At 47.5% G+C, this 54175-nt stretch carries 53 protein-coding genes and 1 riboswitch (1 of these 54 running past the window's edge); of the genes, 15 read left to right on the forward strand and 38 right to left on the reverse strand.

The window, feature by feature from the left end; genetic code table 11:
* From VJ374_RS15710 to ahpF, 4 genes are all read left to right on the forward strand, one after another.
* Positions 1-909, forward strand: the 3' portion of a protein-coding gene (locus VJ374_RS15710; protein ID WP_035411791.1) for a GntP family permease. 438 nt of this gene lie to the left of the window's left edge; 909 of the gene's 1347 nt are visible here — the last part of the coding sequence; its start codon lies off the left edge, out of view; the stop codon is at positions 907-909.
* 20 nt (positions 910-929) lie between these two features.
* The gene (gene gnd, locus VJ374_RS15715) at positions 930-2330 is read left to right on the forward strand and encodes a decarboxylating NADP(+)-dependent phosphogluconate dehydrogenase (RefSeq protein WP_290753718.1); all 1401 of its coding nucleotides are present in this window, start codon (positions 930-932) and stop codon (positions 2328-2330) included.
* A gap of 221 nt (positions 2331-2551) precedes the next feature.
* Positions 2552-3115, forward strand: a complete 564-nt coding sequence (gene ahpC / locus VJ374_RS15720; RefSeq protein WP_012371860.1) for an alkyl hydroperoxide reductase subunit C — start codon at positions 2552-2554, stop codon at positions 3113-3115.
* Positions 3116-3129: 14 nt separating this feature from the next.
* A complete protein-coding gene (gene ahpF, locus VJ374_RS15725; RefSeq protein ID WP_329469605.1) occupies positions 3130-4659 on the forward strand; it encodes an alkyl hydroperoxide reductase subunit F in 1530 nt (509 codons plus the stop codon).
* Between the two features lie 43 nt (positions 4660-4702).
* Here the strand turns inward: ahpF and VJ374_RS15730 are convergent, their stop codons facing one another.
* Positions 4703-5272 carry a hypothetical protein gene (locus tag VJ374_RS15730; protein WP_329469607.1) on the reverse strand — a complete coding sequence of 190 codons (570 nt, stop codon included), beginning with the start codon at positions 5270-5272 and terminating at the stop codon, positions 4703-4705.
* Between the two features lie 251 nt (positions 5273-5523).
* Between VJ374_RS15730 and VJ374_RS15735 the strand changes: the two genes are divergently transcribed.
* The gene (locus VJ374_RS15735) at positions 5524-6066 is read left to right on the forward strand and encodes an ECF transporter S component (protein ID WP_050678560.1); all 543 of its coding nucleotides are present in this window, start codon (positions 5524-5526) and stop codon (positions 6064-6066) included.
* Between the two features lie 44 nt (positions 6067-6110).
* Here VJ374_RS15735 and VJ374_RS15740 read toward each other — a convergent pair whose 3' ends face one another.
* The gene (locus VJ374_RS15740) at positions 6111-7604 is read right to left on the reverse strand and encodes a malate:quinone oxidoreductase (protein ID WP_329469611.1); all 1494 of its coding nucleotides are present in this window, start codon (positions 7602-7604) and stop codon (positions 6111-6113) included.
* 245 nt (positions 7605-7849) lie between these two features.
* Between VJ374_RS15740 and VJ374_RS15745 the strand changes: the two genes are divergently transcribed.
* Positions 7850-9379, forward strand: a complete 1530-nt coding sequence (locus VJ374_RS15745; protein WP_329469612.1) for a cryptochrome/photolyase family protein — start codon at positions 7850-7852, stop codon at positions 9377-9379.
* Positions 9380-9419: 40 nt separating this feature from the next.
* Here the strand turns inward: VJ374_RS15745 and VJ374_RS15750 are convergent, their stop codons facing one another.
* Positions 9420-10787, reverse strand: a complete 1368-nt coding sequence (locus tag VJ374_RS15750; RefSeq protein WP_329469614.1) for an amino acid permease — start codon at positions 10785-10787, stop codon at positions 9420-9422.
* Positions 10788-10947: 160 nt separating this feature from the next.
* Positions 10948-11025: riboswitch (glycine riboswitch) on the reverse strand.
* A 209-nt stretch (positions 11026-11234) separates the two neighbouring features.
* Here VJ374_RS15750 and VJ374_RS15755 point away from each other — a divergent pair.
* Positions 11235-11774 carry a histidine phosphatase family protein gene (locus VJ374_RS15755; RefSeq protein WP_035411770.1) on the forward strand — a complete coding sequence of 180 codons (540 nt, stop codon included), beginning with the start codon at positions 11235-11237 and terminating at the stop codon, positions 11772-11774.
* Positions 11775-11987: 213 nt separating this feature from the next.
* On the opposite strand, the gene VJ374_RS15760 is transcribed toward VJ374_RS15755, so the two are convergent.
* Together VJ374_RS15760 and VJ374_RS15765 are read right to left on the reverse strand one after the other, a co-directional pair.
* Positions 11988-12509, reverse strand: a complete 522-nt coding sequence (locus tag VJ374_RS15760; RefSeq protein ID WP_035411768.1) for an NUDIX hydrolase — start codon at positions 12507-12509, stop codon at positions 11988-11990.
* A gap of 18 nt (positions 12510-12527) precedes the next feature.
* Complete coding sequence (locus tag VJ374_RS15765; protein ID WP_329469618.1) at positions 12528-13022, reverse strand: LURP-one-related/scramblase family protein; 495 nt, start codon at positions 13020-13022, stop codon at positions 12528-12530.
* A gap of 152 nt (positions 13023-13174) precedes the next feature.
* Between VJ374_RS15765 and VJ374_RS15770 the strand changes: the two genes are divergently transcribed.
* Both VJ374_RS15770 and VJ374_RS15775 read left to right on the forward strand, forming a co-directional pair.
* Complete coding sequence (locus VJ374_RS15770; protein WP_329469621.1) at positions 13175-14782, forward strand: FMN-binding glutamate synthase family protein; 1608 nt, start codon at positions 13175-13177, stop codon at positions 14780-14782.
* Between the two features lie 107 nt (positions 14783-14889).
* On the forward strand, positions 14890-15885 hold the full coding sequence (locus VJ374_RS15775; RefSeq protein WP_329469622.1) for a tRNA dihydrouridine synthase: 996 nt from the start codon (positions 14890-14892) through the stop codon (positions 15883-15885).
* A gap of 46 nt (positions 15886-15931) precedes the next feature.
* Here VJ374_RS15775 and VJ374_RS15780 read toward each other — a convergent pair whose 3' ends face one another.
* From VJ374_RS15780 to VJ374_RS15800, 5 genes are all read right to left on the reverse strand, one after another.
* Positions 15932-16444, reverse strand: coding sequence for an SF0329 family protein (locus VJ374_RS15780; RefSeq protein ID WP_329469623.1), 513 nt, complete (start codon positions 16442-16444; stop codon positions 15932-15934).
* Positions 16445-16475: 31 nt separating this feature from the next.
* The gene (locus VJ374_RS15785) at positions 16476-19235 is read right to left on the reverse strand and encodes a glycoside hydrolase family 3 protein (RefSeq protein ID WP_329469624.1); all 2760 of its coding nucleotides are present in this window, start codon (positions 19233-19235) and stop codon (positions 16476-16478) included.
* Positions 19236-19251: 16 nt separating this feature from the next.
* Positions 19252-20316 carry an alpha/beta hydrolase gene (locus VJ374_RS15790; protein ID WP_308102328.1) on the reverse strand — a complete coding sequence of 355 codons (1065 nt, stop codon included), beginning with the start codon at positions 20314-20316 and terminating at the stop codon, positions 19252-19254.
* Between the two features lie 190 nt (positions 20317-20506).
* Positions 20507-21694 (reverse strand): DUF4317 domain-containing protein, encoded by a 1188-nt coding sequence (locus VJ374_RS15795; protein WP_329469626.1) that lies wholly within the window; start codon positions 21692-21694, stop codon positions 20507-20509.
* A gap of 82 nt (positions 21695-21776) precedes the next feature.
* Entirely contained in the window at positions 21777-21974 is a 198-nt protein-coding gene (locus VJ374_RS15800; RefSeq protein WP_023469832.1) for a hypothetical protein, read from the reverse strand.
* A 192-nt stretch (positions 21975-22166) separates the two neighbouring features.
* On the opposite strand from VJ374_RS15800, the gene VJ374_RS15805 reads away from it, so the two are divergent.
* The 5 genes from VJ374_RS15805 (at position 22167) to VJ374_RS15825 (ending at position 25193) form a co-directional block, all read left to right on the forward strand.
* Positions 22167-22787: an HNH endonuclease family protein gene (locus VJ374_RS15805; protein ID WP_369792036.1), complete on the forward strand. Its 621-nt coding sequence runs from the start codon at positions 22167-22169 to the stop codon at positions 22785-22787.
* A gap of 15 nt (positions 22788-22802) precedes the next feature.
* A complete protein-coding gene (locus tag VJ374_RS15810) occupies positions 22803-23042 on the forward strand; it encodes a hypothetical protein (protein ID WP_329469630.1) in 240 nt (79 codons plus the stop codon).
* A gap of 156 nt (positions 23043-23198) precedes the next feature.
* On the forward strand, positions 23199-23351 hold the full coding sequence (locus tag VJ374_RS15815; RefSeq protein ID WP_215148623.1) for a hypothetical protein: 153 nt from the start codon (positions 23199-23201) through the stop codon (positions 23349-23351).
* A gap of 27 nt (positions 23352-23378) precedes the next feature.
* Positions 23379-23741: a hypothetical protein gene (locus VJ374_RS15820; RefSeq protein WP_329469633.1), complete on the forward strand. Its 363-nt coding sequence runs from the start codon at positions 23379-23381 to the stop codon at positions 23739-23741.
* Positions 23742-24197: 456 nt separating this feature from the next.
* A complete protein-coding gene (locus VJ374_RS15825; protein WP_329469635.1) occupies positions 24198-25193 on the forward strand; it encodes a DUF4365 domain-containing protein in 996 nt (331 codons plus the stop codon).
* Between the two features lie 781 nt (positions 25194-25974).
* On the opposite strand, the gene VJ374_RS15830 is transcribed toward VJ374_RS15825, so the two are convergent.
* The 20 genes from VJ374_RS15830 to VJ374_RS15925 form a co-directional block, all read right to left on the reverse strand.
* A complete protein-coding gene (locus VJ374_RS15830; protein WP_329469636.1) occupies positions 25975-26460 on the reverse strand; it encodes a Panacea domain-containing protein in 486 nt (161 codons plus the stop codon).
* 3 nt (positions 26461-26463) lie between these two features.
* Positions 26464-27213, reverse strand: coding sequence for a hypothetical protein (locus VJ374_RS15835; protein ID WP_329469637.1), 750 nt, complete (start codon positions 27211-27213; stop codon positions 26464-26466).
* Between the two features lie 830 nt (positions 27214-28043).
* The gene (gene rlmH, locus VJ374_RS15840) at positions 28044-28523 is read right to left on the reverse strand and encodes a 23S rRNA (pseudouridine(1915)-N(3))-methyltransferase RlmH (protein WP_329469639.1); all 480 of its coding nucleotides are present in this window, start codon (positions 28521-28523) and stop codon (positions 28044-28046) included.
* 72 nt (positions 28524-28595) lie between these two features.
* Positions 28596-28757, reverse strand: a complete 162-nt coding sequence (locus VJ374_RS15845) for a CxxH/CxxC protein (protein WP_069201504.1) — start codon at positions 28755-28757, stop codon at positions 28596-28598.
* Between the two features lie 143 nt (positions 28758-28900).
* Complete coding sequence (locus VJ374_RS15850) at positions 28901-30190, reverse strand: S1C family serine protease (protein WP_023469839.1); 1290 nt, start codon at positions 30188-30190, stop codon at positions 28901-28903.
* Between the two features lie 106 nt (positions 30191-30296).
* Positions 30297-31088 (reverse strand): MBL fold metallo-hydrolase, encoded by a 792-nt coding sequence (locus tag VJ374_RS15855; RefSeq protein ID WP_290753792.1) that lies wholly within the window; start codon positions 31086-31088, stop codon positions 30297-30299.
* Positions 31089-31098: 10 nt separating this feature from the next.
* Entirely contained in the window at positions 31099-31935 is an 837-nt protein-coding gene (locus VJ374_RS15860; RefSeq protein ID WP_329469641.1) for a two-component system regulatory protein YycI, read from the reverse strand.
* 6 nt (positions 31936-31941) lie between these two features.
* Positions 31942-33258, reverse strand: a complete 1317-nt coding sequence (yycH, locus tag VJ374_RS15865) for a two-component system activity regulator YycH (RefSeq protein WP_329469642.1) — start codon at positions 33256-33258, stop codon at positions 31942-31944.
* Positions 33255-35105, reverse strand: coding sequence for a cell wall metabolism sensor histidine kinase WalK (gene walK, locus VJ374_RS15870; RefSeq protein WP_035411745.1), 1851 nt, complete (start codon positions 35103-35105; stop codon positions 33255-33257). Before walK ends, yycH begins: the two co-directional genes overlap by 4 nt.
* 2 nt (positions 35106-35107) lie before the next feature.
* The gene (gene yycF, locus VJ374_RS15875; protein ID WP_023469844.1) at positions 35108-35815 is read right to left on the reverse strand and encodes a response regulator YycF; all 708 of its coding nucleotides are present in this window, start codon (positions 35813-35815) and stop codon (positions 35108-35110) included.
* Positions 35816-36040: 225 nt separating this feature from the next.
* A complete protein-coding gene (locus tag VJ374_RS15880) occupies positions 36041-37333 on the reverse strand; it encodes an adenylosuccinate synthase (protein WP_056064628.1) in 1293 nt (430 codons plus the stop codon).
* Positions 37334-37544: 211 nt separating this feature from the next.
* The gene (gene dnaB, locus VJ374_RS15885; RefSeq protein WP_023469846.1) at positions 37545-38897 is read right to left on the reverse strand and encodes a replicative DNA helicase; all 1353 of its coding nucleotides are present in this window, start codon (positions 38895-38897) and stop codon (positions 37545-37547) included.
* Between the two features lie 19 nt (positions 38898-38916).
* Positions 38917-39360, reverse strand: a complete 444-nt coding sequence (gene rplI, locus VJ374_RS15890; RefSeq protein WP_023469847.1) for a 50S ribosomal protein L9 — start codon at positions 39358-39360, stop codon at positions 38917-38919.
* Positions 39357-41342, reverse strand: coding sequence for a DHH family phosphoesterase (locus VJ374_RS15895; RefSeq protein ID WP_035411741.1), 1986 nt, complete (start codon positions 41340-41342; stop codon positions 39357-39359). The genes rplI and VJ374_RS15895 overlap by 4 nt, the downstream gene beginning before the upstream one ends.
* A 134-nt stretch (positions 41343-41476) precedes the next feature.
* A complete protein-coding gene (gene rpsR, locus VJ374_RS15900) occupies positions 41477-41707 on the reverse strand; it encodes a 30S ribosomal protein S18 (RefSeq protein WP_023469849.1) in 231 nt (76 codons plus the stop codon).
* 44 nt (positions 41708-41751) lie between these two features.
* A complete protein-coding gene (gene ssb, locus VJ374_RS15905; protein ID WP_023469850.1) occupies positions 41752-42270 on the reverse strand; it encodes a single-stranded DNA-binding protein in 519 nt (172 codons plus the stop codon).
* Between the two features lie 23 nt (positions 42271-42293).
* Positions 42294-42581, reverse strand: coding sequence for a 30S ribosomal protein S6 (gene rpsF / locus VJ374_RS15910; RefSeq protein ID WP_035411738.1), 288 nt, complete (start codon positions 42579-42581; stop codon positions 42294-42296).
* A 120-nt stretch (positions 42582-42701) separates the two neighbouring features.
* A complete protein-coding gene (ychF, locus tag VJ374_RS15915; protein WP_035411737.1) occupies positions 42702-43802 on the reverse strand; it encodes a redox-regulated ATPase YchF in 1101 nt (366 codons plus the stop codon).
* 229 nt (positions 43803-44031) lie between these two features.
* Positions 44032-44220, reverse strand: a complete 189-nt coding sequence (locus VJ374_RS15920; RefSeq protein ID WP_023469853.1) for a DUF951 domain-containing protein — start codon at positions 44218-44220, stop codon at positions 44032-44034.
* Positions 44192-45121, reverse strand: a complete 930-nt coding sequence (locus VJ374_RS15925; RefSeq protein WP_056064622.1) for a mechanosensitive ion channel family protein — start codon at positions 45119-45121, stop codon at positions 44192-44194. The genes VJ374_RS15920 and VJ374_RS15925 overlap by 29 nt, the downstream gene beginning before the upstream one ends.
* A gap of 182 nt (positions 45122-45303) precedes the next feature.
* On the opposite strand from VJ374_RS15925, the gene yyaC reads away from it, so the two are divergent.
* Complete coding sequence (yyaC, locus tag VJ374_RS15930; protein WP_035412220.1) at positions 45304-45921, forward strand: spore protease YyaC; 618 nt, start codon at positions 45304-45306, stop codon at positions 45919-45921.
* A gap of 37 nt (positions 45922-45958) precedes the next feature.
* On the opposite strand, the gene VJ374_RS15935 is transcribed toward yyaC, so the two are convergent.
* From VJ374_RS15935 to rpmH, 8 genes are all read right to left on the reverse strand, one after another.
* Positions 45959-46723, reverse strand: a complete 765-nt coding sequence (locus VJ374_RS15935; protein WP_329469652.1) for a ParB/RepB/Spo0J family partition protein — start codon at positions 46721-46723, stop codon at positions 45959-45961.
* A gap of 38 nt (positions 46724-46761) precedes the next feature.
* Positions 46762-47595 carry a nucleoid occlusion protein gene (gene noc / locus VJ374_RS15940; protein ID WP_035411731.1) on the reverse strand — a complete coding sequence of 278 codons (834 nt, stop codon included), beginning with the start codon at positions 47593-47595 and terminating at the stop codon, positions 46762-46764.
* Between the two features lie 48 nt (positions 47596-47643).
* The gene (rsmG, locus tag VJ374_RS15945) at positions 47644-48360 is read right to left on the reverse strand and encodes a 16S rRNA (guanine(527)-N(7))-methyltransferase RsmG (RefSeq protein ID WP_308102335.1); all 717 of its coding nucleotides are present in this window, start codon (positions 48358-48360) and stop codon (positions 47644-47646) included.
* A 5-nt stretch (positions 48361-48365) separates the two neighbouring features.
* Positions 48366-50255: a tRNA uridine-5-carboxymethylaminomethyl(34) synthesis enzyme MnmG gene (gene mnmG, locus VJ374_RS15950; protein ID WP_035411727.1), complete on the reverse strand. Its 1890-nt coding sequence runs from the start codon at positions 50253-50255 to the stop codon at positions 48366-48368.
* Positions 50256-50298: 43 nt separating this feature from the next.
* A complete protein-coding gene (mnmE, locus tag VJ374_RS15955; protein WP_056064613.1) occupies positions 50299-51681 on the reverse strand; it encodes a tRNA uridine-5-carboxymethylaminomethyl(34) synthesis GTPase MnmE in 1383 nt (460 codons plus the stop codon).
* A gap of 147 nt (positions 51682-51828) precedes the next feature.
* Positions 51829-52683 carry a membrane protein insertase YidC gene (yidC, locus tag VJ374_RS15960; protein ID WP_329469655.1) on the reverse strand — a complete coding sequence of 285 codons (855 nt, stop codon included), beginning with the start codon at positions 52681-52683 and terminating at the stop codon, positions 51829-51831.
* Positions 52684-52787: 104 nt separating this feature from the next.
* Positions 52788-53138 (reverse strand): ribonuclease P protein component, encoded by a 351-nt coding sequence (gene rnpA / locus VJ374_RS15965; protein ID WP_023469862.1) that lies wholly within the window; start codon positions 53136-53138, stop codon positions 52788-52790.
* A 166-nt stretch (positions 53139-53304) separates the two neighbouring features.
* Positions 53305-53439, reverse strand: a complete 135-nt coding sequence (rpmH, locus tag VJ374_RS15970) for a 50S ribosomal protein L34 (protein WP_012371910.1) — start codon at positions 53437-53439, stop codon at positions 53305-53307.
* Positions 53440-54175: the final 736 nt, after the last annotated feature.

Genomic DNA, 54175 nt, shown 5'->3' on the forward strand with positions numbered 1-54175 from the left:
CTGTCTGTCACGCACGGCTTCTTACCACCTCACCCAGGTCCGACCGTCATCGCAGGGGAGTATAAAGCCAATATCGGGGAAGTCTTATTGTATGGTTTCATCGTTGCTGTTCCGACAGTCATCATTGCTGGTCCTGTTTTTACGAAGATCGCGAAACGACTCGTACCTGAATCGTTTACACGCACAGGAAACATCGCGTCACTCGGGGAACAAAAAGAATTTGATTTAGACGAGACGCCAGGTTTCGGTATTAGTGTCTTCACTGCGATGCTACCGGTCCTCTTGATGTCGGTCGCAACGATCTTCACGCTTTTACAAGAAACACTCGGCTTGGGTGAGAGTAGCGTCATCTCGGCGATCGAGTTCATCGGGAACGCCTCGACGGCGATGTTGATTTCGTTACTCGTCGCGGTCTATACGATGGGGATCGCCCGTAAGATTCCGATGCAAACGGTCATGGAATCTTGTACGACGGCCATCGCCCAAATCGGAATGATGCTATTGATCATCGGTGGTGGCGGTGCCTTCAAACAAGTCTTGATTGACGGCGGCGTCGGTACATTCGTCGCACAATTATTTGAAGGATCGGCGTTATCTCCGATTCTGCTCGCTTGGTTGATCGCTGCGATTCTGCGAATCTCACTTGGTTCTGCGACAGTCGCTGCCCTTTCGACAGCAGGTCTCGTCATTCCGTTACTGGAGCAATCTGACGTCAACTTAGCGCTCGTCGTCCTTGCGACTGGTGCGGGTAGTCTAATCGCTTCACACGTCAATGATGCGGGCTTCTGGATGTTTAAAGAATATTTCGGTTTATCATTAAAAGAAACGTTTGCGACATGGACTGTGCTTGAGACGATCATTTCCGTTTGTGGACTTGGGTTCGTTCTTCTCCTCAGCCTCGTCGTCTAAGAAAAGGAGTCGTTCTACTTATGCAACATTCTATCGGAGTCATCGGGCTTGGCGTCATGGGACGCAACTTAGCACTGAATATGGCGAGTCATCAAGAAGAAGTCGCCATCTATAACTACACACGTGATTTAACGGACGATCTCGTCGCACACGATGAGGGATTACCACTTCATCCGTACTACGATATCGAAGCATTCGTACAGTCACTCGCCCGTCCGCGTAAAATCTTCATGATGGTCACGGCCGGCAGCGCGATTGATTCAGTCATCGAATCGTTACTTCCACATCTCGAAACAGGCGACATCATCATGGATGGTGGAAATTCCCACTTCCTTGATACGGAACGTCGCTTCGACGAACTCCAACGACACGGCATCGAATACATCGGCGTCGGCGTATCGGGTGGTGAAGTCGGTGCACGGACCGGTCCTGCGATCATGCCGGGTGGATCGAAAGAAGCCTACGAACATGTCGCACCGATCTTGACGAAGATTGCCGCTCACGTTGAAGGCGATCCATGTTGTGTCTATATCGGTCCGAAGGGCGCTGGTCACTTCGTCAAGATGGTCCATAACGGGATCGAGTACGCTGACATGCAACTGATCGCTGAAGCTTACAGCTTCCTTCGTTTCCGCCTTGGACTCGACGTGACGGAAGTTGCAGACATCTTCGCCGAGTGGAACGCAGGCGAACTGAAAAGTTACCTGATTGAGATCACAGCGGACATTCTCCGGAAAACGGATGACGAGACAGGGCAACCGTTGATCGATGTCATTCTCGATCAAGCTGGTCAAAAAGGAACCGGAAAATGGACAAGCTTACAAGCAATTGATAATGGAATCGCCTCTTCGATCATCACGGAAGCCTTGTTCGCTCGTTACCTTTCAGCTGTTAAAGAAGAACGCGTCGCAGCGTCTGCTGTTCTGAAGGGACCAGAAGACTTGTCATCGCTTGAGCGGGACGCGTGGATCGAACGGATTCGTCAAGCGCTTTATATGGGGAAAGTCGCAGCTTACGCGCAAGGCTTTACCCAGTACCGGACATCGTCTGAACTATACGACTGGAACTTACGCCTTGAGGAGATCGCCTTGATTTTCCGTGGTGGATGTATCATCCGGGCAGACTTCTTGAATGTCATCAGTGAAGCGTTCAAAAACGACGCGAACCTCTCGAACTTAATGCTCGCCCCATTCTTCGCTGAGAAAGTACAGGCGTATCAAGAATCGTTACGCCACGTCGTTGCCGAGGGTGCGCTATCTGGTTTTGCGCTCCCATGTCTATCGACGTCGTTGACGTATTATGATAGCTACCGGACAGCAAACTCGAATGCCAACATGTTGCAAGCCCAACGCGATTATTTCGGTGCGCATACGTATGCTCGAACAGACCGCGAAGGGATCTTCCACACGGACTGGCAATAAAGAATACAGCTCCCGACTCCTGTTTCATTTAGGAGTCGGGATTTCTTTTTTTGTTCACACAATTTTTTCTGAAATAAGAAATTGCCGATTATACCTTGACAAAAGTGTTGGTCTATATGAAATTAGTATTAGATTAGAATTATTCTAGTGTGATAAATACAGATTATCTGTATGCACTAGAACAGATTCTAAATATAGAACCCTTGAGGAGGATTTTTATCATGTCTTTAATCGGAAGTGAAGTAAAACCATTCAGTGCATCAGCATTCCACAACGGAGAATTCGTTGACCTAACGGATGCCAACCTTCGCGGTAAATGGAGTGTCGTATGTTTCTACCCTGCAGACTTTACATTCGTTTGCCCGACAGAACTCGAAGATCTCCAAAACCAATACGCAACTCTCAAAGCGCTTGACGTTGAAGTTTACTCTGTTTCAACAGATACGCATTTCACACATAAAGCATGGCACGAAACGTCAGAAACAATCGGTAAAATCGAGTACGTTATGATCGGTGACCCATCACACGTCATCTCACGTAACTTCGAAGTCTTGAACGAACAAGATGGTCTTGCTGACCGCGGTACGTTCATCATTGATCCAGACGGCGTCATCCAAACAGTTGAAATCAACGCAGGCGGCATCGGTCGTGATGCGAGCACACTCGTCAACAAAATCAAAGCAGCACAATACGTACGTAACAATCCAGGCGAAGTCTGCCCAGCGAAATGGGAAGAAGGCTCTGCAACACTCACACCAAGCCTTGACCTCGTCGGAAAAATTTAAGGAGCGGATTCGCGATGGCTTTAGCACCAGACATTAAAGCACAACTCGCGCAATACCTCGAGCTTCTCGAAGGCGATCTCGTCCTAGCCGTTAGTGCTGGGACAGACGCCGTCTCGCTTGAGATGAGCGCACTCGTCGAAGAGATCGCAAGCATGACACCACGCATCTCCGTCGAGCAGGCAAGCCTTCCCCGGACACCAAGTTTCACAGTCAACCGTGTCGGTGAGACAAGCGGCATCACGTTCGCGGGAATCCCACTCGGTCATGAGTTCACGTCCCTCGTCCTCGCACTGCTTCAAGTCAGCGGTCGAGCACCGAAGGTCGACGCGGACGTCATCAAGCAGATTCAAGGCATTCAAGAAGCGTACCACTTCGAGTCGTACATCAGCTTGAGCTGCCACAACTGCCCAGATGTCGTACAAGCGTTGAACGTCATGAGCGTCCTCAATCCGAACATCAGTCACACGATGATTGATGGCGCGGCATTTAAAGCAGAAGTCGAACAAAAAGAGATCATGGCTGTTCCGACAGTCTTCGTCAACGGCGAAGCATTTGGTAACGGACGGATGTCGCTTGAAGAAATCTTGGCGAAGCTTGGCACAGGTGCCGATGCTTCTGATTTCGCTGATAAAGATCCATACGATGTCCTCGTCGTCGGTGGTGGTCCAGCTGGATCGAGTGCTGCGATTTATGCAGCCCGTAAAGGGATCCGGACAGGAATCGTCGCAGAACGCTTCGGTGGACAAGTCATGGATACGATGAGCATCGAAAACTTCATCAGCATGAAGTACACGGAAGGACCAAAACTCGTCGCAAGTCTTGAGGAGCACGTCAAGGAATATGGCATCGACGTCATGAACCTACAACGGGCAACTCGTCTTGAGAAGAAGGACCTCCTCGAGCTCGAGCTTGAGAATGGTGCTGTCTTGAAAACGAAGAGTTTGATCCTTTCAACAGGCGCACGCTGGCGGAACGTTGGTGTTCCAGGCGAACTCGAATTCAAGAACAAAGGCGTCGCCTACTGCCCACACTGTGATGGTCCATTGTTCGAAGGAAAACGTGTCGCAGTCATCGGTGGCGGAAACTCAGGGATCGAAGCAGCCATCGATCTCGCGGGAATCGTCAAGCATGTCACGGTCCTTGAATTCGCACCGGAACTAAAAGCAGACGCTGTTCTTCAAGAACGCCTCGCTTCTCTTCCGAACGTCACGGTCGTCGTCAACGCACAGACGAAGGAAATCACGGGAACGGATAAAGTGAACGGAATCACGTATATCGAGCGCGAAACGAACGTCGAACGTCACGTCGAGCTCGAAGGTGTCTTCGTCCAAATCGGTCTCGTACCGAACACGGACTGGCTCGGTGAAACGGTGAGCCGTAACAAGTTCGGTGAAGTCCAAGTCGATCGTCACGGCGCAACGAACGTACCAGGCGTTTTCGCTGCAGGCGACTGCACGGATAGCGCGTATAAACAGATCATCATCTCGATGGGATCTGGTGCAACAGCTGCACTCGGTGCTTTCGATCACTTGATCCGGAATTAATGCAAAAGAGCGGAACTCAAACGAGTTTCGCTCTTTTTCTATTTCAATAGTAGATTTCACCAACGGATGAACAATGAAATTCTTTTGTGATGTGGTGCTTTGTTAAGATGCCTTGCTTCGCGTATGTACCACTGACCGTTACGACCATCGTTTGTCCTGCATCGATTCGGGTACCATCGAATCCTTTCTGTGTCCAAATGCCATCATTGATGGCTTGAGACGTCATCGAAAAGACATCAGAGAACCACTGTCGCTCACTTTGCTCCAAAAGTTCCGTTTCGAAATTCCCTGTGATCCGAACTTCTTTTTTACCTTGTGTTCGTTCAAGTGCTCGTTGACCATCTCCATAAATACTCAATTGAACATGCAACGGTTTTAACCGTTTGATTGCTCGTTCTTGAAAACGTTTTGGCGAAATCCAGTCCTCGTCTGCAAATTGATTTGCTGCAAGCAATGTGACGTCCGCATTTTCATGTGTCCGATTCAATTCTTGCACGATTTTTTCATATGCTGCGTAATAACGTTGATGTTGTGTCGTCTGATCCTTCGCCTCCAATATGACTGGTGACAATGAAGCGAATAAAAAAACAGCTGTCGCGATCTGATATTTCATTAACTTCCCCCTTCCTTTCGCTGTTCATTGTACAGAAAAAACAAAGAGTAGATTCAAAAACGACAACCGTTTTGGAGATTTTTTCATTTAAGACTGTATGAATAGATTAAACTCTTTTGGAATTAAGAACGAATGACGATTTTTTAGTCAATCTGACCCCTATAAATAATTCAAAGTTGACACTTTTGACTAGTCCAGGCATCTGATAGATTGAAGATATCTTAAAATCTATCATAAAGAAGGTTAGTCACATGCAAAAAGCAGCACCGTATTCTAGCACTCGTACCCGCCAGCTCGTCATCACTGCGATGTCAATCGCACTTGTTCTTGTCGCAACGATGTTAATCAAGATTCAATTACCAATCGCACTAAACGGTGGTCTCATTCATATGGGAACAGCAATGCTCTTTCTCATCGCGATTTTATTCGGTCCACGGACAGCATTGATTGCCGGTGCTGTTGGAATGGGGTTATTCGATCTTCTAACGGGTTATGCGATTTGGGCACCTGGTACGATCATCGCACGTGGACTTCAAGGATTGATCGTTGGTTACATCGCGTGGTCAGGTGGTCGTAACGGAACGAATGTCACGTTCAACTTGATCGGGATGATTGCTTCCGTTCCTGTCATGCTACTCGTCTACTTCGTGCATGAAGGGATTATGTTCAGCAACTGGGTCGCACCAGCCACTTCAATTCCAGGAAACATCACACAAAACGTCATCGGCATCCTCGTTGCGATTCCAGTCGGGATTGCACTGAAGAAAACACGTTTCTTCCGTAACTTCCGCTAAATCAAAAAACCGTCCGGCTCCTCGTGGAGTCGGACGGTTTTCGTTTAGCGAATCGGTTGACCTTGTTCAAGCTCAAGCGTTTTAGCTGTTTCGGCATGGATCTGTTCGAACAGCTCCGGATTTTCAACGAGTGAGATTCCGTAAGACGGAATCATCTCCTTGATTTTTGCTTCCCACGTCGGTAGTTCGGACGGGAAACATTTCGCGAGTACTTCGAGCATGACCGGTACCGCTGTTGAAGCACCTGGAGACGCACCGAGTAAGGCAGCGACAGACCCATCTGCTGCACTAACGACCTCTGTTCCGAACTGGAGTGTCCCTTTTCCTTGTGGTGTGTCCTTGATGACTTGGACACGTTGACCAGCGACGACGACATCCCAGTCTTCTGTCTTCGCATTCGGGATGAACTCACGTAATTCGTTCATCCGTTGTTCCGTCGACAAGAGGACTTGTTCGATCAGATACTTCGTCAATCCCATCTCTTTTGCTCCCGCAGCAAGCATCGTCAAGACGTTGTTTGGTTTGACAGATGCGATCAAATCAAGATTTGATCCTGTCTTGAGGAACTTCGGTGAAAAGCCAGCGAACGGTCCGAAGAGGAGCGATTTCTTTCCATCGATATACCGTGTATCCAAGTGCGGCACCGACATCGGTGGTGCTCCGACTTTTGCTTTTCCATAGACTTTCGCATGATGCTGTTCAATGATCTCAGGATTTTTACAAACGAGGAACAAGCCGCTGACCGGGAAACCACCGATTTGCTTCGATTCCTCGATGCCTGTTTTTTGAAGCAACGGTAGACTACCGCCGCCACCCCCGATGAAGACGAACTGCGCCGTATGATGCTCAATCCGATGATCCCGTTCATTCTTTACTTTGACTTCCCAACCCCCGTCAACACGCTTCAAGTCCTCGACACCGTGCTGATAGTTGATCTCTACATCGTGCTGTGCGAGATATTCAAACAGGATTCGTGTCAACGCACCGAAGTTGACGTCCGTTCCTGAATCGATTTTTGTAGCGGCGATCGGCTCTGGTGACGTCCGACCGTTCATGATGAGTGGAATCCACTCGGCTAATTTCGCTGGATCCTCTGAATATTCCATCCCTGCGAACAACGGATTCGCTGATAGCGCTTCCAATCGTTTTTTCAGGAATTCGACGTTTTCCGTTCCTTCGACCATGCTCATATGTGGAATCGGCATGATGAATTCTTTTGGATTCGGCAAGACACCTTCCTTGACGAGATGCGACCAGAATTGACGTGACAGTTGGAACTGTTCGTTTACTTTTACCGCTTTACTGATATCGATCGAACCATCAGCATTTTCCGTCGTATAGTTCAGTTCGCATAGTGCGGCGTGACCTGTTCCTGCATTGTTCCACTCATTCGAGCTCTCTTCCCCGGCACTCGCGAGTTTCTCGAATACCTTGATGTTCATCTCAGGCGCGAGTTCTTTTAACAAGACCCCTAACGTCGCGCTCATGACTCCGGCACCAATTAAAATAACGTCTGTTTTTTTAGGCATACTGCTCATGATATCCTTCCTATCCCCGTTGATATTATGGACTACCTGTCATGAAAAACTTCCCCCTCATGACGACAACTTACCTTTCCATTATAACCCTATCATAGCTTGCACAGAAAGGAACTTCTTTTACATTCAGAAATGTGCAAAAGCGATGATTCAGAATAAGAAGATGTTCGTTAGCCGGCACACAATCAGGCATGACTTTGACGAAAAACGGTAATCATATAACGAAAGTAAAAGGAGGAACACTCATGGCGACACGCTGGATATTCGGCAATCAATTGAATCACGATCTCCCTTTATTACAGGAAGCAAACAAACAAGACGATGTCATCCTGATGGTCGAAGCGACCTCGCGCTCCAAGTGGAAGACGTACCATAAACAAAAGCTCGTCCTCGTCTTCTCAGCGATGCGACATTTTGCGGAAGAACTGCGCGAGAAGGGCTTCACTGTCGATTACCGGGAAGCCGATTCGTTCGATCAGGCATTCCAAGCGCACCGGAAAGATCATGATCCGGATCATGTATTTTATACAGCGATCACGGACGAACCAATGCGCAAGGCGATGCATAAGTGGCAAGACGCTTTACCGAAGAAAATCACGGTCGAGGTTTGTTCCGACGTGCCGTTGTTTTTACTGACACAGGAAGAAGCGGTCGAAGCAATTGGCGACAAGCCATACAAGATGGATCGGTTTTATCGCAAACTGCGCAAGGAACGAAACGTTCTCATGAACGGCTCTAAACCGATCGGTGGAAAGTGGTCGTTTGACGCTGAGAATCGAAAACCAGCGAAGTCCGGGACGACGTTTCCGGATCCCGTTCAGTTTCGTCCCGACCACATCACAAGGGATGTCATCGATAAGGTCGAGCGTGATTTTTCCGATCATCCAGGAGCACTTGATTCCTTTCATTGGCCGGTTACACGAAAGGAAGCGATGCAGGCTCTCCATCGTTTCATCGAAGAGCGGCTTGAGACGTTCGGGACGTATCAAGACGCCATGCTGACCGGTGAAGATACGTTATCGCATTCGCTCTTGTCAGCAGTAATCAATCTCGGCTTACTGACACCGGAAGAGGTCATTCGTCAAGTCGAGGCAGCACTTGAAGAACAGGATGCTCCGCTCAATGCGGTCGAAGGTTTCATACGCCAAATCCTCGGCTGGCGCGAATACATGCGTGCCGTCTATCTAGCTGAGATGCCAGACTACGCTTCCGTCAATGCGCTGCGTCATGAAGCGGATCTACCGGACTTTTTCTGGACCGGGAAGACGAACATGAACTGTGTCGCTGAATCGTTACGTCCTGTCGTCGAGCATGCCCATAACCACCACATCCAGCGCTTGATGGTGCTCGGGAACTTCGCTAATCTGTTTGCGATCTCACCGCAACAGACGGCAGACTGGTTTAATGAGATGTACATCGATGCCTACGACTGGGTCGTTTTACCGAACGTTCTCGGGATGGCGCTACATGCCGACGGGGGAACGTTATCGACTAAACCGTACATCGCTTCGGCGAACTACATTAATAAGATGAGTGATTATTGCAAGGGATGTCCGTTTCATCAAAAGGACATGCTTGGCGAAGATGCCTGTCCGTTTAACGCCTTGTACTGGGACTTCATCGATCGGCATGAAAAACGCTTCGCTGATAATCAGCGGATGTCGATGATGTATCGGCAATGGGGAAAGCGCGATGCGGACAGCAAACGCGATATTCGAAAGAAAGCGAAAGCACTTCGGAAACAACTACAGGATGGTGCTTTCAATACACCATGAAACAAGCCGGTCGGATTAGATCCGACCGGCTTGTTTTGACTTACGCACTTTTTTGATTAGCTGCTTGTTGTTTCTTTTTCCGGAGGTGATATAGTCCAAATAATCCGAGGAACCAGACCGGTGTCAGCAACAAGGCTGGACGTGTATCGTCAGCAAACAACATGACGACGAGAATGACAGCAAACAATCCGAGCACGAGGTAATTGACGAGTGGTGTCAATGGTGCTTTGAATGTCGATGCTGCATGTAATTCCGGATTTTGTTTCTTGTACCGGAGATGACAGACGAGGATGACACCCCAGACCCAGATGAAGCAGATTGCACTGATCGTCGTGACGATACTGAACGCTTGTCCCGGTAACAGCTTACTGAGCAAAGCACCGACTGAGACGACGATCGTCGAGACGAACAAGGCGTTTGCTGGAACATGATTTTTGTTCAACTTCGAGAACTTGTTCGACGCTTGCTGTTGATTTCCCAGGTTATACAGAATCCGGCTAGTCGAGAACATTCCGCTGTTACATGCAGAAGCAGCGGATGTCAGTACGACGAAGTTGATGATTCCTGCTGCGAGCGGAATCCCGATCAGACTGAACGTCTTGACGAACGGACTTTCTGTTGCACTTAATCCTGTCCATGGGTTGATCATCAAGAGAATCAGCAAGGCACCGACATAGAAGAACAGAATTCGGAGCGGAATCTTATTGATTGCAGATGGGATGTTCTTCTTCGGATCTGCTGTCTCGGCTGCTGATACCCCAACGAGCTCGACACCGACATAAGCGAAGACGACCATCTGGAACGAGAGCAGGAATCCAGAAATCCCGTTTGGCATCCATCCATTATGTGACCAGAGATTCGACACTGTGACGGGACCGGCATCCGTTTTAAAACCAATGACGAGCAAGACGATTCCGACACCAATCAAGGCAAGAATCGTCACGACTTTGATCAAGGCGAACCAAAACTCAAGTTCACCGAACAATTTAACGGTCAATAAGTTAAAGCCAAGTAAAATCAAGAGCGCGAGTACGGCTGGAATCCATTGCGGGATATCAAACCAATACTTGACGTATACACCGATAGCGATGATGTCCGCCATTGCCGTCATGATCCAACAGAACCAGTACGTCCAACCGGTCACGAACGCGGCACGCGGTCCGAGATAATCTTCTGCGATATCCGTGAGTGACTGATAACCTGCTTTTGACAATAACAATTCCCCAAGTGCGCGCATAACGAAGAAGATTGCGATCCCGACGAGTAAGTAGGCAAAAATGATCGATGGTCCGGCGAGTTGGATCGCTTTTCCTGATCCTAAAAACAACCCTGTTCCGATCGTTCCACCAATGGCAATCAACTGTACATGACGATTAGATAAATCTCGTTTTAATCCTTGCTGTTCCAAACCTGAACTCCTCCTTATGATGGTTTCTCTACGCTTCAGACCGTTCTGTCGGTCCTGAAAAAAGAAAAAAGAGACTGGACGAATGTCCAATCTCAACAAAATCAAAGGAATAACCCATACACACCACTATGACATTCCATGAATGCCCGTCGCTGCATGTGATTACTCTTCTGTCCGTTTGCCTGAGATTGTGAACCCTTCGGCGCCGTGTCGACACGGTCTCTCCAGAAGCTGCTCCTGCCATAGTGTGACCCATGACAATCATAGCTTTCTCTTTATTTGATTATCCGATGCGTCGCTGCATCGATGAATTGTTTCTAATTTTAGTAATCTCGACAGCATTTGTCAACGCCTTTTTCAAAATCATTTTTCAATCTATGAAAAGGACTTTACCATCTTTTCCAGAAATCATACAGCACCACTTGATCATGAAAGGATGAAACATTCATGTCGACGATTTACTTGATTCGTCACTGTGAAACGACCGGTCAGGCACCTGATGCCCCATTAACACCTGGTGGAGAAGAACAGGCACGACGACTGTGCACGCAGTTACTTGAGCTTCCGATTACACATCTTATTTCGAGTCCGTATCGCCGTGCGCTCGATTCGATTCAACCACTTGCGACTGCCCTGAAACTTCCCATTACACGGGAGGATGCTTTGAAAGAACGACAGTTAAGTGCTGTTCCACTTGACGATTGGCAGGATCATCTCCGACAAACGTTCGTCGATCCAGACTATACGTGTCCTGGTGGTGAATCTAGCCGAATAGCAACTGAGCGTATCACGCGTGTCGTCGATGAAGCGTTGCAACAGCATGATGGATCCATTCTCGTGACACACGGGAATTTGTTGTCTTTATATTTGCATTCGATCGATCCAACATTTGGATTCCAAGAAAGCTTACAGCTCAAAAATCCGGATATTTTTAAGGTGACACGTATTCAAAAACAAACAATTATAGAACACTTGGTAGCCTTTTGAAATTCTATTTATCTTAGGCATATGAACCGATAGAATCTATTTTTTATTTATAAAAAGCATAAGAACTATCTATTTTACTTCCCTTCGAAACGGCTTTATATTAAACGAATTGATAACAAAAATTAAGTAGTTTTAGATTCATGTATGAAGCGGAACTTCGAAAATCTGCTTAATCAATCAACAAGCCCTTCCGGATCACCGGAAAGGCTGTCTTTATACTTCATTATGAGCACCATAGCTATGGCGAAGGGCAAACAACAGTCGAATCAATGGTTCATGATAGCCGATAAACCATCCTTCTTCGATCCCGTTGATGATGGCCTCTTCTGTCATCCAAGCGACACGCTGAACTTCTTCTTCCTGTAGTGTCAGCGTCGTCAGATCCACTTCTTGTTCGACGAGATAATAATCATCAAAACCGATTTCAAACGGAATCGTCAGATGCGGACGGACGCCCGTAAAATCGATGTCGAGTCCAAGCTCTTCCGACAATTCCCGTTGCGCCGCCATCTGACTCGTATCCCCGCTGATCGCACTGCCCCCGACTGTCAGATCCCACATGTTCGGCCAACCGGATTTGAACGGTTGCCGTTGTTGGACGAGCATCTCTCCCTTGGCGTTAAAAACACAGACGTGAATCGTCATGTGATAATCGCCAGCTGTATGTGGCGTTCCCCGTGTCCAGAGCCGTCCTGTTTTCTTGCGATCTGCTGTGTATACATCCCACTGTTCCATCTTGCATCATTCCCCTTTTTAACTGATGAAAGACGAGTTATTCGAGCTTTCCTCCGCTTTGACGCAATCAATCGCGACGACGAGGGCGATCAATAATTCTTCCATCGCTTCATCTTCGACTTCAATCATGTACTGATCGGTCCAAGAAATCCACTTTTTCTGCACGCGACCAATCCGTTGTCCCTGTTGCAGGACTTCAAAATCGACATCCCACCAGTCGCCTGTGACTTCGAACTGATCCGAGTTGATTGTATAACGATCCTTGAAGAACGTGAACTCTTTGATGATTTCGAATGATTGTCCCACTGCTTCGACATAAAAGACCGGACGGAAACTAAACGTTTTTTTCTCGATTTCAGCAACGACTTCTCCGTTTCGGTTCGTTACGGTGAAGGTCTTCGGTAATTTCATAAAACTTCCCTCAATGTGATACGCATCGTGTCCTTCTTCGTCCTGAATCGCAAATCGTCCACGCAAACTGAAGGCTTTTTGTTTCATATAAAGTGTATGCATACCGGTCTCCTCCTTTAATGTATAGTCTTATTTACGACATTACTGACAGAAAAGATTCAAAATCTGGAAATAGCCAGTTGGTGCAGTTTGTAACAGAAGCTTCAGTGGTATCAACTTACATAACACGAATCTACGGGAAAGAAGGAATTTTGATGTCTATCGATACGATTGTGCTCTTCATTTTACTCGCCATCGCCCTGTTGATCATCCTTGTTCCACCCCTCCTCTTTTGGCACGTCTGGCGCGCCGATCGTCGCCAACAAGAACATGCGGTCCTGCGCAACTTCCCCGTCCTCGGAAAGATGCGCTATATCCTCGAAAACATGGGACCGGAACTCCGCCAATACTTATTTCTCAACAATAACGAAGGCAAACCCTTCTCTCGCAATGAATATAAGACAGCCGTCCTTTCTGGCAAATATCAAAGTCGGATTCTTAGTTTTGGCTCGGAACGTAATTTTGAAGAAGCTGGTTTTTATGTACAAAACGCCCTCTTTCCAACGAATCGACAGGAATTACGGATCGATCAATCAGAACGTGTCGATACGCACATCTATCAGATTGATCGCGATGAACTGTTTACGCGGAAAGAACATCTCGTTGCCAAGCAAATCTCACCCTATCTCTTGAAAATGGAGGATGCACCGATCATTGGTGCGACGACGTGTCGGCACCCTTATCAAATCCAAGGACTGATTGGTCAATCGGCAATGAGTTTTGGTGCACTCGGTGACCGGGCCATTACCGCTCTCTCGATCGGACTTGGTCGTGCTAAAGGAAGCTGGATGAATACCGGTGAAGGCGGGCTATCCGACTTTCATCTCAAAGGTGATGTCGACATCATCTGTCAGATTGGTCCCGGGCTGTTCGGCGTCCGGACGGAGGACGGCGACTTTTCGTTCGACGAGTTTCAGAAAAAAAGTGAGTTACCACAAGTCAAAGCCTTCGAACTCAAACTTGCCCAAGGGGCTAAAACGCGTGGTGGACATTTAGAAGGCGCAAAGGTCACGGAAGAGATTGCTGCTGTCCGGAAAGTCAAAGTCGGTGTTGGCATCGATAGTCCGAATCGCTTTAACGAATTCACGACACCAGAGACGATGCTCGACTGGGTCGAACGTCTCCGTGAGATCGGCGGCAAACCGGTCGGGATTAAAGTCGTCGTCGGTAATCTCGAAGACATGCGGCAGTTGATTGCTTATATGGAAGAATCCGGTCGTCATCCAGACTTCATGACGGTCGACGGTGGCGAAGGAGGGACAGGCGCGACGTTCCAAGAACTTGCGGATGCTGCCGGCCTACCACTCTTTTCCGCTTTACCGTTCGTTCATCAACTTTTGACGGAAGCCGGTTTACGCGACAAGGTCAAAGTGTTCGCATCCGGTAAGCTGATCAGTGCTGATAAGATTGCGATCGCTCTCGCCCTCGGCGCTGACTTCGTCAACATCGCGCGTGGTTTAATGTTTAATGTCGGCTGTATTCAAGCCCAAGTTTGTCATACGAATCACTGTCCGGTCGGCGTTGCGACGACTGATCCGAAACTGCAGAAGGCGCTGATCGTCGACGAAAAGAGTTTCCGCGTGACGAACTACATCATCTCGTTACGAGAAGGACTCTACAATCTGACGGCGGCAGCAGGACTCGTCTCACCGACGGAACTTCGCCCAGAACACGTCATCTATAAGGACGAAGCCGGACACCTGATTCCGGGTCCAGACTGGATGGCACGGCATATGATGGATCGCTCTCTTTCCTCACGGTAACGAATAGCACTCACTTGCACTTTTTAGCGAGAGCGCTTAAAGTGTATAGTTGATGAAATTCTTTAACCACACATGTGCATTACCTTAAGGAAAGGGTTTAATATACTATGAAAAAGAACTTTTGGCAGGACTTACCACGACCATTTTTCGTCTTAGCACCGATGGAAGACGTCACCGACGTCGTCTTCCGCCACGTCGTCGCAAAAGCGGCGCGTCCGGACGTCTTCTTCACGGAATTCACGAATACAGAAAGCTATTGTCACCCGAAAGGCAAACAGAGCGTCCGCGGACGTCTTGAGTTCACGGAGGATGAACAACCAATGGTCGCTCACATTTGGGGCGACAAACCGGAATATTTCCGCGAAATGAGTATCGGTATGGCAGAGATGGGCTTTAGCGGGATCGACATCAACATGGGCTGTCCCGTCCATAACGTTGCTGTTAACGGGAAAGGCTCTGGCTTGATCAATCGTCCGGAAGTCGCGGCTGAACTGATCCAAGCGGCAAAAGCGGGCGGTCTCCCAGTCAGCGTCAAAACGCGTCTCGGCTACACGAAGGTCGAAGAGTGGCATGATTGGTTGCGCCACATTCTCGAACAAGATATCGCGAACCTCTCGATTCACCTCCGGACTCGTAAAGAGATGAGCGCCGTTCCAGCGCACTTCGAATTAATTCCAGAAATCAAGAAGTTACGCGATGAGATCGCACCACAAACGTTATTGACGATCAACGGGGATATCAACGATCGCCAACACGGTCTGGAACTCGTTGAGAAATACGGTGTCGATGGTGTCATGATCGGTCGTGGGATCTTCCACAACCCATTCGCATTCGAAGTCGAGAAAAGAGACCATTCGAGCCAAGAACTCCTTGACTTGTTACGTCTACAACTCGATCTACACGATCATTACTCGTCTCAATTCGAGCCCCGTCTCTTCAAGCCATTACGTCGGTTCTTCAAGATTTATGTCCGCGGATTCCGCGGTGCGAGTGAACTGCGGGTCAAATTGATGGAGACGAACTCAACGGACGAAGTGCGTGCTTTACTCGACGCTTTCGTTGAAGAAGAAGGTATTCACGAGGTCAACTCGTTTTCAATCTAACAGCAAAGCACGCCTCCCCGGCTCGAGGAAGCGTGCTTTTTTGGTGTCACCAGCGTTCGACGATTTGCCGCGTATCCGCACACCATTGTTCAAATTCTGAAGCATGTGTCAGTAATAAGAAACGTCGTTTCCCGAGTCGTCGATCGAGCCGTGCGATACCACGGATGAAAGGATGTGGATGAACAAGCGCTTGTTCGAATGCGAGGTTCGGGTACTGCAACAAGTCCTGTTGGATCTCGTAGTTTTCCAAGTATCCGTCTTGTTTGACTTGTCGTTCGATCTCAGCGGATAACGCATGCGACTGCTTCAACCAGTCGGACTGCCATAGCAATCCGGCTGGTTTTTCCGGTAACTGTGCAGCTTGTAACGCGTAGCGCCGATCGACTTCCCGTTCGAAGTTAAAGTCGTCTGCTCCGAGAATCTCTTCTCCGTCAAACGTCATCCAGACGCGACTAGGACTATCTTGAATCCGGTAGACGGCGGCGTGAAAAGCAATCCGTCCCTGTAACGACGGGGCAAGCAGTTGCTCGACCCGTTTTTTGATGATGGAAAACTGCACACAATCCGTCCTTTCCGTCCGACTAATTTGATTAGCCGTTCTTCATATGAAACGACTCCGCAAGCGTGAACGTCAACTCTTTTAACTCGAGACCACCGAGTGCAAAGTAGAGTTTTAAATAGTTATGCGGATTGAAGACGAAGACGTCCTTCGTCTGACTGACCCACTCGCCGTTCGTTCCATTGAAGGTGAAGGTTGCAACCGGCATGTTGTTCGCAAACAACGTCACTGGCATCTGCGCCAGTTCACCAGCATTCGAACGTGCCGTCAACGTGACCTGATACATCCCTGTCTCTTCCGCCGTGATAGCGAAGACATGACTGCTGCCTGTCGTCGTCGTGACGTCCGTTAACGGGAAGGCATCTCCACTGACGAGGCGTTGGTGCGAGACGGCTTGCTCTTCAAGTGTCTCTTCTTCAATCGGTGCCCCGAGAACTTCGACCGGTGATACTGTTCCCATCACACGGTCCATGACCGGTGAACGCAACAGGAACTGACAGATGTTCGCAGCACTCCGCAGTAACTCGGAACGTCGAAGTGTTCCGTCGGCAAGAGCCGTCAACGTATCGTCCTCGAACGGATTCGTTCCTGGTTCGCCAACGACCATGTAGAGATCGTTTTGCGAACGGACCATCGTCGCCGTTTGCTGACGGTTTGCTTCCAAACCTTCCGCATTGATTTTCGCCCACCAGTCCGTCATGACGATTCCGTCAAAGCCCCATTCATCACGTAGGATGCGCGTGTTCTGATCATATAAGCCAGCAGTCCAGATGCCATTGACGGCACCATACGTCGTCATGATCGAGTATGCTTTTCCGTCTTTGACTGCCATCTCGAACCCTTTCAGGTACAACTCACGTAACGCCCGTTCTGACACGATCGAATCCAGATCATGCCGGTGGAACTCTTGGTTGTTGGCACTAAAGTGCTTCAACGTTCCTGTCACACCCACACGGTGCATCCCGTCGAGTTGTGCCACGGCCATTTTTCCAGTCAGATACGAATCCTCCGAGAAATACTCGAAGTTTCGTCCGTTGAGTGGATGACGATGGAGATTCATCCCGGGTCCAAGCAATGTATCAATCTCGTTTTTCCGTAACTCAAGACCGGTCATCTCAAATAGATCGGCAATCAACGTCGTATTAAACGTCGAAGCCAGCAACGTTCCGTTCGGTAACGAGAAGGCTTTCGTTCCGATGTCCATCCGGATTCCGGACGGACCATCCGCGCAACAGCCTGCTGGAATACCGAGCGCTTCGAGTTCTGTCGTCACGCCACCGAAGGCGCCCGCCGTTCCCGGAGTGACACGCGGTGAGTTCATCCCTTCCCCCCGAACGATTGCCGCGAGATCCGCATCCGTCAATTGATCGAGGAACGTCTCGAGCGTGACACGTTCTTCTTTGACGTCGCGTAACTTCCAACCGGCATCTTCTGCCTGTGTCCGTTCAACGGGACGCTCCTGTTGACGACGCTGTTCCGGATCGATCGTCCGCAGTGGTGTCGCTTCATATGTCACCGTATATCCCGTTTCGGTCGCTTGCGGTTTGATACGTTCAAACGCCGTCACCGGTGCCATGTTTTCCGTTAAGACGTCCGTGACGTCAAGCGTCTCAACGGAATGGCTTGCGACTGGAACCGCCGACCGGACGTCCGTCCCGAGATAGAGCTGATACGCGCCAGGTTCAATGACATAAGACGACTTATGCCCGGTAACGCCACTATCGTCATAACTCGCAAACGAGGCGAACGGTACGACGAGTGTGAGAGATTCTTGCTCGCCCGGTGCGAGTTCTTTTGTCTTTCCGAACGTCACGAGTTGACGCGTTGGGTTACCGAGTTGTCCTTGTGGTTTCTCAAGGTATCCTTGTATGACTTCCTTCCCGCTCGTCTGCCCGGTATTCGTCACTGTCGCTGTAATCGTCCAGGCATCAGCTGACGTCGTCACATCTGTCGCAAGGTTGAACGACGTATACGATAATCCGTAGCCGAACGGATACAAGACCGCTTCCGGTGCGAACGTCTCAAAATAACGGTACCCGACATAGATGTCTTCCTGATACAACGAACGATCAGCGTGACCGAAGTGGGGTGTCGACGGATAATCATCGAGTGAACGGACAATCGTATCCGGTAGTTTCCCGGATGGCGAGATGCGTCCAAGCAAAAGATCACTCAGCCCGGTGCCACCTTCCATCCCCCCTTGCCACGCGTAGAGGACAGCACTTGGCGCCGTCTCTTCGACCCAGCGCATATCGATGATGTTCCCAACGTTCAAAACGACGACAGTTTGTTTGAAGTGTGTCGTCACGAGACGGAGCATCTCCTGTTCCGTCTCCGTTAAAAAATAACTTCCTGGATCCGCTGTATTATCGCGATCTTCCCCAGCCGTGCGACCGATCATGATCAAGGCAACATCGGAATCAAGCGCTGCTTGCTGAACGAGCGTCGCGTCAAGCGGCATCTCTTCTTGCGACCATGGCTCGGCTGCCCAGCCTTCACCTTGGTCAAACGGATGGTCTTCAAGCCATGTTTCGTACGCCTTGAGGACGTCCGTATTCAGTGTCACGTCTTCGCGCAACATGTCGAGTGGACTAACGAGGTTCGTGACGTTGACCATCCCGCCTGATCCTGTGCCACTTTTATAGTAGTTGAACTGGTTACGTCCAAAGACAGCGACCGTCGATGCAGGTTGCAACGGGAGCACACCATCATTGTGTAAGAGGACCGCCCCTTCCGCGACGGTTTGTCGTGCGAGTTTTGTATAGGCTTGCCAATCGAGCGTGTATGTCATGCGTCATCCACCTTTGTTAGTTAGTTTGAGAAAAAAGTCGTTTTAAGTCCTTCGCGATTTCGTCTAAGCTGTCTTCGGCTTGCGGATACAGACCGAGTTTATCAAGAAAGGCATGTTCCATCCCGCGGTAGTGGAGATAACGGGTCTTGACGCCAGCGCGCGCGAGCTTTTTCGCATACGCTTCCCCTTCAAGACGTAAGTAATCAAACTCCCCTGTAATAACGATTGCCTCTGGTAAATCGGTGAGCGTCGCGAACAACGGCGAGATCCGTGGATCCTTCGAATCACTTGCTTGGACATACCATTGCTCGAGAACACCTTCTTCATCTTGTAGCGACAAAATGATCCGTTCAAGTAACTCAGGTTCCGTTTGTCGGTCATATGCTTCAAGCGTCCAGTCATATTCCGAATTCGGATGTTCACCGACATTAACGACCGGATAATATAAGACTTGATAGCGAATATACGGCGTCGGACGCTCGCGGTCGAGTAGACAACAGACCGTCGCTAAGTTCCCACCGGCACTATCGCCGGCAACCGCGATTGCGCCTGGATCAATCCCAAGTCGATCAGCGTGTTCGACTGCCCAATCGATCGCTGCATGACAATCTTCAAGCCCTGTCGGAAACGGATGCTCTGGCGCCAATCGGTAGCCGACCGACAAGACAGCGACGTTCCCTTTATCTGCTAATGCCTTACATGGATTCTCGACCGTCTCGAGCGTGCCACCGAAAAAACCACCGCCATGGAAATAGACGACGAGCGGGAGCGGACGCGCTGCTTCTGGACGATACAGCCGTGCTTCGATCGTGGTATCGGGTCTTGGAATCGAGAGGACGTTTGTTGAAATCTGCCGTGTCGTCATATCTTCATTGTCCCAGCCCATTCCGGCACGCGCCAGTTCGACTGGCGACGCCCCTTCTGGAATCGAGACCGATGGACGCTGCGTGAGGACGACCTCATGGACACGCGGATCGAGTGTCCCTGGAGTCGAGACGTCAGGAATCGGCTTATCGACGATCTCAAGTCCGTCTTGATGGATGGATGAACGATTTCGTAACGTTCGCAGTAAATCTTGCATTGATGTGGTAGACAATTGGATCGCTTCCTTTCTTATCAAATGGTTATCGAAAGCGCTTTCGATAACCATTAAAAAAATTTCGAATGCCACTTTTTAAAAAAGAGACCGCTTACATCACAATATACCTGTCTTTGGCAGGAGAAGCAAATGTTTCACCTAAAAAAATCAGCGCAGTCGCCTGCGCTGATCCTCATCGTAATTGTTCTTGTGAAACGATCGTAAAACCATCAATGACCGTGTCTTCCTCGACCTCGATCAACAGGCAGCGTTTCCCTTGGTAGTTGACTTGTTTGACGTACTTCAAGTCTTGCGGACTGATTGCGATGTTCGCGACCTTCGTATTGATTTTAATCGATTTCGCTTCATAGTTCGGGACGATGTTACTCGCTTTCATCTCGTATGTTGGATCGTCAACGACCGTCTTGAACGCCCGTTCGACCTGCTCCGTGCTGACATCTTCGACACCACTTGCCTTGAGCACACGCTCGACTTCCTGAACGTCGAGCATCGGTACTTCTTCCTCATCTTGATCCTCTTCGACGACGATCAACTGGTTGATGTTTTCATAGACACCGGCTAACGTCTTCGTATCCATCGATTCACCGACGACCGATTTGACGATTTCCTCGAAGATTGCTTTATCCTCATCTGCCGTGACGATCGGTTGACCGTTCAAGACATTTTCAAGGAAGCCGAAATCTGGTTTATTGGGCTTACCTGCCGCATACAAGACATGATTGACGTCTGCTGCATTGTCGGTGAAGGTCGGGAAGAGGAATCCACCAATCGGCGACGCTAGTTTGATGACCGGATTGATGAATAAGTTCGACTTGAATTCGCGTTCGACGAAATCAAAGACGAGTGATTGTTTCGGTAACTCCGTCAAGTTAAGGCTACCGAGAATGAACGGTGTCGTATAGACGTCGTCATTTGGATCGATCTCTGTCTCATCTGCTTGGCGCTTCGTCGTTTTATAGTATTGTCCGCGAATGAACGTGACGACGAGGTCATTCTCGTACTGGACGTCTTGGACCATCTTCAACGCCATCGTCTGCATCTGTTCAACCCAGTCCTCCGGCTCTTCCGCATACAGTCCTTCGTAAAGAAGCTGCTGCGTATGACCCGTCTCTCCTTCTTCCGGATGCGTGAACTTGACCTCGAACAACTTGACGTCGAGTTTTCCACCTAATACTTTCTTGAAGTTCGCGAAGAACAGCTCCTGTTGTTCCGGATCAAGCAATGGAAACGGTCGGGCTTCCTCATGATAGATTTCGCTCGTCTCTTTTCGGATATAGACGTTGTAGATTTCATGGATTTTTAGTAAATCGGCATCCATCTTGAAGTGACGACGGATGTCGGCGATGTCTTTTTTATTCATGCATACCAGCTCCTCGAATCATTAAAATCCTGCTTCCTGAAAAGCGTACCATATGCGAGATGACCCGACATCTTTTAGAAAATCAATGCGCACGGAATGAATACGCGCGTGTGACAGGATTAACGATCTCATATTCATATTCTTGGTGGGCAGCGCGAGCTTGCGCGATGCAATTATCTAGTTCTTTTGTGTTGAAATAACGTTGCGCTTCCGTCAACGTGCCACTTACGACTAAAAATACGCCGAACACGATCAACCATCCTCTAATTCGTTCGTTCATTATGTAGTCTCCTTTCTTCTCCACCTAAATCCTAACATCAGACCCTTCTATATAATGACAAAAGTTTAATTTTAATAACATTTACACGATATTCATTTTTTCCTAAATAAGTGATGCCATACTAAAAATTGTGAAGGGTGTCTTCACATCATCTCGTCTCATACATAGGAGGAATGACACGTGTTCAAAGCCATCAAGTCCATCGTCATCACTACGCTCGTCTGCCTGACCGCTTTCCAATTCGATACGACGTCTGTTTCCGCATTACCTTCAGGCATCTCTTCGAAAGCGACGGCCCAGTCTCAACTCGATGCCTTAACGGTTAAAACAGAAGGCAGCATGACCGGTTATTCACGTGATTTGTTCCCGCACTGGAGCAGTCAAGGAAGCGGCTGTGACACACGACAAGTCGTCTTAAAACGTGACGCCGATTCATATGTCGGATCGTGCCCCGTTACATCCGGTTCTTGGTATAGTTACTATGACGGACTGACATTCACGAATCCGTCTGACCTCGACATCGATCACGTCGTACCGCTTGCCGAAGCATGGCGCTCAGGAGCAAGCAGTTGGACGACAACGACTCGTCAAGCATTCGCAAACGATTTAACAGGTCCGCAATTGATCGCTGTCTCTGCAAGCTCGAACCGTTCAAAAGGGGATCAGGATCCGTCGACATGGAAGCCAACACGGGCAGGTGCGAGCTGTGCTTACTCGAAGATGTGGATTAATACGAAGAGCCGCTGGAACCTTAGCTTACAGTCGAGTGAAAAAACAGCCTTACAAACGATGTTGAACACATGTACATACTAAAAAGGAGTCGATTCGATGGAAACGAAAATCTCTACCTTTACCGCCACACATGGTGTCATGACGCAAGAAGTTGGTGTCATCAGCGGTGAACTCGAACTCCGGACGACCTGTCAGGAGGACGGAACGTTGGAACTGAAGATTGCTTACGTCGGAGCAATAGACGTCTATACGTTACCCGGCAATTATCGTATTCATGACGTTCGGGATCATGACGTCATCCATCAGATGCTCGTCAATGTACTAGAGCGAACATAATGAAAAACAGACGCTGTCCAAGTTAATGGGCGGCGTCTATTTTCGTTCTGTATATTCAAAATCAGATTGTCATTATTTACTAAATCATGCGTTTTCTCTGACGTTCTATCCGGTATAGTGAAAACAACGTCATTATCCTTTCGGGAGGAATACTTCATGCGAAACGTTTTGATCCCAACCGGCGTCATCTTAAGTGGTGCAGGTCTCTACATGGCACTAGAAAGTCATGTTCCTGCGTTACTCGTTACCGGCATCATCATGCTATTTGGTTGCGGTATTGGTATCATCACGAAAGAAAAGTCGGAATAATCCATAGATCCAGTCAGGAGGATAAATATGATTCAACAATTCATCGAGGAACAGCAGTCACACGATACTATTGGCGGGTTTATCGCTAAGTCTGTTGACCCGATCCTCGCCCACGTTAATCCATCACGTTTACAAGACAACGATCTTGTACTATTGATTCAAGCTGATCAATCGATTGTTATCTCTTTCGCTAATTCACAAGATCAATCAGATTGGACGCCAATATCACGAGAGCAGATTCATCAATCGAAAAGTCTACTCGCACCTAAGACATGCTATTTCAAAATTAAGCACGGTGAATATGCCGGAACCTATTTGATTTCACCGGATTTGATTGTGAATGATCAGTTTAAGAAAGAAGCGGACTATATGAAATTTATAACAGTATAATAACTCAATAAAACTCAATCGAAATATTTTTATATTCATTCGATTTCAAAATAAGATGTTAACAACTTTTGGGTAGACTGATCTGCTTTTTCTAAAAGTCCTTCACTTATCTTTTTCTTTTCCACCTTTTCTTTATTCTTACTTATGACATCGAACACAGTTTGTGGCGGGTAGTCCGATAGAATGTTTTCCTTTATATCTTCTATCTCGCATTCTGATTATCGCATCGAATACGTCTTCTTGAAAATCGATATCTGCTTTGACATCCATTTTTAAATCTCTTTAAATTTCTATCTTTATTCATATTTTGGCATATTTGATATTATATAATTATACTTATTAATTTCAGAAAAACGATTATATGAATATTTATGTTTATAAAATTATTCTTAACTTAAGTAGTGATTAGTTGTGTATACTTTTTAAAAGTCCTATAAAAATATACAGGAGGTATTTATGCAGTTACCACGATTTGACAATAATAAGGGGAGCAAAGGAGTTAATCTAGTTGAACGAAAAGTACTAGATGAATTAGAGTGGATCTTCAGAGAGCAGCCTACTCAAGACTATGGAATTGATGGCCATATGGAAGTAGTTGACGAGGAATTTGTCACTGGTAGATTAATTGCTATCCAGATTAAAGCAGGCAGTAGTTACTTAAAAGAGGAAACAAGTTCAGGTTTTGTGTTTAGAGGTAAGATAGAACATTACAATTATTGGACTAATCATTCATTACCAGTCATTTTAGTGTTGTGTGATTTAGAAAAAGGTGTTTGTTATTGGGAACAAATTAGTGAAGATAAAGTAGAACTAATTTCAGATACTAGTTGGAAGGTTGTAGTTCCAAAATTGCAGATTCTTGATCGGAAATCTTTCAGTAAACTTAAACAAATCGCTGAAAACACAACAGAGTATGAAAGAAGGTTAAATTCACTTGTTCTTTCAAGGGCATGGATGGAGGAATTATTAAACGGAAATAAAGTAATCTTAGAATCAGATGAATGGATTAATAAAACTTCTGGTATAGGTTCATTGATACTAAAAGTAATTGATACTGACACTGAAGATGAGAAAATTATTCTTAACTGGCCTATGGTGTTCTTCCCTCTTGAAAGTTACGAGGACGTATTCCCAGAGTTATTTCCTTGGGCCAAGTTTTCAGTCGATGAAGATTACTATGAGGAATATGATGAAGGAGAGTTTCTTGCTGATAATGCTGTGTGGGATAAAGAAGACGGTAAATACATGATTTTTGGTGACTATCAAGAATGGAGCAAGCGAAGACCTAACATAAGACCTTATATAATTCGTTATGGTGAAATTGCGTCTTATCGGTTAAATTTAGATTTAAATGAATTAGGACAATCCTTTGTACATCTTGATAACTATTTACGCAATGGAATTAAAAAAAATAAGTCTATAAGAAATAATAATTATACTAACTTCTTTTAAAAAGACTATTTTTTCTCGAATACTATTAAACCTTTTTGTTAGTATTAATGAATTATATTCGTCATCACGTAAAATGTCGAAGCCGCTATCGAGGGCTGAAAAAATGACGCTTCAAGCGATGATTACTTTCATTGCCTTAAACCTCAAAAACCTTGCGAATTGTTTCTGGGATTTTCTCGGGAATCCATGTCTTCACTACGTTTTAATAGGTAGTACATACAACAAACCCTCATTTCGTGATCGAAATGAAGGTTTGTCTATAATCTGAAAAGCTTATTGATAAAATAAGCTTTTTATTATTTTCCTTGTATTATCGTAATTTATTTAACCATACTTTATTAATAATAATTTCTATTCTCTGTTTTACCTCTATTTATGATACGACTCTCCATATCACATCTAAATGAGATTATATACTTTAAAGTTATATAAAAAGGAATCGAAGCCATATAGAAGTAAAAATTTTCTAAAAAACTATTGAGACTAATTAAAACTTTTTTGATTCCAAGGTAATCTCTAATTCAATTAATGAAAAGTATAATTTTGGGCTGCTTCTCAAAATTATCAATGTTTCTTTTTAAAAGGTAACTTTGAGTGTTCATTCATTAGAAATGATTGATAAAAATCAATTAAAAATGAATTTAAAAAATAACCTATTCAATATTAAGAAGTCATTAATGTCGACAGATTATTCTTTATTAATGTGAGCGTTTTTGACTTAGTGACTTAAATTAAAACTCTTTAGTAATTTTAAAGCATTGAAAGTATTGAACATTTTTATTTAGTACTTAATACGTTTTTTTGAACATTCGGCACTTAAAGCTTCTAAATCTAAATATAAGTACTTTTTTGAACTTTTTATTGGATAAGAGGAATAAATATAGTTAATAAATTCTGTCCAATTCATGTTCATTGTATCATCAATGACTTGATCAAGAATTGATTTAGTTATTCCTTCAATTTTTCGATTATCATAATAAAAGAAAATGTCATCTCTTAAACTAACAACTTCTTTTAAGGTTCCAAAGGAGTTAACTTCTTGTTTAACTTGCAATCTTCTGTCTTTTTTTGCTGCTTCAAATACATCACTCACGTAAGGACCATAATGATCAAAGTACCATTCAATTGAAGTTAATTGTTTACCTGTAGACAAACATGAATACCAATCTGCCAAAAAAACCATTTTAGTAATTCGTGTTTTTGAAAGTTCGCTTTTATAAGGATAGTTTTCCGCAAAATATCTCAAAATTTGCTTAATCTTTAACATAATTTATTCCTCCTTTCCAATTGGTAAGTTGTTTTTTATAGCATCGATTAAGGCTATGCCAAAGGGACCATCTAAATATCCTTTTAATTGATCAGTATTAAACGAGAAAGTAGGATTTAAGGACTCTATAACAATAACCGCTAAAGCTTCTTCCCCATTAAACGCGAGTCTTCTACAATAAAAACTTCTACTTTTCATTTCAAGGTTTTTTAACGTTTCTTCATTGACGTTACTTCTTCTTGATACTTGTTCTAAATATCTTGCATGACCTTTGTTAAAATTCGGTAAATTACGTTCTATAACCTCTTCGTTAGACCAACATTTACCTATGTAACCTTCATTAATAGGATACTTTGTTCGTCCATTTTTCTTAAAATTAGGATTATCTGAAAATCTTCCTACAGGAATAAACCATTCACTGTCCTTTACCCTATATACAGTAATTCGATCATTGTTTCCTAATTGAAAATACTTAAACAGATTCTTAATCATATTTTCTGGAATTGCATCAAAATTTGATTTTAAGACATTGCTTTGTTCGGACAAAGATTGTATCTGTTCTTCGAAATCGTTCTTTGATTTAAAATTCTTGTTAGTTTGAATCCAAGCCCAAACAAAAAATCCTAAAAGTACAATCCATAAAATCTTATGACTATCGATTAAATTTTTTATATAATCAATAGAGACAAGAAGAGGGATTAAAATAATTACTAAACTTCCCCAAGTTTCTTTCCAATTCTTTAAAACTTTCAAGTAATCCCTCCTAGCACGGTGTTTGTCCCTTAATTATACAATTTATTAATTAAATAGCACTAATATTAAAAGAAGTAATAGACTAACCTAAATTTAAGAGACAATGTATAACACCTTCTAAGGGAAACACTTCTAAAGAGTACTAGTAACGGAGGTGTTTTTGCGTGGGCAAAAGCGTATATTCAAGCGAAGGAAATAGGCAGACGTAAAAGACAAACTGAGTGGCGAGTTGACGACGAAAGAAATCATGAAAAAAATGGAATCAAAAACAAATCTCTCAATCGAGATATGGATATGATGGTATCAATCAAACGAGCTTTATCGGTTTAAACAGCTCATCGGAAAACTATACACTTACAGGCTCGGTTCTGATTCTGCAAGTAAGAATAACAAGATAGAACGACAAATAATCTCACCTGAAGATGGAAAACGAAATCTAAAAAAAAGACATAGAAATTAAAAATCGAAAGAGAATTGAAATAAGATATAATCCTACAGATTATTAAGCTCCTTCGAAAGAAATAAACGGTCATTAACATCCTAAATGTATTTGGTGTGCGAAAAGGTAACTGTAGGGATAATGCGATGATTGAATCGTTCCATTCAAATTTAAAGTCTGAGAAGTTTCAGTATCTCAAATTCAATTCGTTAAAAGACCATGGGATCGATGAGCGAATCACATACACTATTTGAACTACTATGATTCAAGAAAAATTAGGTTACCTGACACCTTTTAAATACAGTGTATTGGCAACCTAACCAAGATATTTAATATGTGTCTCATTACACTAGGTCCATATATAATAGTAAAGTTTTAATAAAAACCTCATTTATTTATGGTATGGCTCATTCCGATTAATCCGGTACGCCCGATAAATCTGTTCACAGAGAATCATCTTCATCAATTGATGCGGGAATGTCATCTTCGAAAACGAGATTGTATCATTTGCCCGCTGCATGACTTTTGGTGCGAGACCGAGCGAGCCACCAATGACGAAAGCAATTTTACTCTTGCCGTATGTCGCGAGTTGATCGAGTTCTTTTGCGAACTGTTCACTCGTCCGTTGTTTTCCTTCAATAGCAAGTGCAAGGACATGAACGTCCGGTCCAATCTTCGCTAAAATCCGTTCGCCCTCTTTTTTCTTTACTTGCGCCATCTCCGCTTCACTCAACTGCTCCGGTGCCTTTTCGTCCGCGACCTCGATTTCTTGGATCGAACAGTAGGCGCCGAGACGCTTCGTATATTCGGCGATGCCTTGCTTCAAATACTTCTCTTTTAGCTTTCCGACCGTAATGATGGTAATTTGCATCTTTTTTCTCGCTTTCTGACAGAAAATTCAGGAGTTATCCACAGAGTTATCCACAAATCCACATGTTGATATTTATTTTTTGCTTGACACAAGATATGTTGCCGGTGCCTCGCAGTATTCACACGTGATGTTTTTTTCTGGATTTAGCTGATCGAGAATCGGGTATTGTTCTGTTTCATCTACGATTTCGTCAAGTGCGAGCTCGACATGTTCTAAGCAGACGTACTTATCCACAGGTGGTCTCCTCCTTTCACTTATCCACATTTATCCGCTTCCAGTATAACAAATATCAACCTTCCTGACCGGAAAAGCCGCAGGTTCCTTACTTAAAAAAACCATCCACAGGTCGGACCTGTGGATGGTTTTCAAGTGATGCCTTACTGAACGGTTGGTGACTGAGCTGACAACTTCACATCTGCTGTCTGCTTTTCCCCGCCTCGGTAGAACGTGACTTTGACCGTTTCGCCAACTTTTGCATCCCGGTAGAGAACACTTTTCAGATCAGCGAACGATGCGATTGCTTTTCCGTTAATCTCGACGATGACATCGTTTGCCTTCATTCCCGCTTTTTCGGCTCCGCTGTTACGTGTTAGACCAACGACGACGATTCCTTTCGTGACATCATTCGGCAATTTCAACCGATCTTCGCGGTATCCGCTTGGGAATTCCTGCACGTCACGGATCTGAATCCCAAGCTGTGGACGAACGACTTCACCGTTTTGCTCGAGATCACGCATGATTGGTAACGCTTCGTTGATTGGAATCGCAAATCCGACTCCTTCGACACTTGCTTCCGCAATCTTCATCGAGTTGATCCCGATCAATTGACCGGCTGTATTGATGAGCGCTCCACCCGAGTTCCCCGGGTTGATCGCTGCATCGGTTTGGATGACTTCCGTATTGAAGTCTTGCTGTCCATCTTTGTTCGTATCAACTGGAACCGTCCGTTCCTGCGCACTGATGACACCGCGCGTGACGGAGTTCGCGAAGATTCCGAGTGGGTTTCCGATCGCAAGCACCGTTTCACCGGCACGTAACGTATCCGAATCCCCCAGTTTTGCGACTTGTGTCACTTTCGATGAATCAATCGACAGGACCGCTAAATCGTACGTCGGATCTTCGCCGAGGACTTTTGCCTCGAGTGCTGTTCCGTCGGATAACGTGACAGACAAGCGACTTGCCCCTTCAACGACATGGTAGTTCGTGACGACGTAGGCTTTATTGCCGTCTTTTTTATAGATGACGCCGGACCCTGCACCCGTTTCCTGATCGGTTCCTTGAAACGAGCTCTGAAGGTTCGTTACGCTCACGACGGCTTCCTTCGTCTTACCGACCGCACCGACGATGTCGGCTTCATCCTCTGTCGTCTGTGTCGCAGTCTGTTCCGCTGTCGTCGACGAAACCGGAGTCGGACTCGTCATCTCATCGCGGACGAACGGCCACGCGACGAGGGCGATCAACAAAGCTCCGACGATTCCGCCGATCAGACCGACGAAAAAGGCTTTTCCGGCACCGCGACGACGCGGTGGTTCTGGTTGTTCTTCATATGGTTCACGATAAGGGCTGACCGGTTCGCTCGTTGCCGGCTGACGGGGCGGGAAGCCGCTCTCATCGGATGACTGTTCGTATCGTTCGGATTCGTTCCGTGGTTCTTCCGGTCGATCCATCGACATACGCCTCCTTTATGACTCTCTTTACACAAGTATACCCCCATCACGTGGCAAGTGAGCCAAATGTGGGGGTCTTTTGAGCATATTCAGTAATTTCCCATAATCAAAGCTTTAGGAGCGGCGTCGGAATGACCGGATCCGTGTCGAGAAGCTGAATCTTACTCAGATCGACGTCACGGCTTGCGAGCGTCTGGGAGACACTCATCCGGGCGAGTTCCTTCATGTTGTTGTCCTTGCTTAAGTGGGCCATGTGGATCCGTTTCGTCCGGTCATCTAGGACCTCGCTCATAGCGATTGCGGCGTCCTCGTTCGAGACGTGTCCGTAGTCGCCAAGGATCCGTCGTTTGACGCTCCACGGATAATGTCCCATCTGGAGCATACCGATATCATGGTTCGCTTCGAAGATATAGGCATCGGCGCCCCGAATGACACCTTTCATCCGGTCCGAGACGTATCCGGTATCGGTGATGTGTGCCAATCGTTTTCCTTCATGCGCGAACTGGAAGAACATCGGATCCGCTGCATCATGACTGACGTTGAATGATTCGACTTCGATGTCACCGAACTGCTTGACCTCTCCGACTTCCCAGAGGAACTTCAGCGCCGGGTCGATCTTACCAATCTTCGCTTCCATCGCCGCCCACGTCTTTTCATTGGCATAGAGCGGGATGTTGTACTTGCGTGCCATGATGCCGACGCCTTTGATATGGTCGGAGTGCTCATGGGTGACGAACAGACCATCGATGCCTTGCGGCGACCGGTCGATCTGGTCGAACAAGGCGAGCATCGCCTTGCCGGTCAGTCCGGCGTCGACGAGCAAACGGGTCTGTTCACTTTCGATATAGAGGGCGTTCCCCGTCGAGCCACTGGCCATGACGCTGTAGTGTAGGCTCATCGTGCATTCCTCATTTCTCTGAGACTGTATCCAATCGTTCGACGGTCTGGACACCGCCGTCAATCGCATTGACGAAGTAGACTTCCTCGTTGTCGAGCTCGATTTGCCACGTCGGCGGCAGGATTTGAACGGATTCCGTGCCTTCCGTGACGAGACAGAAATATCCGAGCTTATGACTCGTCAACCGTTTCGATGCCGGGAACAAGCCTTGCTCCGACAACTGGACGATCGCTTCACTTGCTGATAACAACGTCACGTCCTGTGCTTGCCGGACGACCTTGTTCAAGTGGCGTTGTTTGTAGCTGACAATCTCCTTCGCATCGTTGAGCTGCAAGACGAGCAGGGACGGTCCGATCATCGCATCGTCCTCACGCGACTGCTGTGGTGTCGAATAGAGCGGCTGTCCCTTATACGTCTGAACGAATGTCATCTCCTGATACTTACTATCATACTTCCAAAATGTATATTCGGCACCATACCGAATGGACGCTTGAACGAACGATGAAGCGGAATCCCGCATCGTCTTCGTTTCGAGTCGATACGGTTTCGTCAACCGGACCGACCACTCGACATCATTCTTGACGGAGGCGACTGCATCTTGAATCGGTGAACTCGCAAGTGGTGCCAGCGTCCGCGCATCGACTTCAGCCGTCAAATAACCAATGTCTCGCGTGACAGGTTGCAGTTTCTTCTCATCGATGTGACGATCCTTCAAGATCGACTTCCCGGTCGCACTTGTCGCGACGATCCGCGGCTCGACCATCCGGTCCATCAATTGAATGGCAAGGTAGACGTTCAGGATCAAAAAGGTCAGCATCAATAAGGTCTTCGCTTTACTCCAGTCCATTCGTCCTCACCCCTCATTCCCGACAGCTTGATTGATCGATTGCCAAACCCCATCGACCTTGATGAACCACGTCGGCTCAAAGACAGCGTAGCGGCTCGTTGAAATTTTATACGTCATCTCATATCCGACCCGGATCCCACTGATTTCTTTTAAGAAATCGGCGCGTCTTAGACGTTCAAGAACCGTTTCGACAGCCGGCACCGTCTCTTCCCGAAGGATCAACTTCCGCTTCGCTCGAAGCATGCTGCGGCTGAGCGACCGGACTTGATTTTCTTCATACATGATCTTCAGTGTCGCGAGATCGAACTTCGTCTGTTCGAGCAACGGACCGCTCTCCCCGAACACCGGATACCGGTTCAAGTACAACCGGAACGTCGCCGTCTGTTCCTCGCCCTTCTTACTCATCTGATCGAAGTAATAGCGGAAACCACTCCGTTGTGTCTCTTGATCAAGCCAGCCTCCATGAATATTGACGTAGCTAACGAGCGTGCTGTAATCAACGGTCGAGCTTTGGGTGTTCGGCGATAACGTGTTGAAGCGATAGACATTGTAGTTTCGGTCGTACGTCGAGACGCTGACGCCATCCGTCAAGACGTCGAGATCATCGCGACTCTTGATTTGCTGGACGTTCGAATTTTCGGCAAAGAAGGCACTCCGGATGCGATCGAGTGGTTGCGGCGATTGCCCGACCTCGTCATAGACGAAGACTTGTTCCAGCCGTGTCGTACCACTCGCGACATACGTATAATCGCCCCCTTTGAGTTCGACGCGCGTCATCGGTTTTTTCTTATCGTACGCGAACAGTCGTTTCAGAACCGTCTCATCGCCGACGAGTTTAAAGTCCTTTAGACGCCCCGTCGCCGACTCAAGACGGAGAATCGGACCATCGTAATCGAGGAGATAGAGCCGTTTGATCGGTTCTGAGAACGCGATCTGTTTTTCTCCGAGTAACTCCTCAAGCATCGTTGCGCTGATCGGTGTCGGAAAAATCATCTCGACGCTCCGCTCGCCGACCGGGATGTTCTTTGCTTTATCCGTCAGGACAAGGACCCCGATATTGAACGATGCACCGATCCGGTTGAGGAAGGTCCGCCCGATGATTTGCGTTTGGTACGTCCCTTCCTGATCCGAATAGACAAGTAATTCCGGATTAATCAGTTGGTTGCTTTCAATCGTCTTTGAGGCATCGATCTCGTTGAACGAGACTTGTTCCCGCTCGATCGATTCACTGCTTGGATGATAGGTCCAGAGCATCGCTGTCTGAGCGATCGAACCGGCGACGAGCAGGACGAGTAACAGCGAACTCCAGTGTTGTTTCTTCATCCGGCATCCACCTCTTCGATCACCTCATACGGAAGCGTGAAGTAAATCGTCGTACCGCGTCCCCATTCGCTTTCTGCCCAGATGTCGCCACCGTGAGCCGAAACGACGTCTTTCGCAATCGACAGACCAAGACCAGTGCCGCCGATTTTACGGGCACGGGCTTTATCGACACGATAGAAGCGTTCGAAGATTTTTTGGAGATTCGCTTTCGGGATTCCGACACCTTCATCCTTGATGCTGATGACGATCCGTTTTGCCCGGAGCATCGTCCGGACGGTGATTGTTCCGCCTTCCGGTGAGTATTTGATCGCGTTCGTCAGGATGTTATCTGCGACCTGAATCAATTTATCCTGATCTCCACGGATATAGACTTTCCGCTTCATGATCTTACGACGGAAACGAATCCGTTCCGGCTTCGTCATGTCATGGCGATCGAGAATCTCATTCAAGAACTGAATGTAATCGAAGCGGACCTTGTTCATCTTGTATTCCTTACTGTCCATCTTCGACAGCTGTAAAAGATCGGTGACGAGGCGGATCATCCGCTCCGTCTCATTTTGTGTCGTCTCAAGGAAACGCGGTGCGAGTTCCTCATCCTGATAGGCGCCTTCTGCCAAGGCTTCGAGGTAGCTGCGCATCGTCGTCAGTGGTGTCCGGAGCTCGTGACTGACGTTCGCGACGAATTCACGTCGATCCTGTTCGACCTGCTCCTGTTCCGTGACGTCATGTAGGACGACGATCATCCCGGTAATCGGTCCACTGTGTTTCTTGACGGGCGAGAAGAATGCCCGGACGAGGAACAGTTCGTCCTCACTACTGAAATCGAGCAGACGCGGTGGCATCGTGCCGTCTTCCGGAATCATGAAATCGTCACCGAGTGCCAGTAGGTCCTTCAAGTTCGTTCCGACGACGCTCGCATCGTCAGCGCCGACGATATCCTTCGCTTGATCATTCATCAAAATGACGCGCAGCGTCCGGTCCGTCGCGATGACCCCGTCGGTCATGTTCTCAAGGACACTCGTCAACTTCCGCCGTTCGGCTTCCGTCGTCGCGTTCGCTTCGAGCAGCTCATCCGTCAATTCATTGAACGAACGAGCGAGTTGCCCGATCTCATCATCCGAATAGACTTTAACCTTCCGCGAGAAGTTCCCGCGTCGCATCTCGATCGCTTGACGCCGCATATCCGAAATCGGACGCGTGATCGTCCGCGACAGCAAGACTCCGAGAATCGACGTGATGACGAGGGCGATGACTGTTCCGGTCGCAAGAATCCGCGTGACCTGTTGCATCTGCGAATAGATCGACTCCATCGAGGCACGGACGTAAATCATCCCGGTCGTCACACCGTCTCGTTCCGAGGTGACGGGTACGGCAAAGATCCGGATCTTATCTTCTGATTCCGGATCGAGTACGGTATCCGTCCGGGTCGAGCTCGTTGCCTGCGCTTTTTTAATCAGTGAATTCGTCGCCCGTTGACCGACCGCCGACTGGTTCTCGTCATCCGATGTCGCTTGGATGATCGAGTCCTGATCGATAATCTGGACTTCGAGGATGTCGTTCCTTGAGGTGGAGCCATTACTAAACTCAGACAGCAGTTGCCCTAATGATTGGGACAACTGCCGTTTGGAGGCTTCATCATCGCCTGTTTTATCGAATTCCTTCCCGACGTTATAGGCGACAAGACCTGCCCGGTCCTCGACCGACTTCGAGAAGTTCGTAATGTACTGCTTTTCAAGGGAACGAACGAAGTAGACACCAATGACCTGCATCGCCACTAAAATCAATAAGGCATAGATGACGACAAGCTTCCATTGGATGGATTTAAAGAAGTTCGTTCCTTTTAACATCGTTATTCATTCTCCCCGTCTTGGAGATAGTAGCCGACTCCACGACGCGTCATGATATAGACCGGCGTACTTGGGTTATCTTCGACTTTTTCACGAAGACGGCGCACTGTGACGTCGACTGTCCGGACGTCACCAAAGTAGTCATAGCCCCAGACCGTCTGCAACAAATGCTCACGCGTCATGACTTGACCGATGTTTTTCGCGAGGTAATGCAACAATTCGAACTCACGCTGCGTCAGCTCGATCTTTTGATCCTTACGTGTCACTGTATGCGAATTCGTATCGATATACAGTTCTCCGACTTTGAGTGGACCTGGTCCAACCGGTTGTGGTGTAGCTTCCGGACTCGTATTGCGCAAGTGGACTTTAACGCGGGCGAGTAACTCACGTGAGCTGAATGGCTTCGTCACGTAATCATTCGCACCAAGCTCAAGACCAAGTACCGTATCAATTTCAGAATCCTTTGCTGTCAGCATGATGATTGGAATCTTCGACGTCTTCCGGACCTCCCGGCAGACCTCCATCCCGTCCATTAGTGGAAGCATGATATCAAGTAACATCAAATCCGGTTTGAACTCCTCGAATTTTTCTAATGCCTCCACGCCGTCGTTTGCGATCGCGACCTGGTAGCCTTCTTTTTCTAATTTAAACTTGAGTATATCTGCAATCGGTAACTCGTCATCGACGACTAGAATTTTACGTTCCGTCACTGGGTGTGCCCCCTTAAAAATTTCTATTCAATCTATTTTACCTGTTTTTTCGGCATATAGAAAGGTGGCGACGGAAACTCCCGGCGCCACTCGCTCTACTGTTCGTCGTCTCACGGGAGAGGTTCCACGTGAAACACTGTATTCAGTATACCTGTTTTTGCTTCCGTTTGTGAACCATTTCGCACAAAAAACAGCCTCTTGCAGGAAGCAAGAGGCTATTGAGACTTATGCTTCTTCGTAGAGATCACGCAAGACGACGGTCTGTTCACGACCCGGTCCGACCGAGAACGTGACGAGCGAGATACCTGTCAGATCCGCGATCCGCTTGACGTAGTTCTGTGCGTTCAACGGTAGATCTTCAAAGCGACGGACACCTGTGATGTCCTCTTTCCAGCCTGGAAGCTCTTCGTAAACTGGGACACATGCTTCAAGATCACGGAAGCTTGCTGGGTACTCATCGATCTGTTTACCATTGAATTCGTACGATGTACAGATCTTCAACGTTTCGAGTCCTGTCAGAACGTCGATCGAGTTGAGCGAAAGATCCGTCAACCCACTTGTACGGCGCGAGTGGCGAACGACGACAGAGTCGAACCAACCAACACGACGCGGACGTCCTGTCGTCGTCCCGTATTCACGACCGACTTCACGGATTTGATGACCGATATCATCAAACAATTCCGTTGGGAACGGACCGTCACCGACACGTGACGTGTACGCTTTACAAACACCGACGACATGGTCAATTCGGGCTGGACCGACACCAACACCTGATGCAACACCGCCAGCTGATGCGTTCGATGATGTAACGAACGGATACGTTCCGTGGTCAAGGTCGAGTAAGACACCTTGTGCGCCTTCAAACAACACTTTTTCACCGTGATCAAGGCTATCGTTGACGACGACGGATGTATCACAGACATATTTCGCGAACTCTTGTCCATATGCATAGTACTCTTCGAAGATATCGTCGAACGCGATTGGTTCAGCGTCATACATTTTCGTGAACATGCGGTTCTTTTGGTCGAGAACGATCTTTAACTTCTCAGCAAACGTTTCTTTGTCGAGTAAGTCTGCCATCCGGATTCCGATTCGTGCGGCTTTATCCATGTAGCACGGTCCGATTCCTTTTAGCGTCGTTCCGACTTTTGCGTCGCCCTTCGCTTCTTCTTCTAACTGATCCTGCAACTGATGATACGGCAAGATGACATGCGCCCGATTCGAAATTAACAAGTTATCCGTTGAAACACCACGATCGTGCAGATACTTCAATTCCTTGACGAGTGATTTCGGGTTGACGACAAGACCGTTCCCGATGACACATTTCTTATCCGAGTAAAAAATACCTGATGGGATCAAGTGCAATTTGTACGTCTCGTTATTGAATACGATCGTATGTCCTGCATTGTCTCCACCTTGATAACGTGCTACGACGTCAGCTTGTTTTGAAAGAAAATCGGTGATTTTCCCTTTTCCTTCGTCGCCCCACTGTGTTCCGACTACTACTACTGATGACATCTTATCATCCACCTCCACGTACGATTCAAAACCACGACTAAGTGTAACGCGATAAAAAAAAGAAGTCAACCAAATACCGAACAATTAATTGTTACAATTCTCTTTCGTTCGTTTAATTATCGTTTTTAGTGAATAAACTGAGAATCTTTAGGTGAAAATAAAAAAAGCTACGTTTTGCCTCCGATTCATCGAGGGCAAGACGCAGCTTGGATTAAGCAGGTGGCGCGTACGAGTTGCTTGGCTCGAGATCCACGAACTTGTTGAATTCTTTTCGGAAGGCGAGCTTGACGGTACCGGTTGGACCATTCCGCTGTTTCGCGATGATGATCTCAATCGTATTCGCATCTTCCGTTTCTTTATTGTAGTAATCATCACGGTACAAGAAGGCGACGATATCGGCATCTTGCTCGATCGCTCCCGATTCCCGGATATCCGACATCATCGGTCGCTTATCTTGACGACTCTCCACCCCACGCGAGAGCTGCGATAAGGCGATGACGGGGACTTCAAGTTCACGCGCGAGTGATTTCAAGGAACGGGAAATTTCCGAAACCTCTTGTTGACGGTTGTCGCTAGAGCGACCATTCCCTTGAATCAACTGCAAGTAATCGATCATGATCATCCCAAGACCATGCTCCTGCTTCAAACGACGGCATTTCGCCCGGATATCATTGACCCGAATACCTGGTGTATCGTCGATGTAGATACCGGCTTGAGACAAGTTACTCATCGCAAGCGATAACTTCCCCCAGTCCTCTTCTTCGAGTTGACCCGTCCGCAGACGCTGCGCGTCGACGTTTCCTTCGGCACAGAGCATCCGCATGACGAGCTGTTCGGCACCCATCTCAAGACTGAAGATGGCGACGTTCTCGTCAGCGCGTGTTGCGACGTTTTGCGAGATGTTCAAGGCGAACGCGGTCTTCCCGACCGACGGACGTGCTGCGACGATGATTAAATCGTTGCGCTGGAAGCCGGCCGTCATCTTATCGAGATCTTGGAAACCGGTCGGAATCCCCGTCGTCTCGCCGCTCTGCTTATGCAATTTATCAATCGTTGCATAGGCACTCGTCAAGACGTCCGAGATCGGGATGAAGCTCGCGCTTCCTTTTCCTTGTGATACTTCGAGAATCTTCCGTTCTGCCTCGTTCAGCAGGACATCGACCTCATTTTGCCGTTCGTATCCATCAGTGACGATCTCGCCTGCCGTCCGAATGAGACGCCGGAGCGTCGACTTCTGGTCAACGACGTTGACGTAATAATTGATGTTGGCTGCAGTTGGTACCCCTTCTGCCAGTTCCGCTAGATAGGGTAGACCACCAATCTCATCTAGAATCCCGAGCGTACTGAGCTCGGCTGTCACCGTAACGAGGTCGATCGCTTCGCCTCGGTCGGACAGCACGAGCATCGCTTCAAAGATCCGTTGGTGAGAGGCACGGTAAAAGTCCTGCGGTAACAGACGTTCCGATGCACTGATCAAACGATCCGCATCAATCATGATCGCCCCTAGGACGGCTTGTTCTGCCTCGATGCTTTGGGGAGGCATATTTTGCATGACTTCACTCATCACCGGTCCCCTTTTCTACTCACGCCTCTTTGACCTGAACGTTCAGTGTCGCTGTCACTTCGTTGTGTAACTTCAATGGTACCTTCGTAAAGCCAAGTGCCTTGATCGGGTGCTCGAGCTCGATTTTGCGTTTATCGATCTTGTAACCCATGCTTTTAAGTGCTTCTGCGATCTGTTTACTTGTGACTGATCCGAAGACACGACCGCCTTCACCGGCTTTCGTCGAGACGACGATCGTCTCTTTTTCGATTTTTTCTTTTAACGCTTGCGCGTCAAGCAAGTTCTGTTTCGCTTCTTCTGCTGCTTTACGTTCGTGTGCTTCATGTTGCTTCAAGTTGCCAGTCGTCGCAGGGCGCGCCAACTTTTTCTTGAAGAGTACATTATTTGCATAAGCATCGGCCACGTCTTTGACGTCTCCTGCTTTCCCTTGTCCTTTTACATCCTGTAAGAAAATAACCTTCATTCTGATTCCTCTCCTTTTGTCTCATCTTCTAAATATTGATCGATTGCTTTACGCAACGCATCCGCCACGGTGACGACTGATTCTGACATCTGTGTCGCCGCGTTCGTCAAGTGACCGCCGCCACCGAGCGTCTCCATGATCAACTGAACGTTGACATCCCCAAGCGAACGGGCGCTAATCGCCGTTCGTCCGTCTTGAAGTTCCGCGATGACGAAAGCGGCGCGAATGCCTCGAAGCGATAACAATTGATCGGCTGCTTGCGCAATCAATACTTGATCGTGAATGACGCCTGGCTCTGCTGTCGCAATCGCCATCCCTTCCGTATAGACTTCGGATCGCTCGAGGATATGTGACTGCTCGACGTACGTCTCAAGATCCTGACTGAGAAACTCTTGTACGAGCACTGTGTCAGCACCTTGTGAGCGTAAATAGGATGCAGCATCGAACGTCCGAGAACCGGTCCGCAGGGCAAAGCCTTTTGTATCAACGATGATCCCAGCGAGTAACGCCGTCGCTTCAAGCATCGCCAGTTTCTGATTCGTCGGTTGGTACTCGATCAGCTCGGTGACGAGCTCTGATGTCGAAGAAGCATACGGCTCAAGATACACGAGAACCGCATCTTCGATGAAATCTTCGCCCCGACGATGATGATCAATCACGACCATATGCTCGAATCGATCGAGCAAGGCCGGTACGACAACAAGCGATGGTTTGTGTGTATCGACGACGACGAGTAACGTCTGATCGTCGATCAATTGATCAGCTTGAAACGCATTGACGAATCGTGTCTCGAGTTGTGGTACTTCGGCAATCTCATCCATCATCCGGCGAATCCCGCGTCCGATTTCTTCCGGTGGTAAGACGATATGTGCTTCCTTATCGTTCATTTCCGCAAGCTTCAAAATGCCAATTGCTGATCCGAGTGCATCCATGTCTGGATTTTTGTGACCCATGATCAGGACACGGCTCGATTCCTGCATTAAGTCACGAAGCGAGTTAGCGATGACCCGGGCCCGGACGCGCGTCCGTTTTTCCGTCGGATTCGTCTTGCCGCCGTAAAAGCGGACCTTCCCATCACGTTTGATGACGACTTGGTCGCCTCCTCGTCCCAGCGCAAGATCGAGACTCGACTGAGCCATCTGACCAAGCGCCGGAATCGGGTCACTTCCGCAACCAATTCCGATGGATAACGTCAACTGGACGCCGCGTTGACTCGTCTCTTCCCGAACCGTATCCAGAATCGTAAATTTCGATCGTTCGAGAATCCGTAGATTCTCTTCTGTCGTAACGATGAAATACCGATCGGACGCGGTCCGCTTGATATACGTCCCGTGTTCCGCTGCCCAGTGATTCAACAACTGCGTGACCCGGCTGTTCAGTTCACTGCGTAACTGATCCTCGATGCCTTGTGTCATCTCATCGTAGTTATCGAGATAGATGACACCGATGACCGTCTGATTATCGACGAGTTGTTGTTCAACTTGTGCTTCTTCCGTCATATCGAACAGGTAAAAGGTCCGGTTCTCATGATTCGAAAAGACACGATACACGGCATCGCCGATTTCAAGCGTCGCTTGATCCTCATTCGTCGCGACCATTTCGATGAATAAGGGATCGAGCTCATTGAGCGTCTGTCCCATTGCTACATCATCAAAGATATCCCGCATCGGATCATTGAACCAGGTGACAAGCGTTTCCTCATCGTATAACAAAATCCCGATTGGCATGTTCGTCAACGCATCTTGTCCCGTCTCCTCGACTTGCATCGAGATTCCGGCGACGTACGTCTCCCATGCCCTGCGTGCACGACGTTCTTCGAATAGGTGCAATCCGAAGAGGAGGGCAGTCACGACGGCTCCGATGGCAGAGATGACCGGTTCGCGGACAGCGACGACGAGAAGCAGACCGACGATTAATAGATACGGAATGAAGCGAACGATACGTCGTTCGCGTTCCGGTGATACTTGTTGACCTGACTCCATCGTGTCCTCCTTATATGCTCTATAGGGTTAATTAAAATTTTTAGTAACTTGTTTATTATAACCGAAAAGCAGGAGGGGATGAAAGAGAAGCGAAAAAAAGCACCACCCTCACGCTTGAGGATGGTGCTACGAAATCAGTCAGCCACGTATGGAATTAAAGCCATTTGACGTGCGCGTTTGATTGCGATTGTAAGTGGACGTTGGTATTTCGCTGAAGTACCAGTCACACGACGTGGAAGAATCTTACCGCGTTCCGAAATGAAACGTTTGAGAAGTTCTACGTCTTTATAATCGATATGAGTGATGTGGTTCGACGTGAAGTAACATACTTTACGACGACGTTTTCCACCTGGACGACGTGCCATGTGATTAACCTCCTTTTTAACTTGGATTTTTCAGGACGATTTCCTTAGAACGGGAGATCGTCGTCTGAAAGGTCGATCGAACTACCGCCGCTGAACGGATCAGCGCCGAAGCCCGAATTCGATGAAGCGGGTGCTGGCGAGGAAGAGTTGTTCTGCTGTTGCTGTGAACCCCATCCTGCAGCATTCCCGTTTCCACCAGTTGATGAAGCGTAGCCTTCGCTACCATCCGAAGAACGGCTCGCGTTACGTGACTCAAGGAAGCGGACGCTATCAGCGACGACTTCCGCACGATAACGGCGTTGCCCTTCTTTATCGTCGTAGCTGCTAATCTGGAGGCGACCCTCTACACCAGCAAGACTACCTTTCTTCAAATACTGAGCAACGTTCTCTGCTTGCTTGCGCCAAACGACGCAATCGATGAAATCAGCTTCTCGCTTCCCATCTTGCCCTGTGAAAGGACGGTCACATGCGAGTGTGAATCGCGTTACCGCAATCCCGCTCTGCGTATAACGCATTTCCGGGTCACGAGTTAACCGACCGACTAAAACGACGCGGTTAATCATCAGAATCACTCTCCTGTTTCAGCTTATTTCTCGTCTTTTGTGATCATTAAGCGAACGATATCGTCACTGATCTTCATGAGACGGTCAAGTTCTTTTGTAGCTGCTGGTTCAGCAGTAACGTTAAGAAGAACGTAGAACCCTTCACGCATATCATTGATTTCGTAAGCGAAACGACGTTTACCCATTTCAGTTGTTTTATCAACTGTACCACCGTTATCAGTGAGGACTTTGTTAAAACGCTCCACTGTTGCTTTGCGTGTTTCCTCATCAAGTTCCGGACGGATGATGTAAAGTACTTCGTATTTACGCATATCTGTCACCTCCTCTTGGACTGGCGGCTCGAATGTTCGAGCAAGGAGCAATAATTCATTACTCACATTCGTTAATACTACCAAAGTATTTTGCTTTATGCAATAACGATTCGTTTTCGATTAGACGTTGAAGCGGAATGTGACGACATCGCCGTCTTGGAAGACATATTCCTTACCTTCTGAACGGTAACGACCTTGTTCCTTGACTGTCGCCATGTTACCTGCAGCTGCTAGATCTTCGTACGAAACGACTTCTGCACGGATGAATCCGCGTTCGAAGTCCGAGTGGATGACACCCGCACATTGTGGAGCTTTCATGCCTTTTTTAAACGTCCAAGCGCGTACTTCTTTTTCACCTGCTGTGAAGTATGTCGCAAGACCAAGCGTGCTGTACGCCGCATGGATCAATTGATCAAGACCCGACTCTTCGATTCCGAGATCGACGAGGAACTCTTGACGCTCTTCCGGCTCAAGCTCTGCAATTTCTTCTTCGATCCGAGCACAGATGACGATGACTTCTGCGCCTTCTTTTGCTGCGAATTCACGGACGAGACGCACGTTCTCATTGCTGTCTGCATCTGCGACTTCATCTTCGCCGACATTCGCGACGTAAAGCATCGGTTTCATCGTCAACAATTGGAAGTGTTTGACGAGTGCTGCTTGATCTTCATTCAATTCAGCGAGACGTGCTGGTTTCTCATCTTCGAGCAACGCTTGCACGATTTCAAGTGCTTCAAGCTCAGCCGCTGCGTTTTTATCGCGCGACTTGACTTGTTTTTGGACACGCTGAATCCGTTTTTCGACCTGCTCAAGATCTGCGAGGATCAATTCGAGGTTGATCGTCTCGATATCATCGATCGGTGAGACTTTTCCGGCCACGTGTGTGATGTTTTCATCTACGAAACAACGTACCACCTGACAGATCGCATCTACTTCACGAATGTTCGCGAGGAATTTATTTCCGAGCCCTTCCCCTTTAGACGCACCTTTTACGATACCGGCGATATCCGTGAATTCGAATGCTGTCGGGATCGTCTTTTTCGGGTTGACGAGTTCTGTCAATTTCCGAAGACGTGCATCTGGTACTTCAACGACACCGACATTCGGGTCGATCGTTGCGAACGGATAGTTCGCTGCCTCGACACCTGCTTGTGTGATGGCGTTAAAAAGTGTTGATTTTCCTACGTTTGGTAAGCCAACGATTCCTGCTGTTAATCCCACTTGGAATTCCTCCTTTTCGGTATTTCCTAGGAAATCCGTGCTAGCGGCCGCAGTGGGTAGAATGATTACACCACGTCAGCACATCTTTCACAATTATAGATAGTTCATTTTTTTTAAGCAAGGAGCTCGACCGTCTTTTTTAATCACGCTCTAATCGAACACAATCACTTTGCTTACGAAAGACAACGAAAAAGCGGATGTGATCACGAGAATCACATCCGCTTTTTCGTCACTCTGGTAAGACTTTTTTCAATCGTTTATCAAAATCACGACGTGGCATTAAAATGCTCGCCCCGCAACCTTGGCATTTGATTCGGATATCCATGCCGACCCGAATGATCTGCCATCGGTTCGTTCCACATGGATGCTGCTTCTTCATCTCAACATAATCATGGAGTTGATACGTTTTTGGAATCATCCGTCTGTCCACCATTCTTTTGTTCTGGATTCATCATGACCATCCGTGGATACGGGATCTTGATGTTTTCTTCTTCGAGTCCTTGCTTCAATTCCTTCCGGATCAGACGACCAGCTTGGAAATGTTGCATCGGTGGTACTTCTGCCATCAAACGATAGACGACTTCTGAAGGACCAAGTGTCTGAACACCGAGCATCTGAATCGGCTCGACGAACATATCGACATACTTCTTCGTCGTCCGGTCTGCAATCTCATGCAGAACTTGTTCGACGCGTTCAAGATCCTCATCATAGGAGACTTGGACATCGACGAGTGCGAAACTGTTGTCGACCGAATAGTTCGTGACTTGCAAAATCTGACCGTTCGGGATGATGTGGATTTCCCCGTTGAGTCCTTTGAGTTTTGTCGTCCGGATACCAAGTTCCGTCACGACGCCTTCGATTACACCGACGCGTACATAATCTCCGACTTTAAACTGACGTTCGAAGATGATGAACGCTCCTGTAATGATATCTTGCACCAAGTTCTTCGCACCAAACGAAATCGCGAGACCAGCGATTCCGGCACTGGCGACGAGACCGGTGATGTTGATTCCGAACTGACTAAGCACTGTCAACAACATGATGATTCCAAGTACGTAACGAATCGCATTTTGGAGCAACTTCAACAGCGTCTCGTTCTGTCGTTGTGCCAAGTAGTCATGTTCATTGATTTTCCTGATCGTAAAGAGACGTGAGACTGCCCCAGTCAAAACGCGCGTCAACACATAGAACGCCGCGATGATGATGAGCGCAATCAGTAGTTTCATCCCAAAACGAATCCACATATCCGCATCCATTACTTGATTGATCAATTTATCGACTTGGGCGACGGATTCTTGTACATCTTGATTGGTAGCCATTCTCTCATCCTTTCTTATTCTCTCTATTACGACAGTATACGTGATTTTAATCGAGTTTCAACCAAAGAGCCGATTTTGACGTTAGATTTCTGGAAAAACCGGGAAAGGAAAATCATCTAAGAACCCTTCACTCTTGCCAATCCACCACGACACCGACATCAAGAGAAGAAAGGATGATTTCGATGAACTTCCGCTTTCATTCGCACGAGCCCAAGCCCTATTCTTTCTTTTTAGAATATACGGAACCGTTCGCGAAAGAACGCTTAGCTGAACAATTATTCGAACAAGTCTCTGCCGTCCAAGAAAAACGTCCGATCGTACTCGTCTGCATTGGTTCTGATCGTTCGACAGGTGACTCACTCGGTCCACTCGTTGGGACATTCCTCGAGAAACAAGCGCCTGCTCATCTTCACGTCTACGGTACACTCGCTAAACCCGTCCATGCACTGAATCTCGCAGAAACCATTCACTCGATCCAAACGACCCATTACCGTCCACTCGTCATCGCGATCGATGCGTGTCTCGGTCGCCTTTCAAGTGTCGGACATGTCTTTTTCTCGGAAGGTCCACTCGCACCCGGCGCCGGCGTCCAAAAAGAATTGCCTGCGGTCGGTGACTTCAACATTAAGGCTGTCGTCAACGTCAGTGGATTCATGGAGATGATGATTCTCCAGAACACACGGTTACACCTTGTTTATGAACTAGCGGAACTCGTCGCGAACAGCTTCCACTTACTTGATGCGAAACTCTCCGCTGAATCCACACGGACGACGATTTCTTTCACGCCGCGTTCAATGTAAGCAAAAAGAAGCGAACCGTCGCCCGGATCGCTTCTTTTTAGTGATCCGATTCAGGTAACAGCAAGTCGAGCAACCGATTGAGGTCGTCTTCGTCTATAAAATCGATCTCGAGTTTCCCTGTTTGTTTTCCTTGTTTAATCCGAACTGTCGCCCCGTATTTTTCGCGAAGTGATTCCTCGACGAATTGAACAGCGGTCGCTTGTTGCGGACGGGCGGATTCCTTACGTTCCCGAAGCGCCTGCTCTAACCGACGGACGTTCCAGTTCTCCGCCATGACCCGTTCTGCCATCTGTTCGATTTTCTTTGGATGTTTCAGCGACAGGAGCGCGCGGGCATGTCCCATCGACAAACGTTCGTCCATGACCGCTTGTTGAACGAGCAATGGCAACTGTAACAGTCGAAGGCTGTTCGTAATGTGCGAACGACTTTTCCCGACACGCTGTGCAAGCTCTGCTTGCGTAATGCCGAATTCCTCGATCATCTCCGCATATGCCATCGCTTCTTCAATTGCAGATAAGTCTGCCCGTTGGATGTTTTCGATCAAGGCGAGCTCCATGACGCGTGTCTCGTCTGCTTCAATCACAAGGACCGGTACACGTTCGAATCCTGCGCGACTTGCCGCCTGATAGCGCCGTTCACCGGCAATGATTTCGTAATAGCCATCTCGTGGTCGGACGACGATCGGTTGGATCATTCCGTGACGAACGAGCGATTGGGCTAACTCTTCTAATGCTTTTTCATTGAATCGTTTCCGAGGTTGAGTCGGATTCGGGCGAATCGCCCGAACAGGTAATTCATTCACGTGCTTTCTCTCCTAAACGTAGCGGAAGGCACGACCGCTTATTCCGGACGTGCCTTCACGATGCGAATTCGCACCTCTACATATTCTTCGCAATCGACTTCTTCTTTTTCGATCGTCAATCCAGTCTGCTCGATCATATCGACGGAATCCCGCAAGGTGTTTAACGCGATTCGTGTATCTCGTGCAAAGCTTTTATGACGTTTTTTCTTCGGTGGCTGTGGTGTCATCAATCGTTCCACCCGGCGCTCCGTCTCCTTGACGTTCCATTCCCGTTCCAGAATTTCAGCGAGTACCGTTACTTGTAACGCTTCATCCTTAAGTGGCAATAACGCTCGGGCGTGACGTTCCGTGATTGTCCGTTGCTTCAATGCTTCCCGGACATCCATTGGCAATCGGAGCAAACGTAATTTGTTGGCAATCGTCGATTGACTACGTCCGAGCTTACGGGCTAACACTTCTTGCGTGATGTCTTGTAATGCAAGCAAACGCTCATAAGCTTCCGCTTCTTCGATTGGTGTCAAGTCTTCGCGTTGCAGATTTTCAATCAATGCCAGGGAAGCAGTCGTCTCGTCCGTCATCTCTTTGACGATGGCAGGAATCGTTTCCCAGCCAAGCGAGCGCACTGCTCGGTACCGTCGTTCTCCGGCAATGATTTCGTACCCTGTTCCTTGTTTTCGAACGACGATCGGCTGGAGTAACCCGTGCTCTTCGATCGTAACCGCTAGTTCTTCAATTCGGTCCCCGTCAAACACAGTCCGTGGTTGGAACTGATTCGCAACAAGTTCTGTCAATGGTAATTCCTGAACCGTCTCTTGGGGGTCAAGCTCGATCGTAGCAGGTTTACCGAGCAGTTTGGCAATTGCATTTCTCACGTTGGCGCACCTCACCTTTATCAGTCACCGTTTCACGTGAAACGGTGTTTAGCTTAATGGATCTTTCGCAGGCGTTCCCGCTTTACGCGGATATTTCCCGGGTGTTGTTCGTTTTTTATCTACAATAACGATATTACGCTCACTTTCCTCGCCTGGCAATTGGAACTGGAAACTTTCCCGTAAATTCCCACCGAGTACTTTCAAGGCAATCGCACCATCCTCAAGCTCTTCACTGACTTTCGCCGCCTTCAAGGCAACGAATTGTCCTCCGACTTTCGCAAGTGGTAGGCAATATTCCGCGAGAACGGACATCCGGGCAACCGCACGTGCGGTCACGACGTCAAATCGTTCGCGGAATTGTTTATTTTTACCGAACTCTTCTGCGCGTCCATGATGGAACGCGACACCTTCGAGTCCAAGTTCCGTCGCTAAATGATTCAGGAAGCCGATTCGTTTGTTCAATGAATCGACGATCGTCACTTGAAGGTGCGGGAACATGATTTTGATCGGCAGACTCGGGAATCCAGCACCTGCTCCGACATCACAAACCGTCGTGACTGTCGTGAAATCAAAATAGAACGCTGCTGTGATCGAGTCATAGAAGTGCTTTAAATAGACACCTTCTTCATCGGTAATCGCCGTCAGGTTCATCTTTTCATTCCACTCGACGAGCAGTTCATAATACCGCTTGAATTGATGCAACTGATGTTCTGAGACCTCAAGTCCCTGTGTTGCCAATGCTGTTACGAATTGCTGTTGGTTCATCTCGTTCACTCCGCAGTCAATGCGTATTGGCCTTGTTCGATATAGACAAGCAAGATCGAGATATCAGACGGATTAACCCCTGAAATCCGGGATGCTTGTCCGATCGAGAGCGGACGCACTTGGTTTAGTTTTTGTTTCGCTTCAATCGCTAATCCACTGATCGCATCGTAATCGAGACGATCCGGAATCCGTTTTTGCTCCATCCGCATCATTTTTTCGACTTGATCGAGTTGTTTATCGATGTAGCCGGCATATTTGACTTGGATTTCGACTTGTTCTGCTGCTTCTGCAGACAATGGTGTTTCCGGTGGTGTCATCTGCGCAATCATCGCATATGTGATTTCCGGGCGTTTCAGCAACGTGATCGCATGCAAGGCTTCCTTAAGTGGCGATGCACCAATCGCTTCTAGCTGTGCATTCACGTCCGGTGTCGCTTTGATGACGACCTTCTCAAGACGTTTCATCTCAAGACGGATTTGCTCTTGTTTGTCGAGCAACTTCGCTTGGCGTTCTTCCGAGATCAAACCGAGTTCATGTCCGATTTCCGACAGACGAAGATCCGCATTATCATGACGGAGCAACAAGCGGTACTCGGCACGTGACGTCAAGAGGCGGTACGGTTCGTTCGTACCTTTCGTGACGAGATCATCGATCATGACACCGATATAGCCTTGTGAACGTGACAAGATGAGTGGTTCTTTGCCTTGAACTTGTAGTCCAGCATTGATTCCTGCCATGATCCCTTGGCCCGCTGCTTCCTCATAACCACTTGTTCCGTTGATTTGACCCGCTGTGAATAAACCAGGAACACGTTTTGTTTCGAGCGTTGGCCAGAGTTGTGTCGGAACGACAGCATCGTATTCAATCGCATAACCAGGACGCATCATTTCTGAATTCTCAAGCCCAGGAATCGAGCGGAGAATATCGTGTTGAACGTCTTCCGGTAAACTTGTCGATAACCCTTGCACGTAGACTTCTTCCGTATCGCGACCTTCTGGCTCAAGGAAGATTTGGTGACGCGGTTTATCGTTGAACCGGACGACCTTATCTTCGATCGATGGGCAATAACGGGGACCTGTCCCTTTAATCATCCCAGAGAACATCGGTGAACGGTGTAGATTCGCATCGATCAACTGATGCGTATACTCCGTCGTATACGTCAACCAGCATGGAATTTGTTCCGTGATCATCTGTGTCGTTTCATGACTAAACGGAAGCGCTACTTCGTCACCTGGTTGGATCTCCGTCTTCGAGTAATCGATCGTTTTCCCGTCGATTCGCGGTGGTGTACCTGTCTTGAAACGTGCGAGCTCAAATCCAAGTTCTTCAAGATGTTTCGATAGATTGATCGATGGCATCTGATTGTTCGGACCACTCTCGTACGACAATTCACCGATGATGATTTTTCCGCGCATGAACGTTCCGGTCGTGATGATGACCGCTTTCGCCCGGTACTCCGCCCCTGTATTCGTGACGACACCGACGCAACGTCCTTCTTCATCGATCAACAACCGTTCGACGAGCGCTTGACGCAAGAGAAGATTCGGCTCATCCTCGAGCGCTTTTTTCATCCGGTTTTGGTATTCGAATTTATCTGCCTGCGCCCGTAATGCTCGTACAGCAGGACCTTTTGACGTGTTTAACATTTTCATTTGAATATACGTTGCATCGATCGCGCGTGCCATTTCACCACCGAGCGCATCGATTTCCCGGACGACGATCCCTTTTGCAGGACCACCGATCGACGGGTTGCAATACATGAATCCGACCATATCGGGATTCATTGTCAACATGACCGTTTTCGAGCCCATTCGTGCCGCAGCAAGAGAGGCTTCAATGCCGGCATGTCCGGCTCCGACGACGATGACGTCGAATTCACCTGCTTGATAAGCCATAGTACTGGTTCCTCCTTCTTATTCCACACGCAGTCGTCTCGAATTATTTCCCGAGACAGAACTGCGAAAACAACTGATCCAATAAACTATCCTGTGCTGTATCTCCATTGATTTCGCCGAGCGTGTCCCATGCCCGTCGTAAATCGATCTGTACCATGTCAATCGGCATCGCTGCTTCTGCTGCACCGAGGGCATCTTCAATCATTTGACTCGCGCGTTTGATCAGTTGGATATGTCGTGCATTCGAGACGTACGTCATATCTTGACTCTCGACACCCTGTTCAAAGAACAGACTCGCAATCGCCGCTTCAAGATCGTTGACCCCTGCTTCTTCGAGCAAGGACGTCGTAACGATTGGTCGACCATCGGCAAGTTCCGTGACACGTACCAAATCAATCTGTTGCGCCAAGTCACTCTTGTTGACGATGATGATTGCGTTCATCCCTTTAATCGCTTCAAACAGCAAAACGTCCTCATCCGTTAGGACATCGTTCCCGTTTAGGACGAGTAAGATCAAATCGGCCGTCTTTAAAGCCTGACGCGACTTTTCGACACCCATCCGTTCGACGATATCTTCCGTCTCTCGAATCCCTGCCGTATCAATCAACTTTAGTGGTACACCACGAACATTGACGTACTCCTCGATCGTATCGCGTGTCGTTCCCGCGATATCCGTGACGATGGCCTTCGCTTCTTGCACCAATGTGTTGAGCAAAGACGATTTACCGACGTTCGGACGACCGATGATCGCTGTGGATAACCCTTCACGAAGGATTTTTCCTTGGCGTGCCGTTGTTAATAACTCTGCCAGAATCGCGCGGACAGCTCCAGCGTCACGTTCGACGATCTGTTGTGTCATCTCTTCTGCGTCATATTCCGGGTAATCGATGTTGACTTCGATCGCAGCAATCGTCTGCAACAGTTGTTGACGTAAGTCTTGGACGAGTTTTGAGAGACGTCCTTCAATTTGACTGACGGCGACATGCATCGCTCGATCCGTCTTCGCGCGGATGAGATCCATGACAGCTTCCGCCTGCGACAAATCGATTCGTCCGTTCAAGAACGCACGTTTCGTGAATTCACCCGGTTCCGCTAATCGGACTTCCGGTTGTGCGAGGATGAGTTCGAGGACACGATTGACCGCGACGACTCCTCCATGACAATTCAATTCGATGACATCTTCACGTGTGAACGTCTTTGGTGCGCGCATGACACTCACCATTACTTCATCAACAACACGATCCGCCTCGTGATCGACCAATTTCCCGTAATGAATCGTATGGGTTGGTACTTCCGTCAAGCGGTTGGTTCCTTTATAGACGCGGTCGGCTACAGCGACTGCATCAGGACCCGATAAGCGCACGATCGCAATCGCCCCTTCTCCCATCGGCGTCGAAATCGCGGCAATCGTATCAAATTCCATCATCCGTTCTTCCACCTCGTTTTTCTTCTGTCTTTTTATACGTGTTCAATCCTTAATCGTTGCAATGGGTATAACGAAACAACTATACACGAAATGACGCAAAAGAAAAAGAGCGACACTCTGTCAAAACAAAGCGTCGCTCTTCACGTATTAGCGTTTCTTTTTCGATTTTTTAGGAGCCGGAGCTGCTTGCGCCGCTTCCTTATCGCGTTTTGCTGCAAGTGTTGCCTCTGTCTGCACTTTGATCTTTTCACGCATCGGCTTCATGATAACAATCGTGACGATGATCGAGAAGATATAACCGACGACCCAGTAAAGCGAAAGGGCAGATGGGAGTGTAACACCCATGATGAAGATCATGATCGGGAAGACGTAGAGCATGATTTTCATTTGTGGGTTGTCTTCTTGACCTGCCATCGAGATCTTTTGTTGCAGATACGTCAGTACTGCAGACATGATCGGCAAGATGAAGAATGGATCCGGTTTCCCAAGGTCGAACCAGAGGAACGTATGTTGGAAAATAGCCGGTGTATAAATGATGGCATTGTAGAACGCGATCAAGATCGGCATTTGGATCAAGATCGGTAAACAGCCTGCAAGTGGATTGACGTTATGCTCTTGGTAAAGCTTCATCATTTCCTGTTGCAATTTCTGTTGCGTCTCTTGGTCTTTTGAGCTGTATTTCTCACGAAGCTTCATCATTTCCGGTTGAATGACTTGCATTCCACCCATACTCTTCGTTTGTTTAATCATCAATGGAAGGATGACAAGACGAACGAGAAGTGTCGTAATGATGATTCCAATACCGTAATCACCGCTAAAGAACTGTGAAATCTCACGAATCAACCACGCCATCGGCCAAACGAAGTAATGTTTCCAAAAACCTTCTGTGTCTGCTGTGATCGGTTCACCAGTACCATACGAACTAGGTGTACAGCCGGATAATACGATCGCGAGCACGGACATGAGTCCGAGAGTTAACCAAATCTTAGTTCTCTTGTTCATAATTCCTCCTAGAAATTGTTTACGCTTTGTCGAACGCCATCTTCTTCTATAGTAAGGCAAGGAAAGGGAGCGCCGTACAAATCAACAGGATGCATTGCTACGATTCATTTTTTTGATCGCATCCAGACACCGGAACGTTTGAGCACGTGACGGAGACTGTCAGCCACTTCTTGCGCGGTCATCTTCGCGGCCGGATTGCGCGCGATGATCACCAAATCATAATTCGGGGCAATCGAGGCTTCATGCTGCTGGCATGCTTCCCGAAGATACCGTTTTACCTGATTCCGGACGACGGCATTCCCGATTTTCTTACTGACGGATAAACCAACCCGAAAGTGAGTCTGTTGCTCCTTTTTCAAGGCATACACGACAAATTGCCGATTTGCGACAGAGGCTCCTTTAGTAAACACCGCTTGGAACTCCTTGTCTTTCTTGACGCGGTATTCCTTCTTCACCTTATTCACACTCCATCCTGACACTACGAAAATTCGTCGTCTCTCATCATATCATAGAATAAACATGCGACGCGATAGGGCGCATGTGACAAAAGCACGAACACACGAAAAAACATAAAAAAAAATCACCTCGGATCATGCCCGAAGTGATGGATGCATCAATGCATTAGACAGTCAAGGCTTTGCGGCCCTTAAGACGGCGAGCAGCCAAGATACGGCGGCCACTCTTCGTAGCCATACGCGCACGGAATCCGTGAACTTTTTTACGCTTACGGTTGTTTGGGTTGAAAGTTGGTTTCATTCGTCTGCACCTCCTTTAAAAGATCTTTATAACCAATTGTTATTTTCTACTTTAAGGCAGTCTTGTACATTATATAAACTGATTGTGGCATTGTCAATGAAAGTTCAGAAGATTTCTCGCCTTGCATAAAGGTTTGTTTCTTAAAAACAGGCGATAGGATTCCAGCATGCAAACTCTATTACACAATAGAATGCGACTGGATCACAAAGAACAGATTGATAGACTTATCCACCTATCCACAGACTTATCCACATTATCCACACTTTCCGTGGATAACTCTTCACTTTGTCTACGATAGTATTTTTTAAAATCGACGTCAATCCTCGATTTTGGATTTCCTTTTTCCACTTCTTTTGTATTTTGTGAATAACTCTTTTTTAACGCTTCCTCTTTCAAAAAGTTATCCACCTCTTATCCACAATTTATCCACACTATCCACAGCTTGTGGGTAACTACCTGTGGACGATTGAATTTACTTGTGGATAAATCATTCCAACCATTGCCAGAGCTTATTTCTTTTGATACACTAATTGTGCATAACATGATCCTGATCGCTTAGGACAAAACAAGTTATACACACCCTGTGGATAACTTTATACACAGATTCAACTGCCTGTGGATAATGTTATCCACAGTTTTTACGTTATGGGGATAAGTCGAGTTTCTTCATTAACTTTGTCTGTGTATAAGCCTGTGTACAAATTTTTTCTATCTTGATAAAAAAAGGGGGGTATTT

Source organism: Exiguobacterium sp. 9-2 (genome assembly GCF_036287235.1).
Lineage (GTDB): Bacteria > Bacillota > Bacilli > Exiguobacteriales > Exiguobacteriaceae > Exiguobacterium_A.

Coding starts and splice junctions, on each gene's coding strand:
- VJ374_RS15730 (WP_329469607.1), bottom strand. CDS start 5,272: ATGAAATATCAGATCGCGACAGCTGTTTTTTTATTCGCTTCATTGTCA.
- ahpF (WP_329469605.1), top strand. CDS start 3,130: ATGGCTTTAGCACCAGACATTAAAGCACAACTCGCGCAATACCTCGAG.
- VJ374_RS15815 (WP_215148623.1), top strand. CDS start 23,199: ATGCGAAACGTTTTGATCCCAACCGGCGTCATCTTAAGTGGTGCAGGT.
- VJ374_RS15830 (WP_329469636.1), bottom strand. CDS start 26,460: ATGTTAAAGATTAAGCAAATTTTGAGATATTTTGCGGAAAACTATCCT.
- rpsR (WP_023469849.1), bottom strand. CDS start 41,707: ATGGCACGTCGTCCAGGTGGAAAACGTCGTCGTAAAGTATGTTACTTC.
- VJ374_RS15775 (WP_329469622.1), top strand. CDS start 14,890: ATGAAAAAGAACTTTTGGCAGGACTTACCACGACCATTTTTCGTCTTA.
- mnmG (WP_035411727.1), bottom strand. CDS start 50,255: ATGGCTTATCAAGCAGGTGAATTCGACGTCATCGTCGTCGGAGCCGGA.
- yidC (WP_329469655.1), bottom strand. CDS start 52,683: ATGAACAAGAGAACTAAGATTTGGTTAACTCTCGGACTCATGTCCGTG.
- VJ374_RS15810 (WP_329469630.1), top strand. CDS start 22,803: ATGGAAACGAAAATCTCTACCTTTACCGCCACACATGGTGTCATGACG.
- VJ374_RS15825 (WP_329469635.1), top strand. CDS start 24,198: ATGCAGTTACCACGATTTGACAATAATAAGGGGAGCAAAGGAGTTAAT.
- yyaC (WP_035412220.1), top strand. CDS start 45,304: ATGAACTTCCGCTTTCATTCGCACGAGCCCAAGCCCTATTCTTTCTTT.
- VJ374_RS15765 (WP_329469618.1), bottom strand. CDS start 13,022: ATGCATACACTTTATATGAAACAAAAAGCCTTCAGTTTGCGTGGACGA.
- VJ374_RS15735 (WP_050678560.1), top strand. CDS start 5,524: ATGCAAAAAGCAGCACCGTATTCTAGCACTCGTACCCGCCAGCTCGTC.
- VJ374_RS15745 (WP_329469612.1), top strand. CDS start 7,850: ATGGCGACACGCTGGATATTCGGCAATCAATTGAATCACGATCTCCCT.
- VJ374_RS15920 (WP_023469853.1), bottom strand. CDS start 44,220: ATGATTCCAAAAACGTATCAACTCCATGATTATGTTGAGATGAAGAAG.
- yycH (WP_329469642.1), bottom strand. CDS start 33,258: ATGAAGAAACAACACTGGAGTTCGCTGTTACTCGTCCTGCTCGTCGCC.
- VJ374_RS15740 (WP_329469611.1), bottom strand. CDS start 7,604: ATGAGCAGTATGCCTAAAAAAACAGACGTTATTTTAATTGGTGCCGGA.
- walK (WP_035411745.1), bottom strand. CDS start 35,105: ATGTTAAAAGGAACGAACTTCTTTAAATCCATCCAATGGAAGCTTGTC.
- VJ374_RS15895 (WP_035411741.1), bottom strand. CDS start 41,342: ATGGAGTCAGGTCAACAAGTATCACCGGAACGCGAACGACGTATCGTT.
- VJ374_RS15925 (WP_056064622.1), bottom strand. CDS start 45,121: ATGGCTACCAATCAAGATGTACAAGAATCCGTCGCCCAAGTCGATAAA.
- mnmE (WP_056064613.1), bottom strand. CDS start 51,681: ATGATGGAATTTGATACGATTGCCGCGATTTCGACGCCGATGGGAGAA.
- dnaB (WP_023469846.1), bottom strand. CDS start 38,897: ATGAGTGAAGTCATGCAAAATATGCCTCCCCAAAGCATCGAGGCAGAA.
- VJ374_RS15785 (WP_329469624.1), bottom strand. CDS start 19,235: ATGACATACACGCTCGATTGGCAAGCCTATACAAAACTCGCACGACAA.
- VJ374_RS15760 (WP_035411768.1), bottom strand. CDS start 12,509: ATGGAACAGTGGGATGTATACACAGCAGATCGCAAGAAAACAGGACGG.
- rlmH (WP_329469639.1), bottom strand. CDS start 28,523: ATGCAAATTACCATCATTACGGTCGGAAAGCTAAAAGAGAAGTATTTG.
- VJ374_RS15820 (WP_329469633.1), top strand. CDS start 23,379: ATGATTCAACAATTCATCGAGGAACAGCAGTCACACGATACTATTGGC.
- VJ374_RS15755 (WP_035411770.1), top strand. CDS start 11,235: ATGTCGACGATTTACTTGATTCGTCACTGTGAAACGACCGGTCAGGCA.
- ssb (WP_023469850.1), bottom strand. CDS start 42,270: ATGATTAACCGCGTCGTTTTAGTCGGTCGGTTAACTCGTGACCCGGAA.
- VJ374_RS15795 (WP_329469626.1), bottom strand. CDS start 21,694: ATGAATAAAAAAGACATCGCCGACATCCGTCGTCACTTCAAGATGGAT.
- rpmH (WP_012371910.1), bottom strand. CDS start 53,439: ATGAAACCAACTTTCAACCCAAACAACCGTAAGCGTAAAAAAGTTCAC.
- ahpC (WP_012371860.1), top strand. CDS start 2,552: ATGTCTTTAATCGGAAGTGAAGTAAAACCATTCAGTGCATCAGCATTC.
- rsmG (WP_308102335.1), bottom strand. CDS start 48,360: ATGAACCAACAGCAATTCGTAACAGCATTGGCAACACAGGGACTTGAG.
- VJ374_RS15850 (WP_023469839.1), bottom strand. CDS start 30,190: ATGGATCGACCGGAAGAACCACGGAACGAATCCGAACGATACGAACAG.
- gnd (WP_290753718.1), top strand. CDS start 930: ATGCAACATTCTATCGGAGTCATCGGGCTTGGCGTCATGGGACGCAAC.
- VJ374_RS15770 (WP_329469621.1), top strand. CDS start 13,175: ATGTCTATCGATACGATTGTGCTCTTCATTTTACTCGCCATCGCCCTG.
- rpsF (WP_035411738.1), bottom strand. CDS start 42,581: ATGCGTAAATACGAAGTACTTTACATCATCCGTCCGGAACTTGATGAG.
- VJ374_RS15800 (WP_023469832.1), bottom strand. CDS start 21,974: ATGAACGAACGAATTAGAGGATGGTTGATCGTGTTCGGCGTATTTTTA.
- VJ374_RS15855 (WP_290753792.1), bottom strand. CDS start 31,088: ATGAGCCTACACTACAGCGTCATGGCCAGTGGCTCGACGGGGAACGCC.
- rplI (WP_023469847.1), bottom strand. CDS start 39,360: ATGAAGGTTATTTTCTTACAGGATGTAAAAGGACAAGGGAAAGCAGGA.
- VJ374_RS15880 (WP_056064628.1), bottom strand. CDS start 37,333: ATGTCATCAGTAGTAGTAGTCGGAACACAGTGGGGCGACGAAGGAAAA.
- VJ374_RS15790 (WP_308102328.1), bottom strand. CDS start 20,316: ATGCAAGATTTACTGCGAACGTTACGAAATCGTTCATCCATCCATCAA.
- VJ374_RS15860 (WP_329469641.1), bottom strand. CDS start 31,935: ATGGACTGGAGTAAAGCGAAGACCTTATTGATGCTGACCTTTTTGATC.